Below are 56,855 nucleotides of genomic sequence, written 5' to 3' on the forward strand. Positions count from 1 at the left end.
GGAGTCCTGAACGTCGTCGCCTCCTCCAGCGCGTCCGGGATTTCCGGGCCGCTGCTGAAGGATTCACGCCTGCGGAAGATCTCCTTCACCGGCTCCACCCCGGTCGGGAAGCGGCTCATGGCCGACGCCGCACAGAACGTCCTGCGGACCTCCATGGAACTCGGCGGGAACGCCCCGTTCATCGTGTTCGAAGACGCCGACCTCGACAAAGCAATCGAAGGCGCCATGGCCGCGAAGATGCGGAACATGGGCGAAGCCTGCACCGCCGCCAACCGGTTCCTCGTCCACGAATCCGTCGCAAAGGAGTTCACGGCCAAGTTCGCCGCCGCCATGGGCGCGCTGGTGACCGGCCGCGGAACGGAAACCACCACGCAGGTTGGTCCGCTGATCGACGCCGGGGCCCGGGAGGATGTGCACGCTTTGGTGAGTGCCGCCGTCGACGCCGGAGCTGTTGCTGTCACCGGCGGTGCGCCCGTGGACGGACCCGGCTACTTCTACCAGCCCACCGTCCTGTCCAACGTCCCGAACGACGCAGCGATCCTGGGCCAGGAAATCTTCGGACCCGTCGCCCCCGTCACCACCTTTACCAGCGAAGAGGACGCTATCCGCCTGGCCAACGCCTCCGAGTACGGGCTCGCGTCCTACCTCTACAGCAAAGATTTCAACCGCCTCCTCCGTGTCGCTGAGCAGATCGAGTTCGGCATGGTCGGCTTCAACGCCGGCGTCATCTCCAACGCCGCAGCACCCTTCGGCGGGGTCAAGCAATCAGGCCTCGGACGCGAAGGCGGCTCCGAAGGCATCAACGAATACACCACCACCCAATACATCGGCATCGCCGACCCCTACGCCCGCTAAACGCCGGAACACACAGAAGCGCCTGCCGGCCCCTGTAAAGGGAGCCGGCAGGCGCTTTAGTGTTGGGCCAGACAACGTTGGTCCAGGGAAGGCAGTCGCCGCAGATGCAGTGACTACCGCGAGAACTCCGTCGGTGGGCTGTCCACCCAGTCCAGGTAGATCGGGTCCTCCGGGTGCCAAGCTCCCCAGTGTGAGACACGAGGGACATTTACGACGTCCCAATCCGAGTTGATGGGCCGGACGTCGATCCAGTCCCAGATGCAGGTCCGATGAAGGATCTTCCACACGCCATCGCGCTTCTCGCACAGATCGCGGTAGCGGCCTGCCTGGAACATTGTTACTTCGGGCTCTTTGAAGGGGACAACGCAGATGAACATGCTTTCGCGCTTCGCCCGATTGCCGTCGATCTCGGACAAGACATTGGAGATATGGTGGCTGCAACTGTGGATCTTGTCGTGCCAGGTCATGGCTGCATCGGCCCACCCATGGCCGTTTCCGACGTAGCTGCCGTGATCATCGAATGAATCATGCCAGTAGGTGGATTTCATCAGCTCGCGGTCGTGCCGGTCCGCGCCCCTCGCGTACAACATCAGATTGTCGTGGAGGGCTTGCTTGTCATACAACTCAGTTAGTTGAGCATCTGTGAGAGACATATATCCAGACTTTCTACTTCAAACGTCAGGCAGCTTCTTTGACTACCCTCGTTGGGGTTTTTAGAACGTGCGTGCGGCGACCCGCACTGGTTCGGCCCGCTTCAGGGCCTCGCCCAGACGCTCAGCTGACACAGGTGCCGCGGGAGCTTCGAGCATGCTTTCGTCCGGGGTTGCGGTGTCAGCCAGGTAAAGCCTGGTGTAGGCAGCGGCTTCCGGCTCGAAACGCCAGCTCTCAGCCAGCGCGCCAGCGTCCACCGCATCGAAACCCAGTTGCTCGATGACGCCCATTACCTTGGTTTTGGCAGAGATGTCATCGCCCGCCACCGGAAGGGCGGTGCGATCGGAGGCGCCGGCGGGGCGAACCAGCTGCGGAATGTGGTGCGCCAGGATGTTATTGAATGCCTTTGTCAGGCCGGCTCCTTGAAAGTGCCGCAGGACAAGCTCGCTCGTAGTGAGCCGTTCCTCGTCGAGCTCAGCCACCCTTCCATCCCGGAACGGGTAGTAGTTGGTGGTGTCCAGTACAGCTTTCCCTTCCAGGAGGGAGGCAGGAACGGCGGTGTGTGCCGTGAGCGGCACGGACAGCACCACAACGTCTCCGGCCGCTGCGGCCTGTTCGACGGTGCCGGCGGAAGCCAGGGGTCCCAACTCTGAGACGAAGCCGCCTAGGGTCTCCGGGCCGCGGGAGTTGGACAGCACTACACGGATCCCGGCACTTACGGCCAGACGCGCTATGGCAGCACCGATGTTTCCGGTGCCAATAATTCCAAGGGTGGTCATATCTATTCCTCTTTTGAGAGTAGTGGATTGGAGGTGGAGCATCCGGGGACCGGCCCAGATTCAGGGTCCGAAATGATGGCCGGGACGTGACCGGTTGCATCGAGCACATTGTCCAGCCAGGCCACCCGGTTGGCGAACCGCTTGGCCTTGTGCGGAGCGGTCCACCGGTAGGCGTCGTTTTCCCAGTTGATCTTCAGCCGCCAGCGGGACGTCACAGCAGTGAAAGTGTGGATGAGCCACGGATTCCCCAAACCGTCGGCCACCACCACGTCCGGGCCCGGCAGGAGGGCCAGGAGATCTTTGTCTTGGAGGCCGGTTTCTTCAAATAACTCTTCAAGGGTCTGTTGTTCAGGCGTGGCACCGGCTTCCATAAAACCGGTGATGCAATGCCAAAGACCGCAGTCGTGACCAAGATTTCCGCTTCTTCTGAACAGGGCAATTTTGTCCCGCCACTGGACCACGGCCGCTATCACGGTACGGTCCGCCGGGATGTCATGCGCAGCGAGTGACGGAAACCCGACATTGGACACCGCATCAATGGCGCTCATATTTTCCTCCCAGCGCGTATTTAGCTCCCACGTGCAGCAACCGGCCCAGGCCGCTACACGACGTCGATCGACCGGGAGTTAACAAGCTCGCGGAACTTTGCACCGTGCCAGATGAGCGGCTCGTTTTCCCCGACTCCCAGCTTCTTCACCTCAAGCAGCGCCATCCAGTGGTCGCCGGCTTCTGAAACCTCATGGATGGAGCACTCGAGCCACAATGCCGCGTCTTCTATGAACACGGCCCCGTCCTCACCGACGTCGATTGCCACCTGCTCAAACCGTGCAGCGCGGTCCTTGCCGGCGAGCTTGCGGGTCAGATGCCCTTGCCCCTTGCCAAAGATCGAAACCCCGAGCGAGGCAGCGTCCTTGATCTGTTCCCACGTCTCCGACGACTTCTGCACAGCTACCGCAACCAGGCACGGTTCCAGCGACACTCCAACCATGAACGATGAGGCGACGAGCGCATGCTTCTCGTCGCCTGCTTCGATCGCGAGCACTGCAACGCCGGAGGGAAACTGCGCGAACGTGCTTCGCACCACCAAGGGGTCGTTGCCGAACGCGCTGACCTTCGGCCGGGTCATAAATTTTTGGCTCATGATTTCTTCCTCTCGCGCCCGAGGAGTGGTCGCCCTTGAACCACTCCCGGACCGAATACGCCGGGACCCCTACGCAGCGGTCTGGCCGCCGTCAATAGGCAGGGCGATCCCGGTAATGTACGAAGACTGCTCACTGCCGAGGAACAGGACGGCGTTGGCTACTTCTTCTGCGGTTCCGACCCGACGTGCCGGAACCATATTGATGAGGTAGTCGGCGGCCGCAGGGTTTTCCGCGAGGGCTTCTTCCATCATTGGAGTCCTGATGGGGCCCGGGCAGATGGAATTCGCGCGGATATTCTGTGCCGCGTATTCAAGCGCGATGGTGCGGGTCAATCCCAGGAGGCCGGTCTTGGAGGCGCTGTAGCTGCCATACAAGGGCGTTCCCATCAAGGCTGCGGCTGAAGCCACATTGACTATCGATCCCCCGCCGCGCTCCAACATTGCCGGAATGGCAAACTTCATCGTGAGGAAAGCACCCCGGAGATTCACGTTGATCATCTTGTCGAAGTCCGATTCCAGCGCCTCATGGTGCTGCACCATTGGGGCATTGGCTCCTGCGATATTGCACAGGATGTCGAGTCCACCGAATTCGCTGACGGCCAAGCTGACCATGGCCTTGGCGTCTACCGAGTTTGAGATGTCAGCCTGGATCGGCACCGTGCGGTCTCCCAGCTCGACTGCCGTCTTCTCCTGGGCCCCGGAGAAGTCCGCCAGGACAATGTTTGCGCCATGTTGATGAAACAGGCGGGCGGTTGCCAAACCCATGCCTGAACCCGCACCGGTGATTACTGCTGTCTTGCCTTCAAGTATGTTGTCCATGGTTGTTCCTTCATGTCCTGGTAGTTGGCCCACCATCAACGCTATGAGCGGATGGGGCTGCAGCGGCATGGCCATCGGCGCCAACAAGGAAGGAAACTGCGCCAAGATGTGTCCTTGCCGAACACTGCCCGCAAGAACAAAAGCTCCCCGGAAGCCTGAACTGGATGACCAGTCCTGCTTCCGGGGAGCCCGTTGGCTGTCTATCTACTTTGCTGTCAGAACCGCGTCACGGCTCCGGCTTTCATTCCCGGTTTGTCCTGCATTGCCGGACGCGAACGCCTTCGAAAACATGAAGCCGCGGTAGTCATCGGAGACAACTTCCTGGACCTTTTTGACGTATTTGTCGAAGCCCCCGGCATACGGAATGAAATAGCGCGAGCCGTCGTATTTGTTGACGTGGACCATGTAGTTGTCCACGGCCCGGCGCAACAGCGGCTCCGCAATCTCATTGCAGTGCTCGCCCCACTCCCGCTCTGCCTCAAGGCTGGCCTCAATGCGGACGGCGCCCTTCTTTTCGGCGTGCGCCATGATGTCCGCTACAAAATCAACGTGTTGGTTGTTCCCCACGAAGAAGTTTGCAAGCACACTGGGGCTCTGCGGGCCGGTAAGCATGAACAGGTTGGGGAATCCATGCGTCATGACCCCCAAATGGGTCTGCGGCTTATGGTTCCACCGGTCGCTGGGCTGTTGGCCGTGCTCATTGCGGACGTTGGCCTGGTCCAGGGCTCCCGTAAAGGCCTCGAAGCCGAGGGCAAAAACGATGAGATCAACCTCGTACTCATTGTTCCGGGTCTTGATCCCGGTCTTGGTGATGCGCTCCACCGGATCACTTCTCAAGTCAACCAGACTGACGTTGCTTTGATTGAAGATCGAGTAGTACCCGGTGTCGATGCAGAGGCGCCGTATGCCGATTGGGTAGGAGGTTGGCATCAGCTTCTCCGCGGTCTCCGGATCATCGATCATGTCGCGGATCTTTCCGCGGACGAATTCAGCTACAACGTTATTAACGTCGATGTTCGTCCCCTGGTCCGAGAAAGTTCCGAGCAAAGTCTGGCCCCCGAACGCCCATCTCGACTCGAGAATCTGCTGTTGCTGTTCCTCGGAAAAGTCTGAAGCCTTGCCCGCAAAGCCCTGCATGACGTACCCAACTGGAGAATTGTATGACTCATCACGCAGTTGCAGGACTTTCTTGTTGAGCCGTGCCTTCTTCCTCCTGTCCGCTGGCCCGTTGTGTGCAGGGATCGAGTAGTTCGGGGTCCTCTGCAGGACATAGAGTTGCCCGGCGGTCTTGGCGATCTCAGTCGCAGCCTGCACGCCTGAAGAGCCCGTTCCTATGACTGCCACGCGCTTGCCGGCAAACTCGACGGGGGTTTGTGGCCAGTGGCCGGTTTGATGCCACTCACCTTGGAAATCATCCAGGCCGGGGAAGTCCGGCTTGCGCGGCTTTGACAGCTGTCCGGTCGCCATGACCAGGTAGCGGGCCCAAACTGTCCGGCCCGTATTGGTCTTGATCAAGTATTTGTTCTCATGCGGCTGCCACTCAGCCGACGTCACCCAGGTGCTTAGCGAAAGGTTTCGGCGCACATCGAGGCGGTCCGCAACATAGTTCAGGTAGCGCAGGATTTCGGGTTGCGCTGCGTATCGTTCGCTCCAGTCCCATCCCGCGTAAAGTTCGGGATCAAACATGAAGGAGTAGCTGTGGCTCTCCAAGTCCACGCGGGCACCCGGGTAGGCATTGTGATACCAGACGCCCCCGACGCCGTCTGCTCCCTCAAAGCCGTGGACGTCATGTCCCAGATCTGCAAAACGGTGGAGGGCGTAGATGCCCCCCATGCCGGCGCCGATCACGACGACGGAATATTCCTCAGTCCCGTCTGCCTGATTTCGTACGTTTGAAAAGCCCACCGGATCTCCTTTGATGTCAGTGCGTCGGCTTCTTTGCCGATCCTCGTTCACAAATAACGGTTCACAAATAACGCTAAGAGCCGCTGGGGCAGGACCGGCATGGCAATGGACGCCAATATGGCGGGAAAATGCGTCAGCCAGTCATCCACCCGGTTAGCGTCAACTCGTGCGGGTCTCGGCCAAGGCGACGATCGCTACGGCGCTCGTGGTCTTACACCTAACTGGTTAATGGCCTTCAGTGTGAGTTCAGCGCATGCTCCATGGTTCTCATCCCGGAACACGCGCGTGACCTCGCCTCCGATCCACTGGGTATCACCAAAGACACCCGGCTGCTTAATGCGGACCGAAAGCGACACAAGATCCGCGTCGTCGCCCATCCAGTTGGTCACGCAGTGCGACATCCACGACACGCGCTGGTTGCCGTTGTCGTACGCCCCCGGCATACCGATCGCATGCGCCATGGCAGCGTCCTGGTGTCCCAAGCTCGGGAAGGGCTCGGAGAGGAAGTGCTCGGGACCGAGGTTCGTCGGCGCGTTTGGGTCGCCGTTCCTCACTCGCTCCTGCTGGCGCACTCGGGTCTCGACGCCGCGGTAGCCGGCGGTACCGATTGCGCCCGCGTAGTACGCAGTCATGGTGATGAGGTCGAGCGGACCCTTGACCACCTGCGGCACGACATCGCCGACGGATACCGTCTCAGCAAAACGCGTGCGCTGACCGCGGATCTCCTCAGCAAGGATCGCGGCTCGGATCTGGTCCTTCTCCTCGTCCGTGTAGACATGCGGGTCTCGCGGTTCGTGCATCCGCTGGGCCTCGGAACTTCGAGCCACGCAGACGATCGTGTTACGGACGATCCCGACCAGCTCTTCGCCGACGAAGTAATCGGTGCGCCCCACCTGCTCCACGAGACGGCCCGACCGGCGGCCAACCCGTTCGCGTACGTCCTCGACGAAGGCGCGGGCACGCACCCGCTCCCCCAGCCGGATCGGCCGGCGTAAGTCGAGGTCGGCACCAAGATGAATGGCCTGGAGGCCCTCTGACATGCCCATTGCGACTTCGGCGTCACACACGGAGTAGAGGAAGGTGGGGGGTGCAATCCGGGTACCGTACCGCGTTGTCTGCGCGTACGAATCGGATAGCCACAGCGGGTTCTCGTCGCCGATCCCCCATGCGTAGTGGCGGATCGAGTCGGTGCTGGCCTCCTCGTTCCATTGCACGATAACGGCTGACTCGCCGACAAAGCTCTTCATGTAAGCGACGTCTTCATCGGTGATCTGCTTTGCCGGTACGGCAGTAGCTGCGCTGGTCATGTTGTTGGTCCTAACGAGGTGGTGTGGACTGAGACGACAGCATCGACGACCGTGACGGTTGCTGTCGCCGGGTCCGCAAGGATGGGATTGAATTCGAACTCGTGGATGTTCCCGTGCCGTTCGGCCCAGGCAACTATGTCGATCACACTGCTCGTAAGGGCCTCGAGGGTCTTCCCGCCGGCCTCACCGCGAAGGCTGGTGGCCACAACGCGCGCGTCAGAGATGGCTTGCCGGACCTCCGACCGGGACACCGGGAGCGGAAGGATACTTATATCGTCGATTGCCTCAGTCATCCCGCCGCCGGCGCCGATGACGAGGACCGGACCAAATTCGGGATCGCGTCGAAGCCCCAGGAGGACTTCGGTCTTCCCTGGTGCCATCGCCTGGACAGAGATCGTCGCGGCCTCCCCCTGGAGGGATGCGAGCTGGGTGGCTGCCGCACGCGCGCTGTCGGCGTCGTTGACGCCGATGAAAACGCCGCCGGCGTCTGCCTTGTGCAGGATCTCGGCGTCGTCAATTTTGATCGCCACTGGGAAGCCGATCTCCTCGGCAGCCTGGACAACGCCGTCGACATCACGGACGGCGCGGCTGGCGGGCACAGGGACACCGGATTCCGCCAAGGATTCAGCCACCTCACGCCACGTCAGGTTGGACGTCAGGTTGGACGTCCCGTCAGTCGTCGTCGTCTTGAGGGCCCTCCCCACGAGATCTCCGCGGTTGGCACGGGTTCTTTGGACGTGGGCCCATGAAGATGCGGCCGCAATGGCATCCAGCGCACGCCCCGCTGTAGGCAGGGAAAGCACTCCTGCTTTGCGCAGGATCCCGGCCTGGGCGGCCGTGACCCGGTCGTCCTCGGACAACGGGACCACCATGACGCGCACTCCCGCCGGGATGCTCATCCCGGCGATACCGGCCGCCAGCTCATCGAAATCGTGCGCGAGCCGGGTCGCCGTCACGATAACCCAACCGTCCGACGTCGTGGCGAAGACCCGTTCAAGGATGCGCAGGTAGTCGGCAGTGGATGACTGGACTCCGACGTCGATGGGGTTGCCGAGGTGATTGCTGCCAACCGCATCGCCGATTGATTGGAGCGCATCTGGTTCAAGATCCCGGAAAGTCAGGCCGCGGTCATCGGCCAGGTCGTTCCAGAGCCCAACCTGGGCGCCGGAAGTCGTGACGACCGTCAGTTCCTGGTCACCGCCGGAGAGCCGTCCATGGAAGACGTCGAAAGTCTCGGTCAAATCAAGGAGTTGCTCAGGCGACGTGCACACCATTCCGAAACGGTGGCGCAGGACGCTCAAAGCGACACGGCCGCTGCCCGCCAGCTTGCCGGTATGCGACTGTGCGCTCATCGCGCCGCGGGTGGACCGTCCCAGTTTCAGGACGATGACCGGGATACCGCGGTCCCCCGCAGCGGTTGCAGCGGCTTCGAGGTCGTCGTTTGCGCTGAAGCTCTCGACGATGCAGGCGAGGACATGCGTGTCCGGATCAGCGCCCAACCACTGCGCCCAGTCGGTAAAGCCCGTAGAAATCTCGTTCCCTGAGCTGGCCCATGCAGTCAAGCCACTCGCGCCGCGTGCGGAAAGGGACTGCATGAGCGCGTTTCCCAGTCCGCCGCTTTGGCTGAACATCGCCACGTGACCTGCCGGAATCGCACTACGCTGCAGGACCGAGGAGAACGTTGCGGTCAGTGACCGGCCCACGTGCATAAAGCCGATGCAGTTGGGCCCGATAAGTCGGGTGGTGCCCTTGGCCAATTCTGCACGGAGCAACTCGTCGCGGTCGTGCCTGCCGGTCTCACCGAAACCGGCAGCGAAGGCCACCGCGAAAGGGACGCCGAGCGCCACGCACTCGCGAAGATCCTCGATGACCCTGTCGGCCGGACCCACGAGGACAGCAACGTCGGGCACCTCGGGGAGGTCGGAGAGGCTCTCCACGGTGGGTACACCGAGCACTTCCTTGTGCACGCTGCTGACTGCGTAGTACCGCCCCTCGAAGCCGAGCCGGGCGAGGTAATCCAAGGTCCGTCCCGAGGTCTTCCATGCGTCCCGGGAGGGGCCAACCACCGCCACACTCTCTGCCTTTAGAGGGTTATCGATGCGCACCGGGCTCAAAACGGCCTTGCTATCCAACATTTACATTCCTCCAGTACGTCGGATGGTCCCCGGCCTGCGGCGGGCGGGGACTTCTATTGCCTCGACCACGACGCCGAGATCACGTTCGGTATCGAAGTAGGCAAATCCGCCGTCGCCGCCCTGGCCATAGCCACGCGCGGTTTGTGTAACCCGATATCCGGACCCTTCCATGAGCGTGATCGCGTCATCCAAGCTGTCCACGAAGACGCCCAAGTGGTGCAGGCCGGTGCGCCCCTGTTCGGTGAACTCGTGATAAATACTTGGACCGGCCAATGGCTGGATGAGCTCGATCTGGGGATTGGACCCGCCCATGGCGAGCTTCATGGCAAAAGCGCCTTCCTCGGCGCCAAAGCGTGACCAGGGCATGAACTCCTGGTCATAGCTGTAACAAGTCCACTCGTCGATGCCGAAGGCTCGGCCGTACAAGTCGATGGCCTCGTCCAGGTCCGGCACAAGGATCCCTATCTGCCCCACTTTTCCTATCGGGACAGGAGCTGCGAACTGAACAGATTCCGCTCCCGCAGCGGGCCTGGCAGCGTCGCCATCCCGCTCAAACTCTCTTGATGTGATAGTTGCGTTCATAATGTAATAACTACGCTAGCTTTCTAGTTGCTGTCAACGGATAAAATGCTGTCCCCGGGTACCGACTCTTTCTCATGGCGCTGTAGCTCTCCTTTCGCCATGTGCGTATGATTTCCGCATGGCAAGTACAACTAAGGCAGTCGACAAACCGTCCCCCGACAGCGAAGCCCCGAAGGACCTGGTGCAGTCGGTTGCCCGGGCCCTGAACATCGTTGATGTCGTTGCGGCGTCGAAGGAGCCCATGCGGGCCCAGTCCATCGCGAGCGCAGTAAACCTGCACATTGCGACGACCTCCCATTTACTGGCGACGCTTGTACATGCCGGTTATCTGGAACGTAACGAGCGCACCTACAAACTCGCCGCCGGGAAAATCCTGGATCTTAGTTCGCGCGTGGAAGACGACTGGCGTCCGTCGCCCCTGGCGCTGCGTCTCTTGAAGATGGTGGTTGATGCTACCGGCGAAAGCGCCTACCTTTCCGGGTGGCAAGGCGGCACTGTCACTGTGGTCGCCGTTGAGGAGGGCAGCCACGCGGTTCGGGTAGCGGATCTTAGGGTTGGCGTTTCCGGCGACATTCATGCTCGCGCCTCAGGCAAGGCCCTCCTCGCCTTCGGTCCCGAATCACAACTGGAACGGATCCGGTCCGTAGACGGTGAACTCACGCGGCGAACCGAGCATACGATCACTACCCTTCCTGAATTCTTGGCCGATCTTGAGGTGACCAGATCGCGTGGTTACGCACTGGACCACCAGGAATACGTTCTTGGCGTCTGCGGCATGGCAGTTCCTCTCTTCGAAGGGTCCGAACGCCCCCGCACTGCTCTGACGGTTACGGTCCCGCTTCATCGATTTACCAACGAGGAGCACTTCCAGGTGTGCCTCGATGCCCTGATGGAAGCCCGCCGCCTGGACGATGAAGAAGGAGAGTCAACCCAGCCGTAGTACGTCAAGTTCCAGTACCGGACCCCCTTCCCCATGACAAACTTCCAGGGACGTCCGGGGGCCGTCCTCCAACCGGGGAAAATCTGAGCTGGCAAGGTAAGCGCACAAGCGGGTTCCTTTCGAAAGCCGGATCGCAGTGGATCCAAGATCCACGGTGATTGACTTCCCGCCGGTACCCTCCGCAGTGCTGAATGAGGACCCCTCGCAGAGCAGCTCAGAGGAGCCGTTGTCATCAAGTGTCGCCAGCTTGATGACCACAGGCGTGGGACCCGTGGCCGCCACCTTGAGGCTGCACGTGACCGACCCGAGGATCTCGACGTCTTCGAACAGTGGATCTGAAACGAAGGTCTGCACGTCGTGGCGCGCACTCAATGCGTCCACCATTCGCGGACCTGAATTCGCGCCCACCTTGTAGCCCGGGAAGAATGTTCGCCCGCCGATTGTCGGTACGGGTGGCTCCAGTGACAGCACGCCGTAGGTATCCGCACTCGTTTCAGCACGGTCCGGCGTGCTGGAGCGTAATTGAAGCTGCATTCGGCGGGCGTCATCCGGTGGCCAGCTTGAGAAGCATCGCCATTCATCGGCTCCCATGGAGAAAACACTCACAGGGTGGTCAGCGTGGTTGCGGCCGTCGCGTATTTCCTCCAGCCAACCGAGTTGAAGGGAGGTCGGGTCCAGGCTGTCAAACGATGATGCAGGACCAAAGAAGCGCGCCGGGAACCATCCGCCCATGAGACCGTGCGCCCAGGGCCCTATCAAGAGGCGATCATGGAGACTCCGCGCACCCATGGCCTCTCGTCGGACAAAACTGGCAACCGTTCCTGGAAGGAAAATGTCGAACCAGCCTCCGATGACAAACGCCGGCACCTCAACGTGGCCAGCCAGCTCCGGATCCACCAGCGAACGGCTACGATCCCGCCAGTCGCGCAGGTACGGCGCGAATTCCCCCGCCTCCTCGATGAGTTGGTGAAAAGTACGGATTTTCCCCTCTGCGACGTTCCGCTCCAGGCCTGCGATCCGCGGACGGCTATTTTCATCCATACCGGCGCTTGCGAGGAGAATCGACACCCAGTGTGCAAGGAATCCCAACACGACGTTGTCGTCCTCGTAAAGCCAACCGGAATGGACGTCGTCGGCGGTCACAGCGGGAACAATGCCAATGAGGCCTTCAGGATTCTTCGCCGCCGCCAACCACTGGCTGATACCTACGTATGACCCGCCCACCATGCCCACTTTGCCGTCGGACCACGGTTGCCCGCGCACCCACTGGATAGTGTCCACACCATCATCGGCTTCATTCACAAAAGGAACGAAGTCGCCCTCGCTTCGAAACCGGCCCCGTACGTCCTGAACCACCACCGCCCAGCCGCTTTCCACGGCGCGCAGGACGTTAATCCACGTGTTGGCGTGCGCGGGGTCATCCTTGCAGTAGGGCGTTCGTATCAGAACTGTGGAGCGCGGTTCCCCATCACTTGGCCGATACACATCTCCGGAGAGGGTAACGCCGTCGCGCATTGCGACAGGGACGTGCTTCTCAACTATCAGGGTCATGGCAACCTTCGGTGTTTCGCTTTCGCAATCGGTCTGGCCGGGGATAATCACCCGGCAGTTTGGACCATGTCCAGGCGCGGGTAGTGGTCAAGCAGTTCCGCGCCATTTGCCGTCACGACAACGAGATTCTCAAGACGTACGCCTCCGACGCGGTGCTGCCCTTCGATACCTTCGATGGCAATGACCATGCCTTCCTGGATCTCCTCAGGATGGTCAAGGGACCACGAGCGCGTAATGGTGGGCGGGTTGTAGTGGATTGCCCGGGACCCTGCGTTGACCAGGCCGATCCCGTGACCCAGTTCGATGCTGAAACATTCCGCCTCGGACGGAAAGCCAAGATCTTCCGCCGGTGCGAGTACGGAGGCCACGTCAGCTGTGCTCGCGCCGGGTTTCATGAGCGACATCGCCAGATCCAAACGGTCCGTCAGCTTTGCATAGGACGAGCGCTCGGCTGACGTCGGGGCGCGGCCCACGACGTATTGGCGGTAGAGACACGCGGTGTACCCCATGTAGGAAGTTCCGCAGGTGAGGAGGTAGGCGAGATCGCCATGCTCAACGATGCGGTCTCCACCGCTGATCCCGCGGGGGAACGACAGTGGTCCGGAGAGCAGACGGGCGGCTCCCACTTCCGCACCGGCATCTTCAATGGCGCGACGAGCCATCAACGCGATCTGGGCCTGCTTGGTTCCGGGCCGCAATGCGGCCCGCGTCGCCTCAAACCCTGCAGTGCTCAAGCTCGCCGCCATCGAGATGCAGGAGATTTCATCAGCGGTCTTGATCGTTGAGCATTCGAGCAAGAGAGGGAGCCCGGGAATTGTTTGGATGCCCGCATCGGCCAGGGCATTCATACCGGGCTCATCAATCTCGCTGACGGCCAGCTGCTCGCCCTCGAGAGATCGTGATGCAAGTTCGTCGCGGATCTGGGCTGCGAAAACGGCCGACAGTTCGGCAATTGCAGAACTGGGCGCCACACCGCCGAGCCAAGAGATGGCTGGGCGCCACTGTGTAATCCATGGAGCCTGGTCGGGCATTTGCTGGAGGGATCCCGCTGGCGCGAACACGATTGGTTCCTCATCTGCGAAGAACAATGCATAGCCCACTTGGAGCGAGAATTCTCCCCACCAAAAACCTGTCAGATAACGCACGTTGTCCGCGCCCGTGAGCAGGAGCGCAGGTATGCCCTTGGAGCGCATCAGGGCCCGCATACGGTCAGCGCGTTCTCGACGCATCCGCTCGAGATCAACGCCTACGTGCAGTTCTGTACGTGCCGGTCCGAAGTGCAATTTCTGGTGATTTTCGGGCATCGTTGCCTTGGCCTTTCGTGTTTATGGATGTTAGTGCTGCGGCATTTCAACCGATCTTTGCTCTGAAACAACGCTAAGAGGGGGCGGCCCCTGAGCGACACGGCATAGGACGCCAATGACGTAGGAAGCCACGCCAGACTTCCATTTGTTTGCTCAGCGGCTATCGCTGCCCTGCGCAGCGACTGCCCACGCGGGGTCGCGCCGTTCCACAAAGGCCAGGGCACCCTCACGCGCTTCCGGTCCGCTTCGCAACGGAGCAACGATTTCTTCCTGGGCAGCGAAGCGCGCCTCCGCTGCGGCATACCGCGATTCCGAGATGATGCGCTTGGCAGTCTTCATTGCAACGGGTCCGTTGAGCTGAATTTTCCCGGCGAGTTCCAGTGCCGTGTCGAGTGCTTTGCCCGGCTCCGTCAGCCTGTTGATGAGGCCGAGCTCGGCGAGGCGGGCCGCAGTGATCGGCTCTCCCAGCAGCGCCAGCTCCATCGCGATGTGATACGGCATACGGTCCGGTAGGCGGAGTAGCCCGCCGCCTGCGGCGATCAGTCCCCGCTTTACCTCAGGAAGGGCAAACGAGGCCGTTGAGCTGGCCACGATCAAATCGCATGCGAGGGCAAGCTCAAATCCCCCTGCGTAGGCGTAGCCTTCGACGGCGGCAATGACGGGTTTCACGGGCGGCCGACGGGTGATGCCGGCGAAACCACGTCCTTCAAGGACCGGGACGTCTCCCGCTGCAACCGATACGAGGTCAGCGCCTGCCGAGAAGTATCCGCCAGCGCCGGTGAGGATGGCGACACTTGCAGAATCATCGGCGTCGAACGCATCGAACGCAGCTGCAAGCGCCAGTGCTGTGGGGCGGTCAATGGCATTTCGCTTGTGCGGACGGGTGATCGTCATGATGCGAACTCCCCCGGAGTTGCTGACGTGAACGCTTGGCTCACTCTGTTTGTTGCTTGCTCCCGCTTGAGGCTGGGTTTGTTGCATCGTTCATCCTTTGGGTCGTCATGATGGGAAGAGAGCTGCGGATTGCTGATCTCGTTATTGAACTCGATATTTCAAATGGTGAATGTTACTACCGTGATACGATAGTAACATTGCTACTTTCCACGAGGATTTGTTCTTTCTCGTGCTAGCCACAATTTCGGATGGAATGAAGGGAAATAACCATGAAACCCGCGCAAAGACTCCGGGAACTGCTCGCGGATTCCAAAATGATCATCGCGCCGGGAGCCTACGATGCACTCTCAGCGAAGTTGATTGAGCAAGCCGGCTTCGACGTCGTGCTTATCGCCGGGGGCACTTACTCCAACTTCCACTACGGGGTGCCGGATAACGGTTTTATCTCCCAGGGAGAACTCATCGAGGCCGGCAGGCGCATCACCGCAGTCACAGACCTGCCACTCATTCTCGACTTTGATGATGCAGGAGGATCACCCCTTCAAGCGTTCCGTGGCGTCCAACTTGCCGAGCAAGCCGGCGTCGCAGCCCTGCTGGTCGAAGACATGGTGCCTGCAACGAAGCACTTTTGGACACCCAGAGACGGCGGGGAGCGCTGGAAGCCGCAACTCAAACTTCGAACCGTCGAGGAGATGAGTGACATCATCCGTGCCTGCGTGGAAGCCCGGACGTCCCCGGATATGGTGATCGTGGCCAGATCGGACGCCAGCCGCTTTGGCTTCGACAACCTCGCCGAACGCATGGCTGCCTATTCTGCTGCCGGCGCTGACATGCTCTATCCGTGCGGCTACCCCCTCCTCGACCTGCCCAAGCTCTCAGAAGTCGTTCCTGGCAAGTACGTCATGGTGACCGTAAAGAATCCCACCCTGGAAGAGCGCCAGGAACTCGAAGACGCGGGTGTAAAGATGCTGCTGGTCATCAACACCGTGAACGGTGCCGTGGCGGGCTTTCGCGAGAATCTGTCCCTCCTCGCGCGTGGTGAGTTGCTCGAGGGCGAAGCAGAAGGCGGCGCTTACATACCCATCATGGAAGCAATCGATGCGGCAGACTGGGCCCGCAAGGCCCGCCACTTCGGTTATTCCTGACAGTTTGTTGCAACTGATTCACGAGCAGAAAGCGCCGACGACATCTCAAGTCGTCGGCGCTTTCATTTGCGTCAGGCCGGAGTTTTTACACCCGCGGCCAGCTCCGGTCCCGTGAGCGGAGTCGGATTCCAGCCTTCGCCCATGGCAACAAGACCTTCGGTCATCATTCCGTGGCTGACCGCGTCATTCATGGTCTTTTTGAGCTCGTTCACCATCAGCATCCGCGTGGAGCGCAGCGTCAGCGTAGGCTTCGCGGCAAGCATCCGGGCAAGTTCATATGCCCTGGTGACTACCTGATCCTTGGGCACCACTTCGTTCACGGCACCCCATTCGTATGCCTGCTGCGCAGTGATCTCCTGGCCGGTGAGGTGGAAGTACCGGCCCCGGTTCAGGCCGATGACCAGCGGCCAGATGATCTGCATGCCGTCGCCGGGAATGTTTCCCTGGGAGAAATGTGCATGATCGGCGAACACGGCATCCTCGGAAGCGATGACAATGTCGCACAACAGCGCCTGCTCATTGTGATACCTCGCCGGACCGTTTACTGCGGCAATCATCGGAACCTCGATGTCGAGGTGGCCGAGCACAAGGCGCTTGGCGTCGTGATGAAGGCCGAGCCAGATCTCAGGGGTTACCCAGTTCTTGTTATCAATCGGGGCTTCCTTGTCGATGAAGGTGTCGCCCGCTCCGGTGATGATGACAACGCGGTTCCCCCGGTCCCTGCTGATGTCATCCCAGAGCGATGAAACATTGTCATGGACTCCCACACCCCAGACGACGTCGCTTCCATCCGTATGGAACGTGACCAGCAGAATGCCATCCTCGTCACGCTCCAATTTGATGTGCTGGTACTTGTCCTTGTAATCATCAAACGTTATCCACGCCATCGTGAATCTCCTTATTTCTGTGATTGAGCCATGAGTCGCGCTCCATAAGGCCGTCCGGCCAGCGCGTCTAAACTCTCGTAATATGAACTGTATATACAAATAGCGCGAGTTCTCAATAGTCGTTGGCAAAAATCCGCGCGAAGAATAGCGTTTCGAGCCTGCCTTGGACTTGCCGGCGGCGGCAGGTCCAACTCTGCCGGAATCATGCGGCAGTCCTCCGGCCGGTGTAAGCGAGCAGGGCGGCGTCCAGCGTTGCCGGGTCCTCGCTGTCCAACCGCGCCAGCACGTGCCCATCGGGCCGTACAAGGATGGCCTCGTCCCCGTTTACACGGTAAGCAGCCGCCCACTCGGCCTCTGCAGCGTCAAAGTCACCTGAGGGCCCGAACGTCACCAAGCGGTATGGAATGCCACGGATGTCTGCGCGCCGCGCTGCCTCCCTTGCTGGCTCCGAACCGGAGCGCGCGAGGATGGTCAGTTCGCGTCCGAACAAATCAAGCGTTGAAGCAGTTTCCTCGGCGTTGAGCCACACGTGCGGGGCGCGTTCACCCACGGCAGCAGTTGGCGTGAAGGTTCCCACCGGCCAGCCGGCATCCGGCGAGGTGGGTCCCGCTACCGCTCCACGGTTATAGCGGAATCCGATGTCCAGGCCAGGGTGTACAAAGTTTTCCGGCCGGAAGGAGCGGGGGCCTTCATCGGCGTTACCCACAATAGATCGGAAGTTGCGGACGGATTCGGCCATATTAAACACTGCAACGGGCCGCCGCTCCACTTCGTAGGTGGCCAGGAGGGCAGGATCAGCCCAGCCCTTGAGGACAGCTGCCAGCTTCCATGCGATGTTGTGGACGTCCTGAATGCCGGTGTTTTGGTTGAAGCCGCCGTATGGAGGCATGACGTGCACGGCGTCTCCGGCGAGCAGGATCCGGCCGGACTGGTAGCTGTCTGCCACCCAGGCGCCCACAGTCCAGGTCCGGGCGTCCATTAACTCCACCGACTCGTGAGGATCGCCGATCGCGTTCCGTATTTGCGTCGTCCAGTCAATGTCCTCGAAGGGCACCCTGTCCATGACCAGTGGGCGGCCCAGCATCGCTACCCGATCGGTCGCGTCAACGGGAGCGATCACGACAGCGCCGATGGTCCCTGGATTATCGAGATAGATAAAGCTGGACGGATCGCCCGTGCGCCGCTGGATAACAGGCGAACGGAACAGTACGCTCACGGCCGTCTGCAGGTCCTGATCGCCCGTCGTCCCGATCCCCAGGGCAGTGCGCACCTGGCTGGCGGCGCCGTCGGCCGCGATGACATATTTTGCGGCAACGTCCACAGAGCCATCATCATCGGCTATGGACACGAGGACTTCTGTCCCTGTGTCCTTAACCGTCGACACCGTCCTTCCGAACTCGATCGTGACCGTGTCCTCTGCCTGGGCCGCGTCAACGAGGATGGGCTCAAGGGCGTCCTGTGAGCACAGCACCACATCCAGGGTCTCCGGACCGAGGCTGGTGTCGGCGGGGCCGTCAGCACCGCTGCTGGTGACTACAGAACGCCACGGTGATACGGCATCGCTTCCCAGCAGGCGCCGTGGTCCGCCAGGAAGTGCCGCAGCCCGTACTTCTTCCGCGAGACCGAGTTCGCGAAAAACCTCCATGGTGCGGCAACTGACCGCACGGGACCTGGGGTGGCGCGACCGCTCGGTTCGTCGCTCGACAACGAGGGTGTCGACGCCGAACCGCCCCAGGAGGATCGCCGCCGAAAGTCCCACCGGACCAGCTCCGATAATCAGGACGTCGACGCTGCGCTTCGCGGGTTCATTCCGCTCGTTCACTGGCTGACTCCTGCAAACTCCGTCAGTTCTGGCTCCGTGATGCGGGAATCCATGTACGTCAGTTGGCCGCACGGCTGCATCCTGGCGCGCAGGACGTCATCGAACGCAGCGCTGACATCAAGGGGCGTCCATGACTCGCGGGTGAGGGCGGAGTCGACGACGGCCGGGTGCGAAAGCAGCATGAGGTCATGCCCGTTCGCAAAACGGACCACTTGGCCGTTTACTCCCTTGCTGAGGTCAGACAGGAGATAAAGCACCGCTGGAGCGTTTGTGGACGGCGGCGGCGCGATGGGGTTTCCGCCGAAGAACTTCGTGTACGCCTCGGTGCCGGCCGTCATCATCGGCGTGTCGGCATGGGGTGCCATGGCGTTTACCCGGATGTCTCCACCTTCGGCGCCGAACTCGGTTGCCCAGGCGAAAGTCAACGAGGCGATCGCCGCCTTGGCTGCGGCATAAGCACTCATCATCCGGAGACCTACAACCGCGCCCGAGGTCACGTTGACGATCGATCCGCGTCCCTCCATGGCGGGAAGGCCATGGACTGACATGAAGTAGGTACCACAGACGTTGATGTCCACATGGCGGCGGATGTGCTCTTGGGTCTCCTGCCCGGCAGTCACGGTCTCCAAATAGCCGGCGTTGTTTACAAGGCCGTCAAGTTTCCCGAAGCGCTCTACCGCAGTAGAGACCAGCCGCTGACAACTGTCCCAATCGGTGACATCGGCCGCGACGGCTAATGCTTCGCCGCCCTCCCGATTGATCGCCTCCGCCACAGCCTCGGCACTTTCGGCATTAATGTCCGAGACGACGACGCGGGCACCTTCCGCTGCGGCCGCGTGTGCATAAGCCTCGCCGAGGCCGCGACCGGCGCCGGTAATGAGGATGTGCTTTCCAGCGAGGATTTGATCGCTAGTCATTGAAATGCTCCTTTGCATTCGTGGTCTGGACAGGGGATGCTTTTCCCCAATCCGTGGCATAGATCGGGTCGTGCGGATAGCGATCGCCGAAGTTGGACGTGGGTGGGATGCCAAACAGCTCGGCTACGTCCGCTTCCGGACCGAGCCGTTGCGCCCCGTCCCAGACGCAAGTCCTCGCGAGCACCTTCCACTCCCCTTGGCGCCGCTGACAGAGATCCCGGTAACGGCCAAAAAGCAGGTCCGTAGGGCCGCCGTCGGTCGGCACGGTCAGATAGATAAACGCGGTTTCACGCTTGGCCTGGTTGCCGTTGAGTTCAATGAGCATGTTGGTCACGTAGTGGCTGGCCTTGTGGGAGGACTCCCGCCGCATGGAATAGGCCCAGTCGCAGAAGTCATGGGACAGGCCCACATACATGCCATGATCCTCAGTCGCCTCAGGCCAGTAGGTGGACTTCATCAGGTCCAGTTGCTTCCGGTCCATGCCCCGGCAATATTGGATCATGTTCTCGTTCAGCTCCTGCTTGGCGACCAGGACACGCAGTTGATCCAGCTCGGCAGCCCAGTCCACCGTTTTGCCGGTGTTCGGCGTAGCCTCCTTCATGGGCTCAATTACTCCAGTCATCTATCGGGTCCGGGACAGGAGCAGCGCCTCGCCCTGGCCGCCTCCACCACACAGTGCCACAGCAACTTTGCCCCGTTCGCGGCGCTGCAGCTCGTAGACAGCGGAGACAACCACGCGCGCCCCGGAGGCGCCAATGGGGTGTCCGAGAGCGATGGCGCCGCCGTTCACGTTGACCTTGTCCATCGCAATTCCGAGCTGCGCAGCTGAGTGGAGGGCTACGGACGCGAACGCTTCGTTGATCTCCACGAAATCCAACTCTTCTACGGTCCAGCCCGCGGCTCCGAGCGCTTTCGCAATGGCTTGCGCTGGTTTGTCCGGCAGGGATGTGTCGGGGCCCGCAATCTGTCCATGAGCTCCGAGCACAGCCCAGATCTCCAGGCGATGGGTCTCTGCGTATCCGCGCGTGGTAAGGACGACGGCGGCAGCACCATCAGTGAGCGGCGATGCGTTGCCTGCCGTTACGGTACCGCCAGGGGAAAAAGCCGGCCGGAGTTTGCTGAGGGACTCCGCATTGCTGTCCGGACGGACACCCTCGTCCATGCCTGCCAATTCGGCCGTTCCCCGCCGACGCGGCACTTTGACCGGAACAATTTCCGCATCAAAGTACCCTGCGCTCTGGGCCGCTGCTGCCCGTCGATGGGAGTCTGCAGCGGCCTTGTCCTGCTCGGCACGAGCGATGCCGTGTACGTCATTGGCACGGTCAGTATTAAGGCCCATGGACTCGTGGTCGAAGGCATCGGTTAGCCCGTCATGGGCAACAGAGTCCGACAGCACGGCATCCCCGTAGATCTGCCCGGCGCGTAAACCGGGAAGCAGATGCGGAGCATTGCTCATTGATTCTTGTCCGCCCGCGATGACTACTTCCGCTTCGCCAAGCTGGAGTAGCCGGCTGGCTTCGATAATCGCGGTCAGTCCGGACAGGCATACGTTGTTAACGGTGACAGCGTGGGCATTGAGCGGTATGCCGCCGGCTACTGCTGCTTGTCGTGCAGGGTTCTGGCCAGCGCCCGCCTGGATTACCTGTCCCATGAGAACAGCGTCAACAGCATCTGCACTGATGCCTGCCCTGTCCAGGGCGGCAGCGATTGCAGCACCGCCGAGCTCGACGGCGGACAACGCGGCGAGCTGACCCATCAACCGGCCCTGGGGAGTCCGGGCAGCCCCAACGATGACGATATCTTCCTTACGGTTCATTGATGCTCCTTGAGCCTGGGGCTGCTGGCGAATAGTCACGGGTTTAGCTGTAGAGGGCCCGGTGAAGTCGAACAAGGTAATCGGCGGTGACATCCGAATAGTTCGGGAAGCGTTCTGTAATGGCAGCAAGTGCGATGTCGCGTCGGTGTGGGCTCCGCGCCTTATCGGCTGAAGCAAGGGCGTGGGGTATCTTCTGGCGGGTGAGATCGGTGCAGTAGCTGGGGGATCCGGGCTGCTGGCGCCAAGACTCCGCCAGGGATCCGGCGTCGACCGCGTCAAAGCCGGTTTCCTCGACGAGGGCCATCGCCACCGCTTTGTCGTGGTCGCGATCCGCGGCCACAGGGATCGCGATCCGATCGGGATCGCCGTCTTCACGTCCATAGGCCTCGAAAGACCCAGCCGTAATGGCGTTCCAGGCCTTGGCAACGGGACGCCCGAGCTGCTGGGTGATCCAGACGCTTTCGACCATCCCGTTTTCCAGGGCATCCACCCGTCCATCACGTAGTGGGTAGTAGTTGGACGTATCGACGATGACCGCGTGGGCCGGGAGGTCCTCGATAAGGGTTTTGACCTCCGGCATCCGGCTGAGCGGTATGGACGTGATGAGGACATCGATGTCGGTGGCGACGCTGCTTGCCTCTACTGGCTTGGCTCCCGCCGCCACAATGTCCGAACTGATGGTTTCAGGGCCGCGGGAATTAGCAACCTTCACATCATGGCCAGCTCCGCTGAGTTTGCGGGCGAGTGTCGCTCCGATTGATCCTGCTCCTACAATGCCGATCTTCATGAGAATCCTTGTCTTGTTTGTGAGCCGGTTCCGGCCTTGAACTTGCCCCTACGTGGTGATTGATGCCGCGACCGTCACCGCGAAACGTCCGCTGCGTCGACTGGGAGCACCGTGTCCAATTCGGGCGCCAAGTACACCATCTGGTCGCGGAACGACTCGCTCGCATTGCCGAATGCCCGCAGCTCGCCGTCCTTCATGAGCGCCTCCCCGCTGTCGGCCCAACTCTCGGGCGTAGGTGATTCGACCTTCATTCGCGGCATGCCGGCAATGGCCACGCGACCGGCAGCCACTCCGGCGATCTCGAACGTTTCGCCGAAGACTGTCGTGTCCTGGTGCGCCAGCCACGTCACGAACGCAGACACAGAGCTCGCCGGAACATTGGTGCGCATGGCGTCCTTGATGACGGGATTGGGAAAGGCGTCCTCCGTCATCGGTGTCAAGGCAACCGGCATCAGGGTGGTGACTTGAACTCCCACCTCACGGGCCTCGGCCGCGAGGGTAATACCCAGACCCCAGATCGCGGCCTTGGCAGCGTTGTAGGCCGAGTCCGTCGGCACGCCCATGACCCCGTTCGACGAAATATTGATAAGCCGGCCACTGCCGGAGGCAATGAGGTGCGGCATGGCAGCACGTGAGACTCCGACCACGCCCTTTACGGCCACATCGAAGATGCGCCACCACGTCTCGGGCTCCATCTCCCAGAAACGGCCGAAAGCGTTGATCCCGGCGTTGTTCACGACGATGTCGAGCTGCCCAAAGGAGTCCAGTGCGGTCTGGACTATGTCAGCCGCGTTCGTGACAACGTTATTGCTGTCAACCACTGCCATACCGCCGGCGTCAGTAATTTCGGCCACGGCCTCGGAGGCGTTCGCCACGTTGACGTCGTTGACGACCACGCGCGCCCCGCGGGAGGCGAGCATCTTTGCGTGCTCACGGCCCATTCCCTGTCCGGCACCCGTGACAATTGCCACCCGGCCCTTGAAATCAAGATTGTTCATTTTTCAGTTACTCCATTTCTTGTGGAAGCCGGCAGGCGTTGCCATTACTTTCCAGCCAGCCAGCCGCCGTCGACCGCCAGGGAAATTCCGGTAACCATGCGGGCTTGTTCCGAGCAGAGCCACACAACCGCATCTGCCTGGTCCTCGGGTTCAGCCAGCCCGCGCATCGGAATCGCCGACAGGATCCTTTCCCGGAATTCGGGCGGGTTCTGCTCGAAGGCATTCTTCATCATGGGACTCGTCGTCGACCCCGGCGTGAGAGCGTTAATACGGATGCCCAAGGGCCCATAATCAATGGCCGCGTTCCTCGTCATCCCGACGACGCCGAACTTCGAGGCCGTGTACGGCGCGTTGTTGGCGATGCCGATCAAGCCCGCAGCAGAAGCTGTGTTCACGATCGCGCCACCTCCGGTCTTCAGCATCGCGTTGACTTCGTGCTTGAGGCAGTAGAAGGTGCTGTAGAGGTTCACCTTCATGACTCGATCCCAGGTCTCGCTGTCAGTCTCCCCAATAGGTGCGAAGACACCGTTCATCCCTGCATTGTTGAAAGCGAAATCCAGCTGCCCGAAGTTCGACACCGTCGCGTCGACGAGGCCTTTGACCTGCTCCTCATCGCTGACATCGCACTGGAAGAAGACAGCCTTTCCACCGGATTCGGTGATCATCTCCACTGTTTCGCGCCCGGAGGCCTCATCAATATCTGACACCACTACGCGCGCACCATTCTTCGCGAACGCCAGGGCACCTGCCCGGCCAATGCCCGAGCCCGCGCCGGTGACGAGACCGGCTTTGTCTTTCATCATCAGTTTTTCCTCATTCATCAGTAGTTCTCTCCAACATGGACGTTGTTGTCATAATTGCGGCGCGATTCCTGTGGGAGGAACCTGTCCTCGGTTTCACGCACGTAGTCGGTCAGGGGCCGGCCGAACATTGCGCCCCAGCCGATGCTGTCCGGGCCATCGTTCAAGTGGTCGATGTACTCGCCGATGGGTGTGGCCTCGCCGGATTCCTTGACCTCCATGAGCAGGCGCCATACCTCTTTGACGCCCGGGAGCACGAAAGCCACAGGCTGGATCGCTTGGCCGAGCGCTGTCATCTCGGCGACGGTCTTTCGGCCGATCAACGGAACTCCGACGGCGTAGGCGGGCCCGGGTGTCTCCTTCAGCGCGAGTTCGGCCTGCTCCCAGGTATGGAATCCCTCGTAGAAGATGACGTCCGCACCGGTCTCGGCCTTGTAGAGTTGCGCGCGGCGGATCGCCTCGTCCACGCCACCGCCGGCGGCACCATAGCCGTCGGTGCGGGCAACGATGACGAAATCGCTGTCCAATTTGTCGCGGGCATCGACGGCGGCGTTCAGTCGTCCGATAGCCTCGGCGTCCGAAACCAATTCGATCCCGGCTACGCCGCCTGATTTCTTGGGCTCCCGCTGATCCTCAATGTGGATTCCGGCGACGCCGGCATCAATGAACTCTGACACTGTGCGCTGCACGTTGATCGGTGCACCGAAGCCGGTATCGGCATCGCAATAGATCGGAATGTCAGCGGCGCGGGCGGTACGTTTTGCATGCTCAACCACTTCGGTCAGGGTGAGCCATCCCGTGTCGGAGACGCCCTGCCACCAAGCCGACATGCCGCCGGAGAGCTGGAACGCGTCGAAACCTGCGTGCTGCGCCATCTGTGCGTGGAGCGGCAAGGCGCCGAACGGCACCAGGGCCGTCTGGGGACTGTCGAAGACGGCACGCAGCGCCTTGCCCGGTGAGGTCAGACTCATGATGCCACCTCAGGGGTGTTGAAACCGACAGTTACCACGACGTAGACGCAGTCTTCGTCGTACGGGTTCTTCCAGGCATGGGGCACCCCGGCCATGACTAGCAGGTCTCCCGGCACGAGCGTCCGCTTCTTCCCACCCGGGAGAACGAGGTCAACTTTGCCCGAGATAACCACCTCGTAGTCGATGGTGTCGCTCGCGTGCATCCCGGCGTCGCCGTCGTCGTCGGTGGCGTTCATGCTCTCGTCCAGCGTCTCAGCGTCCACCTCCCCGGAAGAGTGCGCAGGGAAGCTGCTGACACCGAAGGTGGATCCGTTGGGTCCAGCCAAGGCGACCTTGCTTGGCGGGGCGCCGATGTTCGTTTTGCTGTGGCCCCCGTCAACAGCCCAGTAAAAGGCACCCGCTGCCACGCCGGGGAAGTCGAACTCTGCGGCCGGGCCGACTTCGAGGAAGTCGGCCTCGCCGGCCTCGTTCGGCCCCGCGACGACGAGTTGGAATTTTTTGGGATCAGGAAAAGTCATCTGTGTTCACTCCTTCGTGGATGGACGCTTCGCGGTTGGGCGCTTAGTGGTCAGGCGCGCAGGCCCGCCTCGCGCATCAGCGGGAAGACTTGCTCGTTCAGCCGGTCCAGGCCCTCGTCATAGTCGACGAGGCCGGTGCAGATGCCCGTGATGCCCGAGGCCTGCAACTTCTGCAGCTCCTCGACGACCATCTCGGGAGTACCAGTGATGGGCATAAGCGCCGCGCGGCCAAAGGCCCTCACGGATTCGTCACGCTTGTAGTCCTCGGACTGCTTGTACTCATCCCAGTTGAAGCTCTGCGTGCCGCTGCGAATGATCTCGCGATAGCGAAGCGCGCTCTCCCAGTCAGTGTTTTCCGTGACGTAGTCCGCGTAGGCGCGCGCTTCCTTCTCGGTGTCCTTGACGATGATGTGCGCGCCAGCCCACAGGCCGAGATCCTCGCGTCCAGCGGCGTCGGCTTTCTGCCGCAGTTTCGGTGTCAGCTCGCCACTGTGTTCGACGCTGGCAACCGACGCGAACAGGACGTTTGCGTGCTTGAACGCGAACTCCTGCCCTGCTGGGCTCGAACCGGCGCTCATCACCATCGGGCGCGGGGACTGCACGGGCTTCGGGTGCGCCTGCGCGCCCTTCAGATTGAAGAACTTGCCGTCGAAGTCGAACTCCTGCTCCTCGTTCGCCCACAGCCGCTCGGCGATCTCAATCCACTCGTCGGCGAGCTCGTATCGCACATCGTGCTCTGGGAGTTCGACGCCGAAGATGTCGTACTCGGGTTTGAAGTAGCCCGCTGTCACGTTCAGCCCCATGCGACCACCACTGATGTGGTCAATGGTTGTCACCATTTTCGCGCCCATCACGGGGTTGATGAACTGCACGTTGCAGGTGGCGATGATCTGAATGTTCTGCGTCACCGCGGCGATACCTGCCGCCCAGGTGAACGTCTCGAACTGACGACCCCAGGGCCGGTCGGGACCAGCGAGCCCCTGCCAGCGAGCGATGGGGATGAATCCGTCCAAGCCGTACCGGTCGGCCTTCTGGGCGAGATGCTGCACTTCGCCCCAGTTGCCAAGCTTGATGGAGTTCTCGGCGAAGTTCAGGCCGCCTTGGCCCGTGGACACGTTCGCCCCGAAGATCGCGACCTTGAAAGCGTTGTCGCTTCCGACCATCGGGCCCTTGTCACGCTCGACTGTGTAATCCGCGACGAAGTCGCGATCAACGGCTTGGTCGGTGGAAGTTTCGTTGGATGCGATGCTCATAATCGCCGTCCTTTCGGGAAGATTGAAATTGGGTGCAGAAGGGGTTGGAATTGCTATGACCGGCAGGGTCGCGTTTCAGATTTGGGATGCATCCCCAAGGACGTGCCAGGTCCGGTTGTGATAGACCAGCGGGTCCGCGGGCGCTGCCTCACTTGAGAGCGCCGGAGACGCCTGAAGCGCCTCGACCGCCACGATGGTGGACCCTCCGGCGGCCATCGAGTTGATGATCCTTCCCCGGATCCAAGTCTGGGCCTGCACAAAGTAGGGCTCCCCCGACTCGAGACGGGACCAGAGAGAGGTGTCAGCAAAGCGATCGATCCCGCTGGTGGCGCAGAGTTTGGCAATGTCCACCTGATCAGCGCCCAGTAGATGCACGACGACGGTGTCTGCAGCCAGAATGGTGGGGGTACTGGAGGAAAATTCCGATACTGAGAAGGCCAGAATGGGGGGTTCGGCACTGGCGGAAATGACAGACGTTGCCGTCAGGCCGACAGGCCCGTTGCCCGCATCAGCGGTGATGACAGCAACACCACCGGGATGGTTGCGAAACGCCGCCTTGAATTCGTCGGCAGTGACTGCAGGTTCAAGGCTTTGGGTGATGGATAAGCTCACCGGATCTCCTTTGATATCAGTTCGCCGGCTTCACTGCCGGCCCTTGCTTAGGGCTTCAACGTTAGGTGCGTAGGTGAGGTAGGCGGCATGGCAAGACATGCCAAACAGATGGGAAACTGCGTCAGGCTGGGGCCTCTTGTGAATACATGGCATGGGATGCAAAGCTGGTGACGTGCTTCACATGCTGGGCCTGTGCGACTCCTCGCCCTGGGCTCTGGAGCGCCTCTTCGTCAACGGTGAAAGGGGGCGGCAGTGAAACTAAGCTCCTACCAGAATCTGCGGCTACCGAACTTCAGCGTTCACGGACTCTGCGCAGTGTTGAAGGATGCGGATCTTGATTGGCAAACTGCGCTCAGAAACGCAGAGATCGACCCAGATGCCATAGACCGCCCGGGAGGCACTATTCCCGCCAAGAAGGAGTTGGCCTTCCAATTGCAATTCGTGGCTCTCACAAAGGATCGCGTCGACCTTTGGGTTAAGGCCGCACAGGCCTACACGCTGGGATCCTTCGGAATTCGCGGATTGGCCCTCGCTACAGCGCCCACCATTGAGGCCTGGGTAGAAGCTGGCAGCTCAACAGACTATGCCCCTGGCCTGATGGAAATTACGCCTCTCAGGGCACCGGGTGGCACGGTGATTGGTATGGAGTACACCTACCCCGATACTCCGGAAGAGCTCATCCCGTTCAGCGTCTACCGCGATTTCTGCGTCGTTGCCCGAACTTTCACATGGATGTACGGCAGCCCTTTCCCCTTCACTCAGGTCGAATTCCCCTTCGCAGACGCCTCCCCCGAGATTTCGAACTACGTCCCCTGCGCCATCGACTGCGGATCCGACGCACTGCGGCTCTGGTGGGATCCGGCAACATCTGTACACGAGCTCCCTTTCGGCAACGCCTTCCAGCACGAGGCATGGCTCAAGGCGGATCATCAGATCCTTGACGACCTCAGGGCGACCGGCGATTGGCCTGACACCGTCATGAAGATCATCAGGGCCGCGCCTGAGCTCAACCGCAAACTGGCAAATGTGGCAGCAACCCTTCGGGTCTCCCCCCGCACCTTGCAACGCAAGCTCGAACTAACCGGTGACGACTTTGCCCAACTCCGGGACAAAGCCCTCCGTGACCTTGCCGCCGATCTGCTCTCGAAAACGGACCACTCTGTTGCACGGATATCCCGCACTCTGGGCTATACAGACCCAACGAGCTTCACCATCGCCTTCAAACGATGGAATGGGATGCCACCGACGGCCTACAGGGAAGCATCCCGATACAAGAACAACGCGGGTTCCACGGCTTAGACGCTTTCGCTGTGCAAGGCGTCTGCGGCACGTATCAGGGCCAGGTGGGAGAAGGCTTGTGGAAAGTTTCCCGCCATGCGTTTTTCGTTCATTGAATATTCTTCGCTCAGCAGACCGAGGTCATTGCAAAGTCCCACCAGGGCGCCCATCAGGTTCTTGGCGTCTGCCCGTCGGCCTGAGCGTGCGTACTGTTCCACCAACCAGAAGGAACAGGCAAGGAATGGATGTTCTCCGGACGCCAACCCGTCGACGCCCGTCTCGGTGCGGTAGCGCATCAGAAATCCATCAGTGGTGAGTAGCTCCTTCTCCAGCTGGGCGACGGTTCCCAACATCCGCTCGTCGTCGTAGGCGAGAAAGCCTACCTGCGGCAAAACCAGCAGGGCCGCGTCCGTCGCCTCACCACCGTAAGTCTGAGTGAAGGAATTAAGTTCACGGTTGAATCCGAGATCCGTTATTTCTACGGCGAGCCGATCCCGATGCCGCTCCCAATCCTCCAGCGGCCCAGGCAATCCGTGGTCCCGGACAGCCCGTACCCCGCTGTCATAGGCTGCCCACATCATGACCCGCGAGTGCGTGAAATACTGCGGTGCGCCGCGCATTTCCCACAATCCCAAGTCTTTGTCGTCGAAGTGTTTGTCCACGGAACCAAGAAGGGCGCGCTGCAAGGCCCAGGAGAAATGATCTTCCTTGCCACCGGCCAAGCGAAGCCTCTCCAGTACCACCATCACTTCCCCCACGACGTCGGCCTGATGCTGGGAGACGGCTGCATTGCCGATTCGAACGGGTCTGGCGTCCTGGTAGCCCGGCAGGTGCGGGAGTTCCTTTTCTGTCAGGTCCCGTTCGCCCCCTACGCCGTACATTATTTGCAGATCTTCCGGATCGCCGGCCAGCGCACGCAGAAGCCAGTTGCGCCACTTCAGGGCTTCGGATTCGTAGCCGTGCGTCAGCATGGCTTCAAGTGTCAACGATGCATCGCGAAGCCAACAGTAGCGGTAGTCCCAGTTGCGTGGTCCGCCAAACTCTTCGGGCAGGGAAGTGGTGGGAGCGGCCACAATGCCGCCCGTCTCATAGTGGGTCAAAGCACGTAAGACCAGAAGTGATCGCTTGACTGCATCCTGATGCGGCCCGTCGTAGCGGCAATTGGCCGCCCACGTCGTCCAGTAGTGGATGGCGTCGTCCAGGGCTGCATCAATGTTGATGGACGGAGGCACGTCCTGGTAGGAGGGGAACCATGTCAGGTGAAAGTCCACATTCCGTCCCTGCTCAACCGTGAACTCCCCCGCATGCCGGTGGTCTTCGGCCTGTGGAAGAAAGTCGCCCCGCAAAGACAGAGCATCCGGGCCGGACATTGCGAGAAGTATTTCGGCGCCGGGGTCGGCGCTGTCGCGGATCCTGCTTACCCAAGGCAGGACGGTGGCATACTGGGGCCGAATTCTTATCTCTTGGTGCATGGGAACTGTCCCGCTGAGTCCAGTGACCCGCCGGACGAGTGATGGATGGGCGGCACCAACCGGCATAAAGTCCGTCACCAGGACCTTTCCGGAATTCGTCTGCCACGTTGTCTGGAGTACGAACGTCGACTCCATATAGTGACGGTCCACCACAACTGCCTCCGGAGGACTCGGGGCCAGCAGCCACCGGCCATGGTCTTCATGCCCGAGCAGGGAGGCAAAGAGCGACGGCGAGTCGAAACGCGGGAAGCAGAGCCAGTCAACACTGCCCTGGCGGGAAACAAGGGGTCCAGTGTGGAGATCCGAAAGCAGCGCATAATCCTCAATCGGGGCAGCCATGCTTCACTCAATCACAAGATGAATGATCCCCATAGGCTTTTGCGGCTGTGGCTTCGAAGGCAGGATCAATTACCGTGCTTGGGAGTTCGCTGGCCTGGTGTGCAGATAAAGAACTGAGGCTGGGCGACCGGTGCAAACGGAACGATGAGCCACTGGTTGCCGTAGAGCTCCACGTAGGAGTCGGAAGGGCAGAGTGTAAAGGCTTCTTCGCGTGTCATCTCGTTCCCTCTCTTTGTTGGGTTGTTTGTTCGGCTCCACTGCGGAGCCTTGGTTAGCTTCAACGTTAGGAGCCTTCAGCGTCGGCCGGCATGACAGGCGACGCCAAGTAGATGGGAAACCGCGCCAAACGTCACCTCGTGTGCGTTTCAGCCCCGCCGGAGGTGCAAAGCTACTGACATGACTTCACGAGGCTTCTGGTACTCGGATTATGACTGCGGCAGAGGGTGGCGACGGTGAAAGGCGGAACATATCAGAACCTGCGCGTGCCAAACTTCAGCGTGCACATACTGCGGGGGCTGCTTGAGGATGCGGATTTGGATTGGCAAACTGCCCTGGCGAATGCGGAAATAGACCCCGACGCGGTGAACCGCCCGGGAGGTACTATTCCTGCCAGGAAGGAGCTGGCCTTCCAGCTTCAGTTCGTTGGTCTTACAGGAGATCGTGTGGATCTCTGGGTGCGGGCCGCACGTGCCTACTCACTTGGCTCCTTCGGAGTTAGAGGATTGGCCCTCGCTACTGCACCTACCATCGAGGCGTGGGTTGATGTTGCAAGTACCACTGACTATGGCCCTGCCCTGTTCGAGTTAACGTCTCTGAGGACAGCGGATGGCGCGGTAACGGGGATGGAGTTCACCTACCCCGATGCCCCGGAAGAGCTGATCCCCTTCAGCGTTTACCGCGACCTCTGTTTCATTGCCCGAAACTTCACATGGCTCTATGGCAGCCCCTTCCCCTTCACCCGGATTGAATTCCCTCTCCCGGAAGCCTCCCCCGAGCTCTCGAGCAACGTCCCCTGCGGCATTGAATGCGGCGCCGAAACACTGCGGCTATGGTGGGACCCCGCAACGTCTGCACAGGAACTTCCCTTTGGTAACGCCTTTCAGCACGCGGCATGGATCAAGGCGGATACCCAGATTGTCGATACTCTAAGGGCGACCGGAGACTGGGCCGCCACTGTCGCCAAGACCATACGGACTGCGCCCGAGCTCAACCGCAAACTGGCAAATGTGGCCGCAACACTTCGGGTTTCCCCCCGCACCCTGCAACGCAAGCTCGAACTTACTGGGGATGACTTCGCCCAACTCCGGGACAAGACCTTGAGTGATCTCGCCGCCGATTTACTCTCGAATACGGATCTTTCGGTAGCGCGGATATCGCGCAGGCTTGGCTATACAGAGCCTGCCAGCTTCACCATCGCCTTTAAGCGGTGGAAGGGGATGCCACCGACGGCCTACCGGGAAGCTTCCCAGTACAAGAGCAAGGTCAGCTCCGGGGCCTAGGCCTGCTCCCACCGGTCTCTTGAACGCTCCTGATCCTCACGTGACCCGCGACACACCTTGGCGTACATTCCCATGTGGACGGCGTTGATTGCCGTGCCGGGTCGGGGCCGGCCCACCTTACCGTTGAAGCCTACGCAGGCCCGGCAAAGAAGCAGGGTTCTCTGCGGTCAGGAACGACTCCAGCGACTGCTGGTTACATACAAGGTGATCAAAGATGACACAAACAACATTGGTCGAGTCCCGCACTGGCCAAAGCACAGCAATAATTGCCCTGCTCCTGTTGAGCGGCATAACACTTGACATCCAATACGGAATCCTCGCCCCGCTCATTGGCGTGATTGCGACCGAGTCAGGCCTAACGGGTTCGGAAATCGGGTGGGTCCTTAACGCGATGATGATTGGCAGTGTGATTTCTGTCAGCCTGACCGCCCGTATGGGAGACATTTTCGGGCATCGCAGAGTTCTCCTCGCGCTGATCGTCTTGGCACTGGTGGGATGCGCACTCGGTGCGACCGCCAATGGTTTCTGGCCTCTGGTCGCGGGCCGATTCCTCATGGGCCTCGCTACCACGATTCCACTCAGCTGGGGGCTTCTGCGCCCGCGGGGTACCGCCCGGCAAATCCGACAGGTCTCGCTGGTGCTCTCAACAGTGATGGCAGTCTTTGGACCGCTGGCACTTAGTGCTGGCGGACTCATCGTTGGATTGGGATTGCCCTGGCAGACCGTCTTCTGGCTGACCTTCGCTTTGTACGCGGTGATGCTGGTCCTCGCCCTGATCTCACCCGAGACGCCCGTCGCCGCCCGCGCCGTGGCGCAGTTGGACTGGTTCGGTGCGCTGGGGCTCGGCGTGTGGGTCACCGCACTCCTGATCGGAATTGCTGAAGGTCCCGGGCAGGGCTGGACCTCGGCTCTGGTCTTGGGTGCCTTCATCGTGTGCGCAGTCACACTGGCTGCCTGGATCATTCAGCAGCGACGCGCTCAGGAGCCTCTAGTGTCATTCCGCAACATGGATATCCGTCAGGCGGTCATCGGCTACTCCGGAATCCTCCTGATCAGCCTGGTTGGCCAGGGCATCTTTATCGTGCTGCCGGCGTTGCTGCAGACCCCGGCTTCTTCCGGATATGGTCACGGCCTCTCGGCCCTGGAGTCCACGTATGCCTACTTGGCGATGATTCCGGGGGCGGCACTGGGATACCTTTGGACCCGATGGGGCCTTCGGCGTCTGGGACCGAGAATCGTCCTGGTAGTTTCTGGCGGCGCTGGCATCTTCGTCTTCCTCGGACTCGCGTTGGTGCACGATCAAGTGTGGTTGTCGTGGATGTGGGTGTTCCTGTACACCCTCACGATCGTCAGCTGCCTGACCACCGGGTACACTCTCGTTGCCGCGGCTGGCCGCCAGGACAATATGGCGACGACCATTGGCATGCAAACAATCATCCAGTTCGTCGGAGCGATGATAGCCGTTGCAATTATTTTGAACGTGCTGGTGCCCGGCCCCGACGGATTCATCCCTGAGGCAACGTTTGCCGGCATCTACATCGCGTCGGCCGTGATTATCGCTTTCTTCGTGATCGTCTGGGCGGTGCTGGCACCCAAGCGCATCACCGATCTGCATGCAGTCGACACAGAGACCGATCCCACGAAGGATCATGCTGTTAGCCACTAAGAGCCTGATCAGCAAACCCAACGGATATGAGGTCTGGATGACCTACAAGTGGGAAACCGCGAAACGCGAGGAGAAAAATGCGAACAATGAAGTCGCGAATCATGTTGACTGCAGGCTCGACGGCGGTGCTGCTGGCCCTGGCTGGCTGCGCTCAAGGCCCGAGCAGTCAAGGCCCCGCTGACACTGTCGCAATCGATGTCGGCAACAATATGAAGGTCAACCTGAAGACAAGCCCCAACCTCAAGGTCGCCGTTTTTATCCCGGGCGTCGCCAATGCCTACGGCCAGGCGCAGGAGCTTGCCGCAAAGGAGACGGCCAAGCAGCTCGGCATGGACATGACATTGTTCGACGGGGGCTATAACCCGAGCCAACAACTCAATCAAATGCAGACAGCGCTCGTATCCGGGGGCTATGACGCTGCAGTCGTGCAAGCCCTCGACGGCACAGTAGTCTGCAAAACCCTCACCGAGGATTACCCCAAGGCCAACATTCTTGTGGTGAACAACGTCACCCCATTGTGCGACTACGGCACAAATCAGACCGGCAAGTCAGTTGAGGAGGTCTGGGCGCCGGGCACGATGAACTTTGTAGGCAGCAACAACACCCGCGCTTACATCGACGGCTGGTTCTCCGCGGCAGCAAAAGCAAACCCCGGAAAGCAGAACGTTGTTGCTGTACTTGGTCCTGCTGTCGCCGCCCAAACACGGGTGATTGAGGTTGCCTTGGCGAAGTTCGCGCAGGACAACCCCGAGTACACGGTGGATAAGATCTACACCGATTACACGACTACCGGCACGTTCAATGAGACCCAAACCTACCTGCAAGGCCACGCGGACACCAGCCTCATCCTCTCCATGTACACGCCAGACATCTCACAGGGAATCGTCAAGGCCGTAGAGGACGCAGGCCTTCTTGGAAAGGTCCACATTGTTGACCAGGGATTCGGCGAATTTTCAATCAAACAGATTGAAGCAGGAAATATCCAGTTCTCAACGCTGTTCTTCCCCTACAACGGGATAAAGGTATCGCTGGAGGCCATCGCTGCGGCTCAACACGGAGATGCCGGACCTCGTTTTGTGGATGACTCGGTCATCGGCACTGCGAAGAGTCCTTTCACTGTCACGAATGGCACGATCTCCCAGCTTCCCGCCGAACTACGCTAGCCGCGCAGATCGCCTGGAGGACCGCTGCGGCGGCGTACACCGTAACGCTCGCCGCCCCAATCAAGATCGCGAAGCAATGAAGCTCCGTGACACATCACATGCACCCCGGCCGCCTAAGGCGCGGGCACCAGGTAATCAGGAGAATTATGCGTACAACGAAGTCGCTGGTCATGTTGGCTGCTGGATCTACGGCAGTGCTGCTGGCTTTGGCCGGTTGTGCCGGGAACGACGCCGGTAAACCGGGCAGTCAGGGCCCGGCCGGCACGGTCGCAATCGATGTCGGCAATGACATGACAGTCAACTTGAAGACCGGCAAGGGCCTTAAGGTCGCCGTTTTTATCCCGGGTGTTGCCAATGAGTTCGGGCTGGAGCAGGAGCGGGCAGCGAACGTGACTGCCAAGGAACTTGGCATGGATATGACCTTGTTCGACGCAGGTTACGACCCGAACAAGCAGCTCAACCAAATGCAGACTGCGATGACCTCCGGGAACTTCGATGCCGCAGTAGTAATGGCCCTCGACGGCGTGATGTCCTGCAAGCTCCTCACCCATGACTTCGCAAAGGCCAATATCCTTACGTCCATTTCGGGCTCACCCCTGTGCGACGACGGCAAAAACCAGGCCGGCAAGTCCGTTGACGACGTCTGGGCGCCGGGCACATTGAACTTCGTGGGCAGCAACACCACCCGCGATTATGTCGACGGCTGGTTGGCGGCAGCAGCAAAGGCCAACCCCGGCAAGCAGAAGATCGTTGCTGTTCTTGGCCCCGCGGTCAACACCCAGACACGCGTCACAGAAGCAGCACTGGCAAAGCTCACGGCCGACAACCCCGACTATTCCGTTGAGACGATTTACACGGACTGGACGACGACCGACGCCTACAACAAGACCCAGACCTACCTGCAGGGCCATCCTGACACCACCCTCATCATGTCCGCGTCCTCGCCCGACCTCACACAGGGCGTCATCCAGGCCGAAAAAGACGCGGGCCTGTCGGAGAAGGTGCACGTCGTGGACATCGGCTTCGGCAAGTTCCAGATCCAACAATTGGAGGCCGGTACGGTACAGCTCTCCACAATGCTGTTCCCTTTCAACCAAATGAAGGCAAACCTCAACTCCATTGCCGCTGCGCAACGCGGGGACGCCGGCACACGCTTTGTGGATGACTCGGTCATTGGCACTGCAAAGAATCCCTTCGTAGTCACAAAGGAAACGATTTCACAACTGCCCGCCGAGCTACGCTAGCGCGGCAGCTCACCAGCCTGGGGCTGGGCGTCGTTCGCTCGAACGCCGCCCAGCCCAACATAGAAAGTAGAACTGGCAATGGAGCCTTCGAAATCGGACCCGGTTATCGCCGTCGCACTTAAAGCGGTGTCGAAGACCTACGGTGCCACACGCGCACTAATCGATGTGGACGTTGAGATCCATGAAGGAACGGTACATGCACTGATCGGCGAGAACGGAGCGGGCAAGTCCACGGCGTTGGGCGCTATCGCCGGTCGCGTCGACTATGACGGGGGTGTCGTCGAAGTCTTCGGTGAACAAGTTGAACCGGGGAACCTTCGCGCTGCACGCCGGAGCGGTGTCTCGGCCATCTATCAGGAACTGACGATCATCCCGCATCTGGATGCAGCAGCGAACGTTTTTCTCGGCTCCGTCCTGTCCCGGTTCGGAGTACTCTCCGCCGCTGAGATGCGACGCAAATACGTCCAGCTGTGTGCCCAGCTGGAGGTCCAGGTCGTTCCGGCTGGCGTGCCCGTCGGCACCCTGTCAGTGGCCGAGCAGCAATTGCTTGAGATCATGCGGTCGCTGGTGGTGGATCCTCGCGTCATCCTTTTCGATGAGCCGAGCGCGTCCCTGGCCGTGGAGGAGCGGGAAGCCCTGTATAGAGCGATCGAAGGATTGCGTAAGCGCGGCGTCACCATCGTGATTGTCAGTCACAACTTCGATGAAATCGAACGGCTGGCCGACAGAGTCACGGTATTCCGGAATGGCCGGGCCATCGTCACGAGCGGGCGGGGAGAGAGTTCGCGCGCCGAACTCGTGCGCGCGATGCTTGGCGAGCAGCGAGGTGACCAAACCCTTGGCCGGGTGCTGATGGACAAGCCGGCCGGTATCCACCAGAAATCGATTGACCCGTCTCTTGCGCCGGTCCTTGAAGTGGTCGGCCTTACTGTGCCGGGGGTCATCGAGAACATCGACCTGGAAGTGAAGCCAGGCGAAATACTCGGCATTGCCGGTCTGGTAGGTTCGGGCCGCTCGACGTTGCTGAGGGCGATTGCCGGCGCGGAATCGACTGCCCGGGGAAGCATCCGCTTGTCGGGGGCCCAGTCCCCCTGGCCGCGAACAGTTCGCGCGGCCCGCAAGCTGGGAATAGGTCTGATCCCGGAAGACCGTAAGGGCCAGGGCCTGGTTATGCCCCGAAATGCCGCGGACAACATTGCCCTGTCCAATCTTGGCGCAGCCTCATCAGGCGGCGTAATTGGGCGAAGGAAACTGCGTGCCATGGTTGCCGAGGCTGCCTCGAAGCTGAACTTCCCGATAGCCCGGCTGGGTGAACGGAGCGACCGGTTTTCCGGCGGCAACCAACAGAAGCTCTTGATGGCACGGTGGTTGTACGACCGCCCGAAAGTGCTCCTCGCTGACGAGCCCACACGCGGTATAGACATCGGCGCCAAGGGCGAGTTGCTTGAGAGCCTGCGCAAAATGGCGGACGACGGCGTCGGCGTCATCGTGGTCTCATCCGAACTCGAGGAAGTGCTGGCCGTTTCGGACCGTGTACTCGTCGTCGCCAAAGGCCAAAGCATGGGCTTGCTGGAGCGAAACGGCGATCAAGAGATCGCCATGGAAGACGTACTGAAAGCTGCATTCGGATTGAAGGAGAACGCATGAGCGCCACCATCGACAGGGACACCACCCCGGATAACACCGTTGCTCCCCCTGTCACAAGAAAGAGAAGAGTCAATCTACGGGAGAGAGCAGCGAGCCTCGGGATGGTCTGGGTGCTCATCATCCTCGTGATGACGGCGATCAGCCTCAATCCTCGCTTCCTCAACCCAGGAAACCTCGTCAACATCCTCACCCAAAATGCACCTGTCGGCATTATCGCCGTAGGGATGACGTTCATTATTATCGCCGGAGGTTTCGACCTTTCGGTCGCCGCCGTACTGGCCATCGGCGGAGTGTCTTACGCAACGCTGTCCCACATGATGCCTGCGGGTCTGGCGATACTCATCACGCTGGTGATCGGATTCCTTCTCGGCCTGGTCAATGCCCTCCTCATCACAAAAGCGAAAGTGAACGCGTTCATCGCTACTCTCGCTACAGCCTCATTGTTCAGCGGGCTGACCTTGCTGTTCACGAACTCCAAACCGGTTCCCATGGCAGCAGGCGGCTACGACTTCCTCTCGGACAAGGACTTCCTCGGGGCGCCGCTCTCCGTCTGGCTGCTTGCTGTCCTCGTAGCGGCAGGATGGTTCGCACTTTCCAGAACCGTGTACGGCCGGGGCATCTACGCAATCGGCGGCAACAACGAAGCCGCACGGTTGGCCGGACTGCCCGTGGTGTCCCTCCGGGCAAGTACCTACGTGCTGACAGCGATGCTGGCAACCCTCGCGGGAATCGTCCTGGGGTCGGTCATCGGCGTCGGACAGCCAGGCGTGGCCGTTGGAGTCACGCTTAACTCGATCGCGATCGTCATCATCGGCGGAACTTCATTGCTCGGCGGAGAAGGCGCCATGTGGCGAACACTCGTCGGCATCCTGATCTTTGGGACGATCAACAACGTCTTTGACATCCTGGCATTTCCGCAGGCAACACAAGAGGTGGCCCTTGGTGTGATCGTGCTCGCCGCCGTCTCGCTGGACGCCTACACACGGTCTCGGAAGCGGTCAGGAGAAGCCTGAGCTGTCTCATATCCTCGTCCGCAGTACCTGCTCACAGATCAACCATCAGGGAAGGAAGATGACATGTCACGATTGGCCGGCAAGGTCGCCGTCGTCACGGGCGCAGCCAGCGGAATGGGCCTCTCTGCCCTCAAGCTCTTCGTAGCCGAGGGGGCGCGGGTAGCGGCCACCGACATCTCCGCAGAGGCACTGCAACAGGCGGTCGGGGAAGTCACCGAAAACGGAGGCGAGGCCATTGCACGCACGCACGATGTTTCCTCCGCTGAGAACTGGAAGCGTGTAGTCGAGGACGTACTCGCCGAGTGGGGCACGATCGACATCCTGATCAACAACGCCGGAATTGCCATGGCGAAGGGTGTTCTCGAAGCCGAGCTTGACGACTGGAACAAGGTGATGTCCATCAATGTCACCGGATCCTGGCTGGGAATGAAGAGCGTCATTCCCGCCATGCAGGCCGCGGGTGCCGGTTCCATCGTGAACGTGTCATCGATCGCCGGCATTGTGGGTGGCGCCTCGGATGGCGGCAGTGCAGCCTACTCCGCTTCGAAGGGGGCAGTCCGCTCCCTGACAAAACACACTGCCCAGTGGTTTGCCAAGGACAACATCCGGGTGAATTCAGTGCATCCCGGTCCGGTCGACACCGGCCTGACCCGTGGCTACGGGCTCACAAGGGAATCGCTCGCCAACCCTGAAACCGTTCCTTTGCCGCCCCACGCGGGGGAAGCCTCCGACATCGCGTATGGCATGCTCTACCTCGCATCGGATGAGGCCAAGTTCATCACTGGAACGGAACTCGTCATCGACGGCGGGTTCACCTCTCACTGAAAGGATCACAATGACGCATTCCCCGGACACCGAACCACGCGTGACTGGTAACAATGGCCAGACCCCGGATGCTGATTACCGGCAGGAAAACGACTACCAGGATGACCTCACAATCTCTGGCAAGGATGCTTCTGCCTATGTCTTCGCCGATGACACCAAGCCGATCTATTCGCTGGGTCCAGATTCCGAGCGACAGCCAGGCACCCCTCAAGGCACGCTGACAAAGGGACGTCACACAGGGCGAAGCGTTTACCCTGGCGTGGAACGGAGCTACTACCTCTACGTCCCTGCTCAATACACGCCAGACAAGCCCGCCGCCCTTGCCATTTTTCAGGATGCCAATCTGTATCTGGCACCGAAGGCCAGCGCGGATATCGTCCTGGACAACCTCATCAACAAGGGCGAGATCCCGGTTACGGTCGCCATATTCATTGAAGCAGGCGAGCAAGGCCCGGGATATCCCCACTTTGGCGGAACGGACAACCGCAGCATCGAGTACGACTCCATCAACGGCGACTATGCCAGATTCCTCACGGACGAATTCCTGCCGGATGCCATAGGGCATCTCAATGTCTCCACGGTTCCCCGGGATCGAGTGCTTGTAGGCATCAGTTCGGGCGGCAACTGCGCGTTCACCGCAGCCTGGGCACGTCCTGACGTCTTCGGCAACGTCATCTCCCATTGCGGCAGCTTCATCAATATCCGGGGCGGCCACAATCATCCCTCGGCAATCCGGCAGAACCCACGAAAACCAATCCGGGTGTGGCTCCAGACTGGAGCCCGGGACCTTGACGTCATCTTCGGCAGTATTCCGATCGCCAACCACGACATGTTCGCAGCCCTTGAGTATCGACGCTACGATGCCAAATTCGTGTACGGCGAGGGCGGACACTCGCTCCTGCACGGTGGCGCAGTCCTCCCGGAGACACTGAGGTGGATTTTTCGCGATCATCCGGATACTGCGGACGCGCAATAGCCGGAACCTTGGCGAACTGGGCCGGAACAGGACCGTCGGCGACCCCAATCTGCGCACAGAAAGAGGAGATCATGACCAGACAAATGATTGTCGGCATGCATCTGGGCAACGGATACGGCAACCTGCCTGCGGCCTGGCGCGCCCCGGCAGTAGACCCCAGGAGCTATACGAGTTTTGACGCGAAGGTTCGCCATGCCCAGGCGGCCGAGCGCGGGAAGCTCCACTTCCTGTTCCTACCGGATGACCCCACACACGTCGGCGATATCGAGAACGAGCCGCCCCACTTCAATCTCGACGTCATGGTGACGTTGGCAGCTGTAGCCCGCGAAACCAGCCGGATTGGCCTTGTCGCCACCGGCTCGACGACGTTCAACGAGCCGTTCAACCTCGCCCGACAGTTCAAGGCGCTGGATGTCATGAGTCATGGGCGGACGGGTTGGAATGCCGTCACCTCGAGCGGACAAGATGTCGCGGCAAATTATGGCCAACGACTTCCATCCAGCCAGGAACGCTACGGGAGGGCGCATGAGACGATCCAGCTAGTACAGTCTCTTTGGGGCAGCTGGGGAAAGACAGCGTGGATGCACGATAAGGCAACGGGCCGCTTCGCGGACGCCGACCAGATCGCACCCATCAATATGGGTGGCAATTTCGTCGCCTCGCGTGGTCCGCTGTACATCCCTCCATCCGAGCAGGGTCAACCTGTTGTCTTCCACGCGGGAGGCAGTGCGAACGCCCTCGAACTCGCCGGTCGTTACGCCAGTGGCGTCATCGGCGCAGCTTTCACTCTCAACGATGCGCGTGCGCAGCGCGCCGCCTTTCGTGAAGCGGCCGAACGCGCCGGGCGGGATCCGGACGAGCTCAAGTTCTTTGCCGGCCTAATGACGACGATCGCCAAGGACAAGCGCGAAGGTCTTGATCGCCGAATTACGCTGAGTGAGCGAATCTTTCCTCAGCGCGCGTCCTATCTTGGACAGATGCTCGGCCTGGGCCTCGATCCGGCACAGCTCGACGAGGCACTATCGCGGGAGCAACTGTCCAAGGCGCGGCCATCAGCGGGCGACCCTCGCTCGGCTAATGCACTTAGGATCGCGAGTGAAGGCTGGACGGTCCGCGATGTGCTCGCGCACGGTGTGATCGACTACCACCCCGTCGTCGTCGGACCGGCCGCCGAAGCCGCTGACCACATGCAGAAATGGTTCGAAGCAGAAGCTGTGGACGGCTTCTGGGTGTCGCCGGACATATACGAGGACGGGATTGACGCCTTCGTCGATGGCGTCGTGCCAATCCTCCAGGATCGCGGGCTATTCCACCGGGAATATAACGGCACAACCCTGCGCGAACATCTTGGCGTTCCGGCCCAATATGGAGTCGATCCGCGCGTCACGAAGTGACGTGAATCAAACGTGACCTGGCTCGGGATAGCGGGCGACATCGGCTAATACGGCAACGCCATCCACCAATACGGCCTGTTCTGGTAGAAGGAAGACGGCGACCCGCTGGACTAGTCTGCGGCCGGGTCGGCATTCGTCAATGGTCCCCCTCGTCGCCAGCGGCTTCGGCGACTTTCGCGGTGTCGACGAACTGCTCGAAGCGCACGATGAGACCCCCGCGGACAATGAAGTGGTGCGCTACCCGGACATTGAGCTTCCGCCCGGTTTTACGGTGCGTTGCTGTGTATCGTGCGAGGACGACGACGTTCTCACCATCGACGACGTAGCTGTCATCGTGAGCGGTCCAACCGTCCCAGTCGCGCCCGAGTACTTCCATGACGTTGGACGTGACGCCCTGCGGTGTGCGATAGGTTCCCGCAAGGGGAAACCCCGCCATTTCAGTCCATTCGACGTCGGGCGCCATCGTGGCACGAAGCGCCTCGAGGTCACCGGCGGCTGAGGCAATGTACTGCCGGCGGACAACATCACGAGGGGCTGTGGACGTCCTTGGGTCCATCGTCTCGTTCAGCCCCATGTCATCTCACCTTTGGCCACCTTGGGTCCAATTTGTGCCGCGATCAGCATTCCTGATTCCGGATAGCTTTCCACGAGCGCGGCTGTTGCCGAAGCACCATCGGGGGAATGTTCGAGAATGCGCTCGAAGTCCTGCAGATACTTGCGGGTGTAATCAATGCCGCTCGCATCGTTTGCTGTCCCAGGAAGCTTGTGTCCGGCGACGACCAACTGAGGCTCCAGCGATTGCATCTCATCGAGCATGTCGATCCAGGCAGCCCGCTGTTCCGGCGTCGCGGTATCGGCGGTCCAGACATGTTCCTGCTGGAACGCCAGGACCCCACCAACGACGGCCTGGTAATCGGCGTTCCACAGATAATGCCGGTCCGGCAGGAGGGTCGAACCTCCCTTGACGTCGAATCTGTAGCCATCCAGCTCAAGGAAATCACCGACGAGCGGGGTGATCGGGACCAATCGCGTTGGCAGGTTCGCTCCCAGCGTGGCCCACGCCTTGAGCTTGCCTTCGAAGGAGTCGCGGATGTGCTCGATCACGATCGGAGTGGCGACGATGGCCGCATCGGGAAACGCATCAGCGATAGCTTCCAGGCCGAAATAGAAATCCGGGTCGGCGTGGCTTACAAAGACCGTGGCCAGGTCCTTCCCGGAGTCGAGGATGGCGGCTACCAACCGGTGTCCGTCTGCGCGCGTGAAGCCGGCATCAACGAGCAACGCTTCTGTGGGACCTGTGACCAGGATGGCTGACTTATTGGGTGAACCGGCGGGAAAGTCCAGATCGAAGACTTCGAAGTTAAGCGACATGGGTGGTGCTCCTTCTCGTGTACAGCACGGAACGTCCAGGCAGGCGGCTTGGTACCACCCATAGCCAGTAACAAAGCTGACTAGTCAGCTATTCCCCTCTCGCGCACGGACCGGTGATCACGGCATGGTCGGCAGTTCTTTCGCGGCGTTCTTGCTCAGCGTCCGGATAGCTGTCGCAAAGACCTCGGCTTGATCAACGGGCAAGGGGTCGATGACATAGCGTTCTACGTTTCGGGCATGCAGGGCAGCGGCCCGAAGGAGGACTTGCTCTCCGTGAGGGGTGAGGTGGATCAGCTGGACGCGACGATCATCCGTGGAACCTCTGCGCTCGATCAAACCCTGCGCCGATGCCCGCTGAACCAGCCGGGTAGCACCACCCGAGGTCAGCACCCTGGCTTGCGCAATATCGCGCACAGGCATTCCCTTGTCACCAGCACGGCCCACTAAGAGAAGGAGTTCGAATAGTGAGTGACTGAGCCCCACCTCCTGCTCCAAAGATCGACCAAGCAAATACTCCAGCCGGTTAGCAGCACCCAGCAAACGCCCGAAAACCAGGATACGAGGATCATTGGCGGCCTCTTGAGCAGTCTTAAGTTCTCCCTGTACTTCCACCCTCCAACACTAAACGTGGGGTACGGCTAGAGATACCAGCAACTTGCTGGGGCCATTGAGATTACTCTTCCGCGGCTTGCCCCGCCTCCCGGTCGCCGTCGCCTCCCGACGTTCTGGGCCGCAACAACAGGGCCCTCAGTTCCTCAAGAAGTTCCAGTTGTTGGCTGTTGATTGCCATCAGCCGATCGATCTCGGTTTTTGCCTGCACGTCCGTTTCATAGTCATGCAAGGCCATAGCTGCTGCGATGGCGTCTTGCCGCTTTGCAGCTATCAGCAATATTGCGCCCTGAAGCCCAGCCAGCATGGACAGGAAGAGGTTCAGAAGGATGAATGGATATGGATCCCATGCATGTGACGTAAAGACAAATGTGTTGATAGCAGCCCAAGCAGCCATAAATGCAACGAACAGCGATACGAAGATCCAACTACCCATGCCATTCCGAAGGATATCCGCTGCGCGCTCGCCCCGGCTCAAACCTGCTTTATGCTGCCTATGCCAGGTAGCCGGTCTCTCACTCATGAACCCAGCGTAGGGTCTGCTTCCCTGCATTCGGACATTCGGCACGAGGAGATCGAGCTCCTTTAGGAATCCGGCTCCGTCCATACCCAGTCGCGGATTTCAGGGAGGTCCTCGAAGTGTTCGCGTATATGTGCAGCGTGGGCGTCGAGCTGGTTGCGGCAGTGTTCCAGGAGTTCTTCTGCACCCGCGAAATGTCCGCGGGAACGGCGAAGTGATTCCATGACGAGGTGATAGCGGCTGACTTTGTTCAGGACCACCATGTCAAACGGTGTGGTCGTAGTACCCTGCTCGTTGTATCCGCGGACGTGGAACCTCTCAGGCAGCGGGCGACCATGCAGGAGCTGATGGAGGGCCCGTGCATACCCGTGCCATGCCATCACCACATCCACGTCACCAGTAAAGATCTCTTCAAATTTCTCACTGGAAAGCCCATGCGGATGCGTGTCCGGAGGCGGTAGGACCATGGCGTCCATGACGTTGACCACCCTGACAGTCAGATCGGGAACATGGCGCCGGAGCAGCCATGCCGCTGCCAAGGTCTCCTGGGTCGGAACATCCCCCGCACAGGCCAGGATGATGTCGGGTTTCGCAACGTCCTTCGAAGACCCCAGGGACACTTCGTTCCCCGCCCAGTCCCATACGGATGCACCGACGGCGGCGTGCTTCCTGGCCTCGTCGAGGGTCAAATACTGCGGGTGGTCCTGCTTGTCGATGACAGCAAGGTTCACATAGTTCTTGCTTTTGAGCATGTGTTCCGCTGTGACCAGCAGGGTGTTGGCATCCGGTGGAAGGTAGACCCGTATGACAGTGCCGGACAGTGACAAGACCGTGTCGATGAGTCCCGGACCCTGATGGCTGAAACCGTTGTGGTCGTTCCGCCAGCAGGTGGAGGTCAGGAGGATATTCAGGCTCGGCACAGGCTGCCGCCACTCCAGGTCCCGCGAATGTTGGAGCCATTTGGCGTGCTGGACTGTCATGGACGCACTCACCATTGCAAACGCCTCGTAGCTCGCGAACAAGCCGTACCTGCCAGTAAGGACGTATCCTTCCAGCCATCCTTGGCAGAGATGTTCGGAGAGGACTTCCATGACGCGTCCATTAGCGGAAACATGGTCGCCGCCAGATGGGGCAGCCACACTGGCATCCGGCTCCAGAAGGCAACGGTCCGTGGCTTCAAAGACGGCACCGAGCCTGTTGCTGTTGGTTTCGTCGGGACAGAAAAGCCGGAATCTGGGATCCTCGGCAGTGTCAATATAGATATCCCGGAGCATTTCCCCCAGCGGCTTTGTGCTTTGGTACATTTTTTGGCCTCGGGGCAGGGTCTCCACAGCGTACTTTTCGATGGGCGGAACCACGAGATCCGTGCCACCCACGCCGCGACTGGCCGGCAGCGCGCCCATGCGCAGATCGCCGTCGGGAGCCAGCGCCGCCAATTCGGCGAAAAGCCGGCCATCGGCGTCGAACAGCTCCTCCGGCCGGTAGGAGCGCATCCAGGTTTCCAGTTGCGCCAGGTGCTCCGGTTTTTCCCGCACTCCGGCGAGAGGGACCTGATGTGAACGGAAAGTACCTTCAACGGGGACCCCATCAACGGTTGCCGGCCCGGTCCAGCCTTTGGGTGTCCGCAGGATAATGGCTGGCCATCGGGCTGGCCCCGTAACGCCTTCCTGGCCGGCATGTGACTGTATCGCCCGGATGGCTGCGTAGGCGGAGTCCATGGCTGATGCCAATGCTGGATGGACAAGGTCAGGATCATCCCCGTCGACGATCACAGGCTCCCAGCCATGCGCTTCGAGCAACGACGCCACCTCCAGGTTCGAGCGCCGTCCCAAGACAGTAGGCCCCGAGATCTTGTAGCCGTTGAGGTGGAGAATCGGAAGCACAGCGCCGTCGCTCAGCGGGTTAAGAAACGACGGCGCCTTCCAGGAACCCTCCAATGGCCCGGTTTCTGCCTCCCCGTCCCCCACCACACACGCAACGATCAGGCCGGGGTTGTCCATTGCCGCACCTGTGGCATGCATCAGCGAATACCCCAATTCACCGCCTTCGTGAATGGAACCTGGCGTGGCCGGTCCGACATGGCTCGCGATCCCGCCCGGCGTCGAAAACTGCCTGACCAGTCGTCTCAGCCCTGCAAGATCCCTGCCAACAGCGGGATAGACCTCGGAATAGCTGCCTTCGAGATATGTGTTGGCGACGACGGCGGGGCCTCCGTGACCGGGGCCCGTCACCAAGAGGACTTCCGCACTCGTGCGACGGATGAGGCGATTCAGGTGGGCGTAAATAAGAGACAACCCGGGACTGGTCCCCCAATGGCCCAGAAGTCTGGGCTTGATGTGCTGGGCTTGCAATGGCTCGCGGAGCAGCGGATTTTCCTGGAGATAGATCTGTGCAACAGTCAGGTAGTTCGCCGCTGCCCAGTACTTGTTGAGCAGTTCGAAGTCTTCGCTTTCCGACCGCGAACCTGGGTGGCTGTCTTGAGTGCGTTGCGTCATGCCGCGTTCCTTCCTAACTATGTCCACCGAGGAGTGATGCAGTTGCTTCAGCTATGGCCCGTTCCTCGTCGCTGGGCACTACCAGCACCGGAAATGACGAGTCATCGGAGCTGACTCCACGGATGCCTTCCACTGGGGCCGAATTCCTGTCCTCCGTGATGCGTAGTCCCAAGGGGGCCAGCCATGAGAGGACCCGCGACCTGAATACATCGGAGTTCTCGCCCACGCCACCTGTGAACACCAATGCGTCGGGCTTTTGAACCACCATGGAGTACGCCGCTACGTACTTGGCCAAACGATAGGCAGCCGCTTCGAGGGCGAGAATGGCCTTGGGTTCTCCCCTTGTTGCAGCCGCGCAGACCTCACGCATGTCCGCGGTCCCGGCCAATGCCCGGAGGCCTGATCTGTGGTTGAGCACCTCATCGACGTCCTCGGCCGACGCTCCCGCACGCTGCATCAACAGGATGATGGAAGGGTCCAGATCGCCGGAGCGGGTTCCCATGATGAGTCCCTCCAGCGGTGTCATTCCCATGGAGGTGTCAACGCTCTGACCTCCCCTCACGGCAGTGACTGAGGCCCCGTTTCCGATATGCGCCACAATCGCATTCAACGAGGAACCGTCCACCCCGAGGTAGGACGCAGTGTCACGGCAGGCCATCCCAACGGAGATGCCATGAAATCCGAAGCGCCTGATGGGGTGTTCCACATAGCTGTCTTCCGGAACGGCATAGCGGGCGGCGAACTCCGGTATGGACCGGTGGAAAGCGGTGTCGAAGACGGCCACCTGTGGAACGCCCGGCCAACGCTCTTGCGCAGTGTTCATGCACGCGGCGCTGGCAGGATTGTGAAGCGGCGCCAGCGGGCTGAGCCCCTCAATAGCCCTTACAACGTCTGGCGTGACAAGTGCAGGGGTGCTGAAGCGGTCGCCGCCGTGGACCACACGATGCCCGACTGAATCCGGAGTACCTGAATCCAGGCTGTTGGCCACAGCCGTAACGATTTCGTCAAAAACGCCGTGGAGGCGGGCGGCATCGAAACGATGATCCGGCGGCCAATTGACTTGTCCGGAAGCCAGGATGCTGTTGTTTCCGGTCGGGACCGTGGTGTCCCTCAAGTGGTACTTCAGTGACGACGAGCCGGGGTTCAGCACAAGAACGTGCACCTCATGTCCTTCCCGTCGGTCTTCGGTGAAAGGTCAAGCACTCTCTGCTGAGGACCCTAACGCACTCTGCCGATCAGCGGGAGGGGCTTCGGACCCTTGCCACGACGGTCCGCCACGCCGATAGTGGAGACGATCACTATCGGAATGAACCGAAGGGACGTCTGTACGTGAAAAAGCAGATTCTGGCGGCCCTTGATGGTTCCAGGGCGGGCAGCCGTGTCGCAGACTGGGCTCTCGCCCGTGCAGATGCCCTCGGTCTGGTACTCAATCTCATCCACGTCGTTCCCCCGGATTGGGCATTCCCACTCCCGGGTGACCGTACCTTGACGATGGAGCGTGCCAACGACCTCCTCAAGAGCGAAGCAGCGCGACTTGCCGGGATCTTTCCCTCGATGGAGATCAAATCCACGCAATTCTCCGGCGAACCCGCGGAAACGATTGCCTCCCTGTCCTCGGAAGCGGAGATGGTGGTGGTTGGAACGGATCGCGGCCCAGGTACCGAAGGTCAGGGATACGGCTCGGTCAGTTTCCAGATCGCAGTCACCAGCAAAGCGCCAGTCGCTGTGGTCCCGGACATTACTGCGGGGAAACGTTCTGGAGTGGTGGTCGGAGTAGACGGCTCCCCAGATTCGCTGTGCGCCTTGGACATGGCAGCTACTGAAGCCTCACGCCTAAGGGAGGAGCTGGTCATTGTTCATGCATCAGGTCCAGGGGCCCTGGCGCCCAAGGATGGGGACGTTATGGGCGACTCTGTCCGGTGGGTCAAAGAACGTTACCCGGCCCTGAACGTCCGGGAGAAGTTGGACTTGGACCACCGTCCAGGGGATGCACTCGTCGCTGCTGCAAAGGAAGCCCAGGTCCTGGTGATGGGATGCAGGGGTCGTGGCGGATTGCGCGTGCTTTTGGGATCTGTGGCGCAGCATGTTCTCCTGAATGTCCAGTGCCCCACAATCCTGACCCGGCCCGAGCCAAACACGCGGCATGGCAATTAGCCGTTTTCGTCGTCGTTCCGTTTTGAGGAGTCCCCGTCCGTCGTGTCGTCCACGGCAGCCGACGGGTCCAGGGGCGGCCACCATTTCGACGGCGGCGTGATCACAAACCGCCGACCACTGATTTCCGTGGGAGTGACCCTGACCAGAATGTCCTTTGCACCCGGCTGCCATGGCGCCAACCCTGCATTTACGGCTTCCTGAATTTCCTCGGGGTGGGTTACGAACTCTGGATGACCCTTGATGATGACACTCCACGCGATGGTTCCATAACGATTAAATCCATCAGCCTCCAGGGCAATCGGTGTCCCTTCACGAAGGGCTTTGTGTTTGGTCCCTTGCCCTGTCCTGAACAGGATCGTCCCGAAATTGGGAATGTAGTTCACCGGAAAGATCTCCGGAACGTTTCCGTTGATGAGTGCAATCCTGCAGGTGGATGTGGACTGAAGATACTTCCAGCAGTCGTGAACGCTGAGCTCTTTGGTGTCCTGGTCCATCGATGTGTTCTCCATGGCGCGAGCCTAACGCGTCATTGGGGGCCAGCGTAGAGCCGAAGGTCACGGTGGACAGGTTGCTGCGGGACCTTGGACTCTGTTGGCAGGCACGACCGCAGCCATAGGATCACGACATCAGATGGCAGGAACCCTTGGCGCCTGTCCCGTCCGCACCACAGGAGACAACGATCATGGAAAATGACGAGCGGCCCGGCACCGTCCTGTCTGAGGACGATTCATGGAAAGTCCTCGAACGCAACCAACATGGTCGCCTGGCGGTCAGCGTTTTGGGTGAGCCCGACATCTATCCCCTGAACTTCATCGCCCACAACCATCGGCTGCTCCTAAGAACCAACCCGGGAACGAAGCTGGCCGAACTGACGGTGAACGAGAAGGTGGCCTTCGAAGTGGAGGAGATTTTAGATGCACAGGCATGGAGCGTAGTTCTTAAGGGCAAGGCGAGGGTTATTGAGTCGCAAACCGAAATCGACGAGGCAGACAAGCTGCCCCTCAAACCATGGATTGCCACCCGCAAGTACACCTACGTCGAAATTACTCCGACAAGCATCCAGGGCCGTTACTTTGAACTTGGGGATGAGCCGGAACGTTACTGACGCGGAATCCGTTCGGGTTGGACGGTTTCCAGTTGTGCGGGCTTGAAATGCTGCACCGGTCCAAGTGCCCTTAGCGCGTTCAGAATCGTCGCCAGGTCTACAAGTTCCTGCAGCAGTGCTCCGGCAACAGCCGGGATCACCCCGAACGATGCCATGACCATCAGGCCCAGGCTCAACAGAATGCCGGTCCAGATACTCTGCCGGGCAATCCGCAGCGTGTACTCCCCGATGTCCACAGCCGACGCGACCCTGGACAGGTCATCGACCATGATGACCACATCGGCCGACTCGCTGGCTGCGGTGGAGCCTTTGGCGCCCATGGCGACTCCGACGTCGGCCGCAGCCAGGACGGGTGCGTCATTGACGCCGTCGCCCACCATCATGACCTGCCTCATCGGCAGGGACGCAACGGCAGCGACTTTGTCCGCCGGCAGGCATTCCGCCAGGACGTTGCCGATCCCGGCCACAGCGGCAATGTGGCGGGCAGTAGTTGCGGTGTCGCCCGTCAGCAGCATCGTCTCCACGACACCGAGCTTCCGGAGCAGGGCGAGTGTATCAACGGCGTTGGTGCGCAGCGGATCGCTCATGATCAGGCTTCCGGCATATGTGCCATCGACACCGACGTACACGGCGAGCTGTCCACCTTCCAAGGGTGTGCGTTCGAACCCGCTCGTATTTGCGCTGACGAACGCAGGCTTTCCTACGAGAACCGTCTGCGGCCCCACAGCGGCGCTGACACCATTGGTGGCGTGTTCGCTGGCACCGGACGCCGGCAACAGAGGTAAGCCACGCTCTCGGGCGGCCTCAATGACGGAGGCCGCGAAGACATGGGAGGAATATTGCTCGGCCGATGCCGCCAGCTGCAGAAGCCTGTCCTCGGACAGGGTACCCCCGGCAGCAAGCCGTATCCCGGACAGGACGGGCCTGCCCTGAGTGAGTGTCCCGGTCTTATCGAACACAGCCGTCTTCACCCGGCTGAGCTTCTCCAGGGTACCGGCGTTCTTAATAATGATTCCTGCTTTGGCGGCACGGCTGGCACCGGCAAGAAAGGCGACAGGTGCCGCTATCAACAGAGGGCAGGGTGTCGCCACCACCAGCACCTGGGCAAAGCGCGCGGGATCCTGGCTAAGCAGCCACGCCGTACCGGCAAGAAGAAACGCAACCAGTGTGAAGGGCACTGCGTACCTGTCAGCCAAGCGCACCATGGGGGCGCGGCTCGCTGCAGCTTCCCGCACCAAGGCGACGATCTGGCTGTACTGGGACTCCTCCGTTGAGGCAGTGGCCACCAGGCGTATGGCGTCGGCTCCGTTCAGGGAGCCACTGAGCAACCGGTCACCCTTTGCTCGCTCCGCCGGCGGGCTTTCCCCTGTGATCGCGGACTCGTCAAGAGTCCCGACGTCGGACAACATCCTGCCATCGACGGGGACCGTTTCTGCCGGCTTCACCAAGAGGAGGTCGCCAGGACGGATGATGTCGACACCAACGTCCACCACCTGGCCATCCGAGCCCTCGCGATGGGCGCTCCGGGGAGCACGCTCCAACAACGCTCGGAGCTCTCTTGTGGCCCGGCCCTGGGCAAAGTCCTCCAGTGCTTCGCCGCCAGTCAACATGAGGACGATGACCAATGAGGCCACGTATTCCCCAACCGCTGCTGTGGAACCAATCGCCGTCACAGCCAAGAGGTCGATGCCCCACCGTCCCCGAAGGAGGCCTTTGACCATAGCCACCGTACGGTATAAGGCCACCGAGAGTGAATAAATGGTGGCTGTTCCCTGGGCCGCAGCGGCGTGTCCCGCGATGACCAATCCCGCAACGATGACCCCTGCCAGCACTGTGGACGCTACCAAAGGAAAGCGCAGCGCAAGCTTCGCTACTTGCGGTGCCACGGCGCTAATCATGCGGGGTTCTGCTGAGGACCACCTTCAAAGCCTCCGTTTCGACCGCCCTTGAGAATGTGTCGTACGCATCCAGAATCTGGTCAAGCGCGAAATGATGGGTTGCGAATTTCCCGGCAGGCAGCTTTTGTTGGGCGACGAGGCGAAGCAGCATCGGAGTCGTGTTGGTGTTGACCAAGCCCATGCTGATATTGATGTTGCGGATCCAAAGATCTTGGAGCGGAAGTTCGACGGGCTTCCCGTGAACGCCAATGTTTGCAACGTTTCCCCCTGGCCGCACCAAGCGCAATGCCATCTCAAAAGTCTCCGGGAGCCCGACGGCTTCCAGGGCAACATCAACCCCGGCACCATCAGTGAGGGCAAGGACCTCACTGATCCACTCGGGGTTCATTGGATTCACGGCGTGCGTCGCACCAAATTCCGCCGCCCGGGCCAGGCGGCTCTCGTTGGGGTCAATGGCAATAATGGTCGCGGCACCATGAAGCCCCGCCGTCGCCATCACTGCCAGGCCGATGGGCCCGGCGCCAACAACGGCAATGACGTCACCGGGGGCCACGCGACCATCGCGGACACCGATTTCGAAGGCTGTGGGCAGGATATCGGAGAGCATAACGGCCTGATCATCGCTTACCCCCGGGGGGAGCTTGTGGAGCGAGTTGTCCGCGTACGGGACGCGAACGAATTCCGCTTGGGTCCCGTCGATGAGGTGACCGAAGATCCACCCCGTCCCCACCTGGCCCTCTTCTCCAAGGCAATGGGAAAACAAGCCCTTCCTGCAGTTGCTGCAATGGCCGCAGGACTTGATGCACGAGATGATGACCCGGTCACCAACGCGCAGGCCGCTAACCGAGGTGCCTATCTCGGTGACGGTACCGACGCCTTCATGCCCGAGGATCCGTCCTGGCTGTACCGCTGGGACGTCGCCCTTGAGGATGTGCAGGTCCGTCCCGCAGATGGTGGTCGTGTCAATGCGGACAATCGCATCCGTAGGGTGGGTGATGTGTGGATCAGGAACGTCCTTCCAGGACGTGGATCCTGGTCCTTCATAGACGAGTGCCTTCATGGTGTGGTCCATTCCTGTAGGAGCCACCGTCATTCCAAACCCGCACGGGTGGCGTCGTCCAAAGGGCTCCACCACGTCAATGGCGGTGTCACCTTGAAACGCCTCCCCGTCATCGTGGTTGGGATAATCCGGACGAAGTGATCCTTCCGCCCGGCTTGCCAGGGGAAGAGAAGCAGTCCCACAGTGTCCAGTACTTCCTGCGTCAGCTGGATGCTTTCGGCCGTCCCCTTTACCACCACGCTCCAGGCAATTCCCGAGGCTGTATCCACACCGTCGGCTTCCAGCGCTACCGGCGTTGTTCCAAGCGCAGCATGGAGTTTGGTTCCTTCGCCGGTTCGGAAGACCAAGGTGCCGTGGTCAACTTTGTAGTTGATGGGGAAGATATCGGGATGGTCGCCCATCCACACTGCCAGGCGGCCCACGGATACGCTGCGGAGTTGCTCCCAACATTGCTTGGTGTCCAGGTGCTCGGCCTCGGGTGCTGATGGTTCGTTCCTCATGCGAGGATCCTAAGCCTGCCTCGGTTACTGCGACAGGGCCCAAAGACCCCTTCTGCCTGCGGTTATGGCTAGCCGTACGGGCCCGGAGTAGGCTGACACCGAAAGTGCCAAACAGTAACGCCGTGCACCACGCTGGTGGCGGGCGCCGAAAGGCGGCGATGAAAGACTCTCCCAATCTCCCACGCGAACACCACACGGTTGCTCCGGCGGTCCAACTGGAGGACCTATTGAAGGACTTCACGTCCAGGGCAGACGAGTTACTGCAGGCCCAGGAGAGGACGCGGGGCCTGCTCGAGGCCGTCGTGGCCGTTGCAGAAGACCTGAGCCTTGAATCTGTGCTGGAGCGGGTGGTTACTTCCGCATGCAATCTCCTGCAGGCACGCTATGGTGCATTGGGTGTTATCGGCGAGGACAAGGCGCTCAGCCATTTCATCACAGTGGGCATCGACGACGATTTGACGAGCCGGATTGGTCCTCGGCCCACTGGACATGGGGTTCTGGGACTGCTCATTACCGAACCTTCACCTTTGCGGCTCCACGACCTCCGTGAACACCCGATGGCCTACGGCTTCCCGCAGCACCACCCGCCGATGAAGTCTTTCCTCGGTGTTCCAATCCGCATCCGGGACGTCGTCTTCGGCAACCTGTACCTGACAGAGAAGGACGGCGGCGAGGACTTCACTCCGGAAGATGAGGATGTCGCGGTGGCATTGGCGGCAGCTGCCGCCGTCGCGATCGAAAACGCCCGGCTCTACGAGGACGCCGGGCACCGGACGTCGTGGCTTGAAGCTTGTATGGAAATTACGGGGCTGATGCTGGAGGAGGACCAGCCCGAAAGTGATGCCCTTGACCTCATTGCAGACAGGGCTCTCAGGGAGTCCGGATGCCACCTTGCCGTGGTCCTGATGCCCCGTGCAGAACACGGCGGAGACTACACCGTAGAGGCGGTAGCAGGCGAGAAGGGCCCGGGCCTGATGGGCCGGGTACTATCCTTGGATTCCACCGATTTCCTTGACGTCACCGCCCAAGGAGCAACCCAAGGCGAGGACCCTTGGCTCCTCCTTGGCGATCCGGCCGGCGAATGTCCGGGAGAAATACTCGTCGTAGACCTCAGCGCCCAAGGCACCCATCAAGGGCTGCTGGTTCTTGGTCGAAAACCCGGCGCCGGGCCTTTTTCTGCCACAGATGTTGAGATGGCTCCAGTCTTCGGCTCACATGTAGCCTTGGCTTTGGCGCTGGACCGGATCCATCTCGTCCGGGAGCAGCTTGTGGTTTTCACCGACCGGGACAGGATTGCCAGGGACCTTCATGACCTGGTCATCCAACGCCTCTTTGCCGCGGGCTTGAGCATCCAGAGCCTCCGGCGCTACACCGCGGGCAGCTCAGCCCTTGAACGCATCGACTCCATAACGGACGAACTCGATACGACCATCCGCGACCTTCGGAACACCATCTACTTCCTGCGGACAAGTACCAACGAGCGCGAACTCCTGAGCAGCCGGATCTTCCAAACGATACAAGCCGGGGCAAAATCGTTGGCACAGACGCCGCATCTGGCCTTGATGGGACCGGTTGATTCCGTGGAGGACGATGTCACGATAGGCCACCTCCTGGCGGTTATCTCGGAGAGCCTCAGCAACGCTGTTCGTCATTCCGGCGCGGACACCATTGACGTGTCAGTTTGGGTTGCTGACGGCATGCTAAGCATGGAACTCAGTGACGACGGCCGCGGCTTCAGGGCCAAGGGATCCGGTAACGGGCTGCCAAACATGGCCCGTAGGGCTGCAGAACTTAACGGCGCATTCACTGTCACCAGCACGCCTGGGAAGGGTACTTCGCTGACTTGGTCCGTTCCTTTGGCCTGAGTGTCAGCGAACGGAACCAGCGTCTTCGTCGGGTGCGTGGGCCATAAAGACTGCGGCTTGGGTCCGTCGCTCGAACCCAAGTTTCGCCAAAAGGGACGAGACGTAGTTCTTAACTGTCTTTTCGGCCAACAACATCTCCTCGCCTATCTGGCGATTGGTCATTCCCTCACCGACGTATTCCAGTACGCGCCGCTCCTGGGGGGTCAGGGCGGCTACCCGCGGATCGAGCCTCTTCGGTTCCGTGAGTCCCTGGATAATCCGCGACTTTACTGATTCATCAAAGAGCGACTCGCCACGCGCCGCCCGGCGCAGCGCACCCAGAAGGTCTGAACCACCGATTTCCTTGAGGATGTATCCGGCGGCTCCTGCCAGGACTGCACCTCGCAGAGCCATTTCATCGTCGTAGCTGGTCAGAATCAGACAATTCAAGCGAGGGTCAACGGATCTGACATCACGGCAGACTTCAATGCCCGTACCGTCAGGCAGCCGTGCATCCAGGACTGAGACGTCGGGGTGCAATGCCGGTATACGACGCGTTGCTTCCTCAGCTGATCCGGACATGCCCACCACTTGGAAACCTTCGCTTTCCAAAAGTTCCTGCAACCCACGGCGAACCAATTCGTGGTCATCAAGAATGAACACACGAACAGGACTTTCTGGCGAAGCCGCCCTGGCAAGGCCTGGGACATCCGGGTGATTCATGACATTCCCTCTCCGGCCGGGGGCGACAACCGCGCTTGCCGACACTTCATTGATGCCAAATTCTTGCCGACTGCATGACTGTGCCACAAGGGCCCAAGGACCCATGCCCCGCGCGTGACTTTAGGCCCTGTTGGGATGGGGCGATTAAACGGACGCTGGGAGAACGGGAGATGAAGCCGCCCAGCATCAGGCCCCGCGGTTTCTCCAGACACGCCCCCGAGGCACCAAGCCTGCATCTGGCAGGCAGAAGCTGGACTGGCAGGACCCGGCAAACGGATTATCCGGGGACCATCGAACTAGAACTGGAGCAGTCATGAAGGAAGCAATTGTCGTCGGTGTCAGCGATTCACCCAGTAGTGAGGCCGCGAGCCGATGGGCCGTGCAAAGGGCCGCTGCCCTCAAATTACCTGTTCTCCTGGTACACGCTGTGGATGATCGTTGGGCCTACGATGCCATTGGCTATAACGAGTGGATCCGGGAATCCGGTGAAAAATTCCTTGCTACTGCCAAAGACCGGGCCGAAAAAATCGAGCCAACGGTCAAAATCAGCACGGATCTCGTCTCGGGAGGAGCCGGGTACGCCCTGCGCAAGAGGTCAAAAACGGCATCGATGGTGGTTATTGGTTCCGGCCATAGTTGGTCAGGCGGATCCCTCGCGGACCGTGCGCTAC

At 60.7% G+C, this 56,855-nt stretch carries 54 protein-coding genes (1 of these 54 running past the window's edge); 17 read left to right on the forward strand and 37 right to left on the reverse strand.

The window, feature by feature from the left end; all coding sequences use genetic code 11:
• On the forward strand, nt 1-855 hold an 855-nt coding region (locus tag AC1DD5_RS19715; protein WP_477522489.1), incomplete at its 5' end, for an aldehyde dehydrogenase family protein.
• Between the two features lie 113 nt (nt 856-968).
• Here AC1DD5_RS19715 and AC1DD5_RS19720 read toward each other — a convergent pair.
• From AC1DD5_RS19720 to AC1DD5_RS19760, 9 genes are all read right to left on the reverse strand, one after another.
• Nucleotides 969-1,508 (reverse strand): nuclear transport factor 2 family protein, encoded by a 540-nt coding sequence (locus tag AC1DD5_RS19720; RefSeq protein ID WP_442005455.1) that lies wholly within the window; start codon nt 1,506-1,508, stop codon nt 969-971.
• A gap of 60 nt (nt 1,509-1,568) precedes the next feature.
• Nucleotides 1,569-2,285, reverse strand: coding sequence for an NADPH-dependent F420 reductase (locus tag AC1DD5_RS19725; RefSeq protein WP_477522490.1), 717 nt, complete (start codon nt 2,283-2,285; stop codon nt 1,569-1,571).
• 2 nt (nt 2,286-2,287) lie between these two features.
• A complete protein-coding gene (locus tag AC1DD5_RS19730; protein ID WP_442005457.1) occupies nt 2,288-2,833 on the reverse strand; it encodes an NUDIX domain-containing protein in 546 nt (181 codons plus the stop codon).
• Between the two features lie 53 nt (nt 2,834-2,886).
• On the reverse strand, nt 2,887-3,426 hold the full coding sequence (locus AC1DD5_RS19735) for a flavin reductase family protein (RefSeq protein WP_442005458.1): 540 nt from the start codon (nt 3,424-3,426) through the stop codon (nt 2,887-2,889).
• Nucleotides 3,427-3,495: 69 nt separating this feature from the next.
• Nucleotides 3,496-4,245: an SDR family NAD(P)-dependent oxidoreductase gene (locus AC1DD5_RS19740; protein ID WP_442005459.1), complete on the reverse strand. Its 750-nt coding sequence runs from the start codon at nt 4,243-4,245 to the stop codon at nt 3,496-3,498.
• 204 nt (nt 4,246-4,449) lie between these two features.
• A complete protein-coding gene (locus AC1DD5_RS19745; protein ID WP_477522491.1) occupies nt 4,450-6,150 on the reverse strand; it encodes a flavin-containing monooxygenase in 1,701 nt (566 codons plus the stop codon).
• Between the two features lie 194 nt (nt 6,151-6,344).
• The gene (locus AC1DD5_RS19750; protein WP_477522492.1) at nt 6,345-7,457 is read right to left on the reverse strand and encodes an FAS1-like dehydratase domain-containing protein; all 1,113 of its coding nucleotides are present in this window, start codon (nt 7,455-7,457) and stop codon (nt 6,345-6,347) included.
• A complete protein-coding gene (locus AC1DD5_RS19755; RefSeq protein WP_477522493.1) occupies nt 7,454-9,592 on the reverse strand; it encodes an acetate--CoA ligase family protein in 2,139 nt (712 codons plus the stop codon). Before AC1DD5_RS19755 ends, AC1DD5_RS19750 begins: the two co-directional genes overlap by 4 nt.
• On the reverse strand, nt 9,593-10,174 hold the full coding sequence (locus tag AC1DD5_RS19760) for a VOC family protein (protein WP_477522494.1): 582 nt from the start codon (nt 10,172-10,174) through the stop codon (nt 9,593-9,595).
• Between the two features lie 118 nt (nt 10,175-10,292).
• Between AC1DD5_RS19760 and AC1DD5_RS19765 the strand changes: the two genes are divergently transcribed.
• Nucleotides 10,293-11,114 carry an IclR family transcriptional regulator gene (locus tag AC1DD5_RS19765; protein ID WP_442015625.1) on the forward strand — a complete coding sequence of 274 codons (822 nt, stop codon included), beginning with the start codon at nt 10,293-10,295 and terminating at the stop codon, nt 11,112-11,114.
• Here the strand turns inward: AC1DD5_RS19765 and AC1DD5_RS19770 are convergent.
• From AC1DD5_RS19770 to AC1DD5_RS19780, 3 genes are all read right to left on the reverse strand, one after another.
• On the reverse strand, nt 11,100-12,665 hold the full coding sequence (locus AC1DD5_RS19770) for a CocE/NonD family hydrolase (RefSeq protein ID WP_477522495.1): 1,566 nt from the start codon (nt 12,663-12,665) through the stop codon (nt 11,100-11,102). The two genes, AC1DD5_RS19765 and AC1DD5_RS19770, sit on opposite strands and share 15 nt — an antisense overlap.
• Before the next feature lie 47 nt (nt 12,666-12,712).
• On the reverse strand, nt 12,713-13,969 hold the full coding sequence (locus AC1DD5_RS19775; protein WP_431115052.1) for a M24 family metallopeptidase: 1,257 nt from the start codon (nt 13,967-13,969) through the stop codon (nt 12,713-12,715).
• A 153-nt stretch (nt 13,970-14,122) separates the two neighbouring features.
• Nucleotides 14,123-14,950 carry a crotonase/enoyl-CoA hydratase family protein gene (locus tag AC1DD5_RS19780; protein ID WP_477522496.1) on the reverse strand — a complete coding sequence of 276 codons (828 nt, stop codon included), beginning with the start codon at nt 14,948-14,950 and terminating at the stop codon, nt 14,123-14,125.
• Between the two features lie 182 nt (nt 14,951-15,132).
• Between AC1DD5_RS19780 and AC1DD5_RS19785 the strand changes: the two genes are divergently transcribed.
• Nucleotides 15,133-16,008, forward strand: coding sequence for an isocitrate lyase/PEP mutase family protein (locus tag AC1DD5_RS19785; protein WP_477522497.1), 876 nt, complete (start codon nt 15,133-15,135; stop codon nt 16,006-16,008).
• A gap of 71 nt (nt 16,009-16,079) precedes the next feature.
• Here AC1DD5_RS19785 and AC1DD5_RS19790 read toward each other — a convergent pair whose 3' ends face one another.
• The 12 genes from AC1DD5_RS19790 to AC1DD5_RS19845 form a co-directional block, all read right to left on the reverse strand.
• Nucleotides 16,080-16,895: an enoyl-CoA hydratase/isomerase family protein gene (locus AC1DD5_RS19790; protein WP_230116537.1), complete on the reverse strand. Its 816-nt coding sequence runs from the start codon at nt 16,893-16,895 to the stop codon at nt 16,080-16,082.
• A 202-nt stretch (nt 16,896-17,097) separates the two neighbouring features.
• Nucleotides 17,098-18,717, reverse strand: a complete 1,620-nt coding sequence (locus AC1DD5_RS19795; protein WP_477522498.1) for an FAD-dependent monooxygenase — start codon at nt 18,715-18,717, stop codon at nt 17,098-17,100.
• A complete protein-coding gene (locus AC1DD5_RS19800; RefSeq protein ID WP_477522499.1) occupies nt 18,714-19,634 on the reverse strand; it encodes an SDR family NAD(P)-dependent oxidoreductase in 921 nt (306 codons plus the stop codon). The genes AC1DD5_RS19795 and AC1DD5_RS19800 overlap by 4 nt, the downstream gene beginning before the upstream one ends.
• Nucleotides 19,627-20,256 (reverse strand): nuclear transport factor 2 family protein, encoded by a 630-nt coding sequence (locus tag AC1DD5_RS19805; RefSeq protein ID WP_477522500.1) that lies wholly within the window; start codon nt 20,254-20,256, stop codon nt 19,627-19,629. Before AC1DD5_RS19805 ends, AC1DD5_RS19800 begins: the two co-directional genes overlap by 8 nt.
• Nucleotides 20,257-21,450 (reverse strand): acetyl-CoA C-acetyltransferase, encoded by a 1,194-nt coding sequence (locus AC1DD5_RS19810; protein ID WP_477522501.1) that lies wholly within the window; start codon nt 21,448-21,450, stop codon nt 20,257-20,259.
• A 43-nt stretch (nt 21,451-21,493) separates the two neighbouring features.
• Nucleotides 21,494-22,237 carry an NADPH-dependent F420 reductase gene (locus tag AC1DD5_RS19815; RefSeq protein WP_477522502.1) on the reverse strand — a complete coding sequence of 248 codons (744 nt, stop codon included), beginning with the start codon at nt 22,235-22,237 and terminating at the stop codon, nt 21,494-21,496.
• A gap of 74 nt (nt 22,238-22,311) precedes the next feature.
• Nucleotides 22,312-23,235 (reverse strand): SDR family NAD(P)-dependent oxidoreductase, encoded by a 924-nt coding sequence (locus AC1DD5_RS19820; protein WP_477522503.1) that lies wholly within the window; start codon nt 23,233-23,235, stop codon nt 22,312-22,314.
• Nucleotides 23,236-23,279: 44 nt separating this feature from the next.
• Complete coding sequence (locus AC1DD5_RS19825; protein WP_477522504.1) at nt 23,280-24,038, reverse strand: SDR family NAD(P)-dependent oxidoreductase; 759 nt, start codon at nt 24,036-24,038, stop codon at nt 23,280-23,282.
• A gap of 17 nt (nt 24,039-24,055) precedes the next feature.
• Nucleotides 24,056-25,006, reverse strand: a complete 951-nt coding sequence (locus AC1DD5_RS19830; RefSeq protein ID WP_477513343.1) for an isocitrate lyase/PEP mutase family protein — start codon at nt 25,004-25,006, stop codon at nt 24,056-24,058.
• Nucleotides 25,003-25,524 carry a cupin domain-containing protein gene (locus AC1DD5_RS19835; protein ID WP_477522505.1) on the reverse strand — a complete coding sequence of 174 codons (522 nt, stop codon included), beginning with the start codon at nt 25,522-25,524 and terminating at the stop codon, nt 25,003-25,005. The genes AC1DD5_RS19830 and AC1DD5_RS19835 overlap by 4 nt, the downstream gene beginning before the upstream one ends.
• Nucleotides 25,525-25,574: 50 nt before the next feature.
• On the reverse strand, nt 25,575-26,777 hold the full coding sequence (locus tag AC1DD5_RS19840) for an LLM class flavin-dependent oxidoreductase (protein ID WP_431115040.1): 1,203 nt from the start codon (nt 26,775-26,777) through the stop codon (nt 25,575-25,577).
• Between the two features lie 75 nt (nt 26,778-26,852).
• The gene (locus AC1DD5_RS19845) at nt 26,853-27,389 is read right to left on the reverse strand and encodes a flavin reductase family protein (protein WP_431115039.1); all 537 of its coding nucleotides are present in this window, start codon (nt 27,387-27,389) and stop codon (nt 26,853-26,855) included.
• A 252-nt stretch (nt 27,390-27,641) separates the two neighbouring features.
• Here AC1DD5_RS19845 and AC1DD5_RS19850 point away from each other — a divergent pair, with 252 nt between their 5' ends.
• Nucleotides 27,642-28,688 carry a helix-turn-helix domain-containing protein gene (locus AC1DD5_RS19850; RefSeq protein ID WP_477522506.1) on the forward strand — a complete coding sequence of 349 codons (1,047 nt, stop codon included), beginning with the start codon at nt 27,642-27,644 and terminating at the stop codon, nt 28,686-28,688.
• On the opposite strand, the gene AC1DD5_RS19855 is transcribed toward AC1DD5_RS19850, so the two are convergent.
• Nucleotides 28,685-30,478 carry a glycoside hydrolase family 15 protein gene (locus tag AC1DD5_RS19855; RefSeq protein WP_477522507.1) on the reverse strand — a complete coding sequence of 598 codons (1,794 nt, stop codon included), beginning with the start codon at nt 30,476-30,478 and terminating at the stop codon, nt 28,685-28,687. The genes AC1DD5_RS19850 and AC1DD5_RS19855 overlap by 4 nt on opposite strands.
• Nucleotides 30,479-30,543: 65 nt before the next feature.
• Nucleotides 30,544-30,696, reverse strand: a complete 153-nt coding sequence (locus AC1DD5_RS19860; RefSeq protein WP_431115036.1) for a hypothetical protein — start codon at nt 30,694-30,696, stop codon at nt 30,544-30,546.
• A gap of 234 nt (nt 30,697-30,930) precedes the next feature.
• Between AC1DD5_RS19860 and AC1DD5_RS19865 the strand changes: the two genes are divergently transcribed.
• The 9 genes from AC1DD5_RS19865 (at nt 30,931) to AC1DD5_RS19905 (ending at nt 41,905) form a co-directional block, all read left to right on the forward strand.
• Entirely contained in the window at nt 30,931-31,977 is a 1,047-nt protein-coding gene (locus AC1DD5_RS19865; protein ID WP_477522508.1) for an AraC family transcriptional regulator, read from the forward strand.
• Between the two features lie 214 nt (nt 31,978-32,191).
• Nucleotides 32,192-33,643, forward strand: a complete 1,452-nt coding sequence (locus AC1DD5_RS19870; protein WP_477522509.1) for an MFS transporter — start codon at nt 32,192-32,194, stop codon at nt 33,641-33,643.
• An 86-nt stretch (nt 33,644-33,729) separates the two neighbouring features.
• Nucleotides 33,730-34,806 carry a sugar ABC transporter substrate-binding protein gene (locus AC1DD5_RS19875; RefSeq protein ID WP_477513349.1) on the forward strand — a complete coding sequence of 359 codons (1,077 nt, stop codon included), beginning with the start codon at nt 33,730-33,732 and terminating at the stop codon, nt 34,804-34,806.
• Nucleotides 34,807-34,952: 146 nt separating this feature from the next.
• Nucleotides 34,953-36,050: a sugar ABC transporter substrate-binding protein gene (locus tag AC1DD5_RS19880; RefSeq protein WP_431115032.1), complete on the forward strand. Its 1,098-nt coding sequence runs from the start codon at nt 34,953-34,955 to the stop codon at nt 36,048-36,050.
• 78 nt (nt 36,051-36,128) lie between these two features.
• Nucleotides 36,129-37,697 (forward strand): sugar ABC transporter ATP-binding protein, encoded by a 1,569-nt coding sequence (locus tag AC1DD5_RS19885; RefSeq protein ID WP_477522510.1) that lies wholly within the window; start codon nt 36,129-36,131, stop codon nt 37,695-37,697.
• Entirely contained in the window at nt 37,694-38,710 is a 1,017-nt protein-coding gene (locus AC1DD5_RS19890) for an ABC transporter permease (RefSeq protein WP_477522511.1), read from the forward strand. Before AC1DD5_RS19885 ends, AC1DD5_RS19890 begins: the two co-directional genes overlap by 4 nt.
• 63 nt (nt 38,711-38,773) lie before the next feature.
• Nucleotides 38,774-39,535 carry an SDR family NAD(P)-dependent oxidoreductase gene (locus tag AC1DD5_RS19895; protein ID WP_477522512.1) on the forward strand — a complete coding sequence of 254 codons (762 nt, stop codon included), beginning with the start codon at nt 38,774-38,776 and terminating at the stop codon, nt 39,533-39,535.
• Between the two features lie 10 nt (nt 39,536-39,545).
• On the forward strand, nt 39,546-40,511 hold the full coding sequence (locus tag AC1DD5_RS19900; RefSeq protein ID WP_477522513.1) for an alpha/beta hydrolase: 966 nt from the start codon (nt 39,546-39,548) through the stop codon (nt 40,509-40,511).
• 71 nt (nt 40,512-40,582) lie between these two features.
• Nucleotides 40,583-41,905, forward strand: a complete 1,323-nt coding sequence (locus AC1DD5_RS19905; protein WP_477522514.1) for an NtaA/DmoA family FMN-dependent monooxygenase — start codon at nt 40,583-40,585, stop codon at nt 41,903-41,905.
• A gap of 136 nt (nt 41,906-42,041) precedes the next feature.
• Here the strand turns inward: AC1DD5_RS19905 and AC1DD5_RS19910 are convergent, their stop codons facing one another.
• The 6 genes from AC1DD5_RS19910 to AC1DD5_RS19935 form a co-directional block, all read right to left on the reverse strand.
• A complete protein-coding gene (locus AC1DD5_RS19910; protein WP_477522515.1) occupies nt 42,042-42,479 on the reverse strand; it encodes a nuclear transport factor 2 family protein in 438 nt (145 codons plus the stop codon).
• Nucleotides 42,470-43,276, reverse strand: coding sequence for an MBL fold metallo-hydrolase (locus AC1DD5_RS19915; protein ID WP_477522516.1), 807 nt, complete (start codon nt 43,274-43,276; stop codon nt 42,470-42,472). Before AC1DD5_RS19915 ends, AC1DD5_RS19910 begins: the two co-directional genes overlap by 10 nt.
• A 117-nt stretch (nt 43,277-43,393) precedes the next feature.
• The gene (locus AC1DD5_RS19920) at nt 43,394-43,888 is read right to left on the reverse strand and encodes a MarR family winged helix-turn-helix transcriptional regulator (protein ID WP_477522517.1); all 495 of its coding nucleotides are present in this window, start codon (nt 43,886-43,888) and stop codon (nt 43,394-43,396) included.
• 61 nt (nt 43,889-43,949) lie between these two features.
• Entirely contained in the window at nt 43,950-44,408 is a 459-nt protein-coding gene (locus AC1DD5_RS19925) for a DUF1003 domain-containing protein (RefSeq protein ID WP_477522518.1), read from the reverse strand.
• 62 nt (nt 44,409-44,470) lie between these two features.
• Nucleotides 44,471-46,900: a phosphoketolase family protein gene (locus AC1DD5_RS19930; protein WP_477522519.1), complete on the reverse strand. Its 2,430-nt coding sequence runs from the start codon at nt 46,898-46,900 to the stop codon at nt 44,471-44,473.
• Between the two features lie 13 nt (nt 46,901-46,913).
• Nucleotides 46,914-48,062, reverse strand: coding sequence for an acetate/propionate family kinase (locus tag AC1DD5_RS19935; RefSeq protein WP_477522520.1), 1,149 nt, complete (start codon nt 48,060-48,062; stop codon nt 46,914-46,916).
• Between the two features lie 167 nt (nt 48,063-48,229).
• Here AC1DD5_RS19935 and AC1DD5_RS19940 point away from each other — a divergent pair, with 167 nt between their 5' ends.
• Complete coding sequence (locus AC1DD5_RS19940; protein ID WP_477522521.1) at nt 48,230-49,054, forward strand: universal stress protein; 825 nt, start codon at nt 48,230-48,232, stop codon at nt 49,052-49,054.
• On the opposite strand, the gene AC1DD5_RS19945 is transcribed toward AC1DD5_RS19940, so the two are convergent.
• Nucleotides 49,051-49,563 (reverse strand): pyridoxamine 5'-phosphate oxidase family protein, encoded by a 513-nt coding sequence (locus AC1DD5_RS19945; RefSeq protein WP_477522522.1) that lies wholly within the window; start codon nt 49,561-49,563, stop codon nt 49,051-49,053. The two genes, AC1DD5_RS19940 and AC1DD5_RS19945, sit on opposite strands and share 4 nt — an antisense overlap.
• Nucleotides 49,564-49,736: 173 nt before the next feature.
• Here AC1DD5_RS19945 and AC1DD5_RS19950 point away from each other — a divergent pair, with 173 nt between their 5' ends.
• Nucleotides 49,737-50,159 carry a pyridoxamine 5'-phosphate oxidase family protein gene (locus AC1DD5_RS19950; RefSeq protein WP_477522523.1) on the forward strand — a complete coding sequence of 141 codons (423 nt, stop codon included), beginning with the start codon at nt 49,737-49,739 and terminating at the stop codon, nt 50,157-50,159.
• Here the strand turns inward: AC1DD5_RS19950 and AC1DD5_RS19955 are convergent.
• The 3 genes from AC1DD5_RS19955 to AC1DD5_RS19965 are packed head-to-tail and all read right to left on the reverse strand — an operon-like array spanning nt 50,153 to nt 53,617.
• Nucleotides 50,153-52,045 (reverse strand): heavy metal translocating P-type ATPase, encoded by a 1,893-nt coding sequence (locus AC1DD5_RS19955; protein WP_477522524.1) that lies wholly within the window; start codon nt 52,043-52,045, stop codon nt 50,153-50,155. The genes AC1DD5_RS19950 and AC1DD5_RS19955 overlap by 7 nt on opposite strands.
• 4 nt (nt 52,046-52,049) lie before the next feature.
• Complete coding sequence (locus AC1DD5_RS19960; protein ID WP_477522525.1) at nt 52,050-53,117, reverse strand: zinc-dependent alcohol dehydrogenase family protein; 1,068 nt, start codon at nt 53,115-53,117, stop codon at nt 52,050-52,052.
• Between the two features lie 29 nt (nt 53,118-53,146).
• Nucleotides 53,147-53,617, reverse strand: coding sequence for a pyridoxamine 5'-phosphate oxidase family protein (locus AC1DD5_RS19965; protein ID WP_442005503.1), 471 nt, complete (start codon nt 53,615-53,617; stop codon nt 53,147-53,149).
• Nucleotides 53,618-53,721: 104 nt separating this feature from the next.
• Here AC1DD5_RS19965 and AC1DD5_RS19970 point away from each other — a divergent pair, with 104 nt between their 5' ends.
• On the forward strand, nt 53,722-55,482 hold the full coding sequence (locus AC1DD5_RS19970) for a GAF domain-containing sensor histidine kinase (RefSeq protein ID WP_477522526.1): 1,761 nt from the start codon (nt 53,722-53,724) through the stop codon (nt 55,480-55,482).
• 3 nt (nt 55,483-55,485) lie between these two features.
• On the opposite strand, the gene AC1DD5_RS19975 is transcribed toward AC1DD5_RS19970, so the two are convergent.
• Complete coding sequence (locus tag AC1DD5_RS19975) at nt 55,486-56,184, reverse strand: response regulator (RefSeq protein WP_477522527.1); 699 nt, start codon at nt 56,182-56,184, stop codon at nt 55,486-55,488.
• A gap of 313 nt (nt 56,185-56,497) precedes the next feature.
• Between AC1DD5_RS19975 and AC1DD5_RS19980 the strand changes: the two genes are divergently transcribed.
• A protein-coding gene (locus AC1DD5_RS19980) for a universal stress protein (RefSeq protein ID WP_477522528.1) crosses the window boundary here: on the forward strand, nt 56,498-56,855 show its 5' portion. The gene runs 506 nt beyond the window's last position; only the first 358 of its 864 coding nucleotides appear in the window; it begins with the start codon at nt 56,498-56,500; the stop codon falls past the right edge of the window.

The organism is Paenarthrobacter sp. 10L420, from assembly GCF_056395385.1.

What these genes read in the sequence shown, in the direction of transcription:
- AC1DD5_RS19720 (WP_442005455.1), bottom strand. Translation starts at nt 1,508, where the DNA reads ATGTCTCTCACAGATGCTCAACTAACTGAGTTGTATGACAAGCAAGCC.
- AC1DD5_RS19725 (WP_477522490.1), bottom strand. Translation starts at nt 2,285, where the DNA reads ATGACCACCCTTGGAATTATTGGCACCGGAAACATCGGTGCTGCCATA.
- AC1DD5_RS19730 (WP_442005457.1), bottom strand. Translation starts at nt 2,833, where the DNA reads ATGAGCGCCATTGATGCGGTGTCCAATGTCGGGTTTCCGTCACTCGCT.
- AC1DD5_RS19735 (WP_442005458.1), bottom strand. Translation starts at nt 3,426, where the DNA reads ATGAGCCAAAAATTTATGACCCGGCCGAAGGTCAGCGCGTTCGGCAAC.
- AC1DD5_RS19740 (WP_442005459.1), bottom strand. Translation starts at nt 4,245, where the DNA reads ATGGACAACATACTTGAAGGCAAGACAGCAGTAATCACCGGTGCGGGT.
- AC1DD5_RS19750 (WP_477522492.1), bottom strand. Translation starts at nt 7,457, where the DNA reads ATGACCAGCGCAGCTACTGCCGTACCGGCAAAGCAGATCACCGATGAA.
- AC1DD5_RS19755 (WP_477522493.1), bottom strand. Translation starts at nt 9,592, where the DNA reads ATGTTGGATAGCAAGGCCGTTTTGAGCCCGGTGCGCATCGATAACCCT.
- AC1DD5_RS19760 (WP_477522494.1), bottom strand. Translation starts at nt 10,174, where the DNA reads ATGAACGCAACTATCACATCAAGAGAGTTTGAGCGGGATGGCGACGCT.
- AC1DD5_RS19765 (WP_442015625.1), top strand. Translation starts at nt 10,293, where the DNA reads ATGGCAAGTACAACTAAGGCAGTCGACAAACCGTCCCCCGACAGCGAA.
- AC1DD5_RS19770 (WP_477522495.1), bottom strand. Translation starts at nt 12,665, where the DNA reads ATGACCCTGATAGTTGAGAAGCACGTCCCTGTCGCAATGCGCGACGGC.
- AC1DD5_RS19775 (WP_431115052.1), bottom strand. Translation starts at nt 13,969, where the DNA reads ATGCCCGAAAATCACCAGAAATTGCACTTCGGACCGGCACGTACAGAA.
- AC1DD5_RS19780 (WP_477522496.1), bottom strand. Translation starts at nt 14,950, where the DNA reads ATGCAACAAACCCAGCCTCAAGCGGGAGCAAGCAACAAACAGAGTGAG.
- AC1DD5_RS19785 (WP_477522497.1), top strand. Translation starts at nt 15,133, where the DNA reads ATGAAACCCGCGCAAAGACTCCGGGAACTGCTCGCGGATTCCAAAATG.
- AC1DD5_RS19790 (WP_230116537.1), bottom strand. Translation starts at nt 16,895, where the DNA reads ATGGCGTGGATAACGTTTGATGATTACAAGGACAAGTACCAGCACATC.
- AC1DD5_RS19800 (WP_477522499.1), bottom strand. Translation starts at nt 19,634, where the DNA reads ATGACTAGCGATCAAATCCTCGCTGGAAAGCACATCCTCATTACCGGC.
- AC1DD5_RS19805 (WP_477522500.1), bottom strand. Translation starts at nt 20,256, where the DNA reads ATGACTGGAGTAATTGAGCCCATGAAGGAGGCTACGCCGAACACCGGC.
- AC1DD5_RS19810 (WP_477522501.1), bottom strand. Translation starts at nt 21,450, where the DNA reads ATGAACCGTAAGGAAGATATCGTCATCGTTGGGGCTGCCCGGACTCCC.
- AC1DD5_RS19815 (WP_477522502.1), bottom strand. Translation starts at nt 22,237, where the DNA reads ATGAAGATCGGCATTGTAGGAGCAGGATCAATCGGAGCGACACTCGCC.
- AC1DD5_RS19820 (WP_477522503.1), bottom strand. Translation starts at nt 23,235, where the DNA reads ATGAACAATCTTGATTTCAAGGGCCGGGTGGCAATTGTCACGGGTGCC.
- AC1DD5_RS19825 (WP_477522504.1), bottom strand. Translation starts at nt 24,038, where the DNA reads ATGATGAAAGACAAAGCCGGTCTCGTCACCGGCGCGGGCTCGGGCATT.
- AC1DD5_RS19830 (WP_477513343.1), bottom strand. Translation starts at nt 25,006, where the DNA reads ATGAGTCTGACCTCACCGGGCAAGGCGCTGCGTGCCGTCTTCGACAGT.
- AC1DD5_RS19835 (WP_477522505.1), bottom strand. Translation starts at nt 25,524, where the DNA reads ATGACTTTTCCTGATCCCAAAAAATTCCAACTCGTCGTCGCGGGGCCG.
- AC1DD5_RS19840 (WP_431115040.1), bottom strand. Translation starts at nt 26,777, where the DNA reads ATGAGCATCGCATCCAACGAAACTTCCACCGACCAAGCCGTTGATCGC.
- AC1DD5_RS19855 (WP_477522507.1), bottom strand. Translation starts at nt 30,478, where the DNA reads ATGGCTGCCCCGATTGAGGATTATGCGCTGCTTTCGGATCTCCACACT.
- AC1DD5_RS19860 (WP_431115036.1), bottom strand. Translation starts at nt 30,696, where the DNA reads ATGACACGCGAAGAAGCCTTTACACTCTGCCCTTCCGACTCCTACGTG.
- AC1DD5_RS19870 (WP_477522509.1), top strand. Translation starts at nt 32,192, where the DNA reads ATGACACAAACAACATTGGTCGAGTCCCGCACTGGCCAAAGCACAGCA.
- AC1DD5_RS19875 (WP_477513349.1), top strand. Translation starts at nt 33,730, where the DNA reads ATGAAGTCGCGAATCATGTTGACTGCAGGCTCGACGGCGGTGCTGCTG.
- AC1DD5_RS19880 (WP_431115032.1), top strand. Translation starts at nt 34,953, where the DNA reads ATGCGTACAACGAAGTCGCTGGTCATGTTGGCTGCTGGATCTACGGCA.
- AC1DD5_RS19885 (WP_477522510.1), top strand. Translation starts at nt 36,129, where the DNA reads ATGGAGCCTTCGAAATCGGACCCGGTTATCGCCGTCGCACTTAAAGCG.
- AC1DD5_RS19890 (WP_477522511.1), top strand. Translation starts at nt 37,694, where the DNA reads ATGAGCGCCACCATCGACAGGGACACCACCCCGGATAACACCGTTGCT.
- AC1DD5_RS19895 (WP_477522512.1), top strand. Translation starts at nt 38,774, where the DNA reads ATGTCACGATTGGCCGGCAAGGTCGCCGTCGTCACGGGCGCAGCCAGC.
- AC1DD5_RS19900 (WP_477522513.1), top strand. Translation starts at nt 39,546, where the DNA reads ATGACGCATTCCCCGGACACCGAACCACGCGTGACTGGTAACAATGGC.
- AC1DD5_RS19905 (WP_477522514.1), top strand. Translation starts at nt 40,583, where the DNA reads ATGACCAGACAAATGATTGTCGGCATGCATCTGGGCAACGGATACGGC.
- AC1DD5_RS19910 (WP_477522515.1), bottom strand. Translation starts at nt 42,479, where the DNA reads ATGGGGCTGAACGAGACGATGGACCCAAGGACGTCCACAGCCCCTCGT.
- AC1DD5_RS19915 (WP_477522516.1), bottom strand. Translation starts at nt 43,276, where the DNA reads ATGTCGCTTAACTTCGAAGTCTTCGATCTGGACTTTCCCGCCGGTTCA.
- AC1DD5_RS19925 (WP_477522518.1), bottom strand. Translation starts at nt 44,408, where the DNA reads ATGAGTGAGAGACCGGCTACCTGGCATAGGCAGCATAAAGCAGGTTTG.
- AC1DD5_RS19930 (WP_477522519.1), bottom strand. Translation starts at nt 46,900, where the DNA reads ATGACGCAACGCACTCAAGACAGCCACCCAGGTTCGCGGTCGGAAAGC.
- AC1DD5_RS19945 (WP_477522522.1), bottom strand. Translation starts at nt 49,563, where the DNA reads ATGGAGAACACATCGATGGACCAGGACACCAAAGAGCTCAGCGTTCAC.
- AC1DD5_RS19950 (WP_477522523.1), top strand. Translation starts at nt 49,737, where the DNA reads ATGGAAAATGACGAGCGGCCCGGCACCGTCCTGTCTGAGGACGATTCA.
- AC1DD5_RS19960 (WP_477522525.1), bottom strand. Translation starts at nt 53,117, where the DNA reads ATGAAGGCACTCGTCTATGAAGGACCAGGATCCACGTCCTGGAAGGAC.
- AC1DD5_RS19965 (WP_442005503.1), bottom strand. Translation starts at nt 53,617, where the DNA reads ATGAGGAACGAACCATCAGCACCCGAGGCCGAGCACCTGGACACCAAG.
- AC1DD5_RS19975 (WP_477522527.1), bottom strand. Translation starts at nt 56,184, where the DNA reads ATGAATCACCCGGATGTCCCAGGCCTTGCCAGGGCGGCTTCGCCAGAA.